The following is a 56,374-nucleotide window of genomic DNA, read 5'->3' as shown; positions in this document are numbered from 1 at the left end:
GTGGTGGAGAAGACCGAGGACCTGACCACCGGAGACCTGGTACACCACTTCTGCACCCAGGTGTACGGGGGTGAGCAGGGTGAGGCCGACGTCCCCCGGGAGTTGCTGGTGCCCGAGCTGCCCGCCGACGCCGACGCGCTGGCGGAGTGGCTCTCCGACCACCGGGGCAGCCGGGTGTCGCTGCGGGTGCCGCAGCGCGGCGACAAACGCTCACTCATGGAGACCGTGGAGCGCAACGCGAAGGACGCGCTGGCCCGGCACAAGCTGAAACGTTCCGGTGACCTGACCACCCGGGGCAAGGCCTTGGACGAGATCAGCGAGGCGCTGGACATGCGCACCTCCCCGCTGCGCATCGAATGCTTCGACATCTCCCAGATCCAGGGCACCGACGTGGTCGCCAGCATGGTGGTCTTCGAGGACGGGCTGCCCCGCAAGAGCGAGTACCGGCGGTTCATCGTCCGGGGTGCCACCGACGACCTGTCCGCCATGTCCGAGGTGCTCCGCCGCCGATTCGCCCGATACCTGGACGCGCGGGCCGAGACGGGCGAGGTGGGGGTGGAGTCGGCCGACGACCAGGCGGCCCCGGAAGACGCGGTGGAGCCCCAGGTCGGTGTCCTGATCGACCCGACCACCGGCCGGCCGCGGAAATTCGCGTACCCACCGCAGTTGGTGGTCGTCGACGGCGGCGCCCCACAGGTCGCGGCCGCCGCGCAGGCCCTCGCCGACCTGGGGATCGACGACGTGGCGCTGTGTGGGTTGGCCAAGCGGTTGGAGGAGGTCTGGCTCCCGAACGACAACCTGCCGGTCATCCTGCCGCGCACCTCGGAGGGGCTCTATCTGCTGCAACGGGTCCGCGACGAGGCCCACCGGTTCGCCATCACCTTCCATCGGCAGCGCCGATCCAAGCGGATGACCGAGTCGGCGCTGGACCACGTGCCCGGCCTCGGGGAGGTACGGCGCAAGGCGCTGCTGCGCCATTTCGGGTCCCTCAAGCGGCTCTCCGCCGCAACAGTCGAGGAGATCATCGAGGTGCCCGGGGTGGGTCGACGTACCGCCGAGGCGATCCTGGCCGCCCTCGACAAGGACGCGACGACCGACAAGGACACGACGACCGACAAGGACGCGACGACCGACGAGAGTGCGGCAGCGACACCGGGCACCTGAGGCCGCCCGCGCCGTTCGGCGCGATCAGTCCCTCCCAGCAGGCCAGCACGATCTGAACCTGGGCCGGGCCGTCGACGTGCGCGACCCACAACCCGCCCCCCGTGCAGATCTACCTGATCCGGGCACCCGCGCCTGTGGTCGTGCGCGGTGTCCGTCTGTGGTCGTGCGCGGTGCGCGTCTGTGGTCGTGTGCGGTGTGCGTCTGTGGTCGTGTGCGGTCCGCGTCTGTGGTCGTGTGCGGTGTGCGTCTGTGGTCGTGCGCGGTCCGGGCCTGTGGTAGTGCGGTGCGCGCCTGTGGTCGTGCGGTGCGCGCCCGTGGTCGTGCGCGGTCCGCGCCCGTGGTCGTGTGCGCTGCGCGTCTGTGGTCGTGCGTGGTCGTGCGTGGTCCACGCCCATGATCGTGCTCGATCCTGGTTGTAGTGGCCTCGTCGGCGCACCGAGGGGCCTATTTCCTGAATCGAGCACGATCATGGAAGGGTGCCTGTGCACGTGGCGTTTCGGCCCCCGGCACCCGGGTCGGGCCGGCGCGGGTGCCGAAACGGTGCACGCTGGCATGATCTACTCGGGTTCCATGATGTCGGGGTATCCCTGGCCCCCGGACAGCGCGTCTTCACGGAACCCGAGTGGATCACGCCCCCGCGGCCGCCGTGTCCGGTCGGCTGGGCTGGGTCGATTGTCGGGTTTGGGCCGTATTGTCGGGTGATCGGGGCCACCCCGGTGGCGAAATCGGCGGCCGGCCCGGGTCGTTATACCTGGCAGAGCACCGCAACAGTCCGGGTCATGGTGTGCCGGCCCCGGCGGGAACCACCGCCAGGTCCGCCCGCCAGAGTCAGCCGCCGGGAACACCCGGCCGGCCGCCCCGGTTACATCCCCCGCACGGCCGAGCACCACAACGGCCGAGCACCACAACGGGCCGGCACGGCAGCCGCCCGGTCCTCCCACCGGAGCCGGCCGCCGGGAACTCGCCGCCGGAGACAGCCGCCGGGAACACCCGCCGGCCCGCCCCGGTTACACCCCCCGCACGGCCGAGAACCACCGGCCGACCCCTCGGGCAGGCGGAATGCGCCGACCCCAGGAAGGCGGAATGACCCGCCACCACGAACCGTTGCACCCTGTCCCGACGCCGACCCCCTCCCGGGTCACCGGGCAGAACCCCCTCGAACTACCCCCGCGCCACCACCCACCCCCGGAGGCGGCGCGGGCACCCCCGATGCAGAGGAGCACGCCATCATGCGTACCGATCTGATCCGTAAGACCGCTCTGACCGCCGCCGGCCTCGCGTTCACCGGTGGTGCCATCGCCGGACCCGTCACCGCCGCCTACGCCGCGTCGGAGGCCAAGCCGACCACGCAGACCCAGACCGACCGCAAGACCCACGGTGAGCGGGAACTGGGTGTGCGCTACGAGGCGCAGCCGAACTTCTACTACTGCGGGCCCGCCGCGACCCGTAACGCCCTGAGCGTGCAGGGCAAGAACATCAACGTCGACGACATGGCCAAGGAAATGGGCACCACCGAGGCCGGCACCAACTCCATCAACGACATCACCCCGGTGCTGAACAAGGAGACCGGTAAGAACGACGCCTACCGGTCCGTGGAGATCAGCAGCCCCGACGCCGACGCCGGACAGACCGACCGGCTGCGCGCCGATGTCGTGAAGACCGTCGACGACGGCCGGGCCGTGGTCGCCAACATCGCCGGCACCAGCACCGACACCGACGGGGTCGCCCACTCCTACGAGGGCGGGCACTACATCAGCGTCGTCGGCTACCGCGACAACGGCAACACCGTCACCATCGCCGACTCCGCCGACCCCAACCAGGCCGCGTACCAGATCAGCGTCGAGCACCTCGCCGACTGGATCGCCACCCGCGGCTACGCCACCAGCTGACCCACACCACGGCAAGGCCGCACCACCGCAAGGCCGCACCACCGGTAAGGCCGCGCCGCTGCAAGGGTCGGACCCCACCACGGGGTCCGGCCCTTCGGCATTGGTCGACGTCAGTCGGCGGCGAGGACGCCGAGGAGTTGCTCGCCGTACTTGGCGAGTTTGTTCTCGCCGACGCCGCTGATCCGGGACAGGTCGGCCAGCGTGCCCGGCGCGTCGCTCGCGATCTGTCGCAGCGTCGCGTCGTGGAAGATCACGTACGCCGGGACGCCCTGCTCCTTGGCGGTGGCCGCCCGCCAGCTCCGCAGCCGCTCGAAGAGCGACGCGGCGGCGGGTGTCAACTCGGCCACCACGGTGGCCGCGCCGCGCGGTTTCGACGAGCGGCTGGAGGCTGGCTTCTCCGGCTCGCGGCGCATCGTGACAGTGCGACGGCGACCCAGGACGTCGGCGCTCGCCTCGGTCAGGGCCAGCGTGCCGTAGTCGCCCTCCACGGCGAGCAGCCCTTCGGCGAGCAGTTGTCGGACGACGCCCCGCCACTCCGCCTCGCTCAGTTCGGCACCGATGCCGAAGACGGTGAGTGAGTCGTGACCGTACTGGCTGATCTTGTCGGTCTGTTTGCCGAGCAGGATGTCGATGCAGTGCCCGGCGCCGAACCGTTGGTTGCGTTCGCGGTCGAGACGGTAGACGGCGGAGAGCAGCTTCTGGGCGGCGACGGTGCCGTCCCAGGTCTCTGGCGGGTTGAGGCAGGTGTCGCAGTTGCCGCAGGCGGACGGCGTCCGCTCGCCGAAGTATTCGAGCAGTTGGACCCGTCGGCAGCGCACCGTCTCGCAGAGGGCGAGCATCGCGTCCAGGTGCGCGGCGAGGTTGCGGCGGTGGGCGAGGTCGCCGTCGGAGGTCTCGATCATCTTGCGTTGCTGGACCACGTCCTGCAGCCCGTACGCCAGCCAGGCCGTGGAGGGCAGGCCGTCACGCCCGGCGCGGCCGGTCTCCTGGTAGTAGCCCTCGACGGACTTGGGCAGGTCGAGGTGGGCGACGAACCGGACGTCGGGCTTGTCGATGCCCATGCCGAAGGCGATGGTGGCCACCATGACGAGGCCGTCCTCGCGCAGGAAGCGCTGTTGGTTGCGAGCGCGGGTGCCCGCGTCCAGGCCGGCGTGGTACGGCAGGGCGGCGATGCCGTTGGCGACGAGGAACTCGGCGGTCTTGTCGACCGAGGCGCGGGACAGGCAGTAGACGATCCCGGCGTCGCCGGGGTGCTCGTCGCGCAGCAGGGCGAGCAGTTGCTTGCGTGGCTCCCGCTTGGGCACGATCCGGTATTGGATGTTGGGCCGGTCGAAGCTGGCCACGAAGTGCCGCGCGTCGTCGAGCTTGAGCCGGCTGGCGATCTCGGTGCGGGTGGCGCTCGTCGCCGTGGCGGTCAGCGCGATCCGGGGGACCTGGGGCCAGCGTTCGTGCAGCATCGACAGCGCCAGGTAGTCGGGGCGGAAGTCGTGCCCCCACTGGGACACGCAGTGCGCCTCGTCGATCGCGAACAGGGAGATGCGACCTCGGTCCAGCAGGGCGAGGGTGGACCGGACGCCAAGGGCCTCCGGGGCGAGGTAGAGCAGGTCCAGCTCGCCGGCCACGAAGGCGGCCTCGACCCGGCGTCGGGCGTCCAGGGTCTGGGTGGAGTTGAGGAAGCCGGCGCGGACGCCGACCGCGGTGAGGGCGTCCACCTGGTCCTGCATGAGCGCGATGAGCGGCGACACGACGACCGCGACGCCGTCGCGGACCAGGGCCGGGATCTGGTAGCACAGCGACTTGCCGCCACCGGTGGGCATCAACACCAGGGCGTCGCCACCGCCGACCACGTGGTCGATCACCTGCTGCTGGAAACCGCGGAAGGCGTCGTAGCCGAACACCCGGCGCAGCACCGGCAGAGCGTCCTCGGTGCGCAGGTCGGTGGGAGAAGCCATTCGCGGAGTCTACGAGCCAACCCCGACAGCGCCCGCCCGGCGCACCCGAGTCCGCCCGGCGCACCCGAGTCTGCCCGGCGCACCCGAGTGGCGGGCGCGCCGGGGGGACGGGGTCAATCGGGCTGCTTGGAGCGGTTCGCCAGACCGCGCGGCGGGGCCTTCATCCCGACCACGATGTCCACGATCTCGATGTAGCGGGCCTTGCCACCCATCCGGAAGGCGGTGGCCGCCGCGTTGATCTCCTCGAGGGTGTCCCCCTCGACGATCGTGACCTGGTCGTACTTGCCGTTCACGCCGGTCGTCACGACGTGGGTGAGCTGCTTGGCGAAGCGGCCCAGGTCCCGCGCGTGTTCGGCGGAGACCTCGTGGATGCCCTCCCGGCCGAGCGCGAAGTACTCCGGGCTGATCCGCATGAACAGGAAGCCGATGTATTTGTTCTTGTCCGCAAGGTCGTGCATCGCACCCTCCCAGATGTCGGTCTGACCTGCGACGATCACGAAGAGTCTATTGATGATTACTGATCGTCATCAAGGGCGAAGTCTGTCGGGAGCGCGACCCGCGGCCGTCGTCCGCCGGGCGACCCGCGACGGGCGTCGGCCCTCGGGGGAGATGGCGGGATAGAGTCGCTGATTGACCAATCGCGGCCGAGGGGGCCGCGGCGCCACAGCTTGGGGGTACGGGTGAGCGAGGCGCGCGCAGCCGGTGACCGGATCGACGATCCGGCCGCCGTGGACGGGCAGCAGGCGGCCGAGTCGGAGACCACACTCGTGGTGGTGACCGGCGTCTCCGGGGGTGGCCGCAGCACCGTCGCCCGGGCGTTGGAGAACGTCGGCTACTACGTGGTCGACAACCTGCCGCAGGCACTGATGCTGGACATGGCCGAGTTGGCGTTCAAGGCCGGCGGCGCGGCCCGGCGTACCGCGATGGTGTTGGACGTGCGGTCGCGGGCCTTCTCCACCGACCTGGCCGGGGCGATCCGGGAGCTGAAGGAGCGCGGCTTCTCGCCCCGGGTGGTCTTCGTCGACGCCGACGACGAGGTGTTGATCCGGCGCTTCGAGAGCGTTCGCCGCTCGCACCCGTTGCAGGGCGACGGGCGGCTGGCCGACGGCATCGCCGTGGAGCGTGGCCTGCTGGAGGAGGCGCGCGACCAGGCCGACGTGATCATCGACACCAGCCACCTCAACGTCAACCAGCTCCGTCGGCGCATCGAGGAGCTGTTCGGCGGCGAGGACGCCCGCCGGCTGCGGGTCACCGTGCTGTCGTTCGGCTTCAAGTACGGCCTGCCGCCGGACGCCGATTTCGTGCTCGACGCCCGCTTTCTGCCGAACCCGTACTGGGTGCCGGAGCTGCGCGAGCACACCGGTCGGGAGGAGGCGGTCAGCGCGTACGTGCTGGGCCAGGAGGGCGCGGACGCCTTCGTCGCCTCGTACGCCGACCTGGTCAACGCCACCACCGCCGGCTTCGAGCGGGAGGGCAAGCGGTACCTGACGGTCGCCGTGGGCTGCACCGGCGGCAAGCACCGCAGCGTGGCCATCGCCGAGGAGTTGTCCAGCCGCCTGCGCCACTCCGGGCTGGCGGCGAACGCCCAGCACCGCGATCTGGGGCGCGAGTGACGGCCCGCCGGGTGGTGGCGTTCGGCGGTGGACACGGGCTCTCCGCCTCGCTGCGGGCACTGCGCCACTGCGCGCCCGAACTCGACCTCGACATCACCGCCGTGGTCACCGTCGGAGACGACGGTGGCTCCAGTGGCCGTCTGCGCGCCGAGCGGGGTGGTCTGCCTCCCGGCGATCTGCGGCAGGCGCTCGTGGCGCTTGCCGGCGACCACCCGGCCACCCGACGCAGCGCCGGGCTGTTCCAGCACCGCTTCGCCGCCGTACCGGTGGGCGTACCCCGATCGGGGGCGACCGACCCTGCTCCGGCGGCGGGCGACGACCCGGACCGGGTCGGTGCGGCCCCGAGCGGCACCGACGGGGCGTCGGCCGGCGCCGACGGGCTGGCCGGGCACGCGGTGGGCAACCTGGTGCTCTGCGGTCTCATGGAGTTGCTCGGTGACCCGGTGGCCGCGTTGGAGCACGCCGGCGCGATGCTCGGGACCGTCGGCCGGGTGTTGCCGATGTCCCGGCAGCCGGTCGGTATCGAGGCGCAGGTACGCGGTGTCGACCCGGCCGCCCCCGACGAGCTGCGGACCGTGCGTGGCCAGCACCAGGTGGCGGTCACCACCGGGCGGGTCGAGTCGCTGCGTCTCACGCCCGCCGCGCCGGCGGCCTGCGCCGAGGCCATCGAGGCGATCATGGCGGCGGACTGGTTGATCTTCGGGCCGGGCAGTTGGTACACGAGCGTGCTCCCGCACCTGCTGGTGCCGCAGTTGGCCGACGCGATCGTGTCCACCTCGGCCCGGCGGCTGGTCACGCTCAACCTCGCCGCGGAGAAGGAAACCCTCGGGCTCTCGGCCGCCGACCACCTCGCGGCCCTGCACTGGTACCTGGCCGAACTCAAGGTGGATCTCGTGCTCGCCGATGCCTTGGCGGTGGGTGACCCCGAACCGGTCGAACGTGCGGCAGAATCGCTTGGTGCCCGCCTGGTCCTCGCCCCCGTCGCCGTCACCGACGGCACTCCCCGCCATGATCCGGCTGCCCTGGGCGCCGCGCTGGTGCCTGTCCTGGGTGCCGATCGTTAGACACGTACGTAATCTCCGGCGACACGCCGGAACCGGTCCGTGAGGGGACGCACAATGGCGATGACGGCCGCGGTCAAGGACGAGCTGAGTCGGGTCGACGTGCCCAAGCCCTGCTGTCGGCGGGCGGAGATGGCCGCACTGCTGCGTTTCGCCGGCGGGCTGCACATCGTCTCCGGCCGCGTGGTGGTGGAGGCAGAGCTGGACACGGGTGCGGTCGCCCGGCGGTTACGCCGGGAGATCGCCGAGGTCTACGGATATCCGAGCGAGATCCACGTGCTGGCCTCCGGTGGCCTGCGCAAGGGCAGCCACTTCATCGTGCGGGTGGTCAAGGACGGTGAGGCCCTCGCCCGGCAGACCGGCCTGCTCGACGTGCGGGGTCGCCCGGTGCGTGGGCTGCCCCCGCACGTGGTGGCGGCGAACGTCTGCTGCGCGGTCTCCGCGTGGCGGGGCGCGTTCATGGCCCACGGCTCGCTCACCGAGCCCGGCCGCTCCAGCGCACTGGAGATCACCTGCCCGGGCCCGGAGTCGGCGTTGGCGCTCGTCGGCGCGGCGCGGCGCATCGGCATCACCGCCAAGAACCGCGAGGTGCGCGGGGTGGACCGGGTGGTGGTCAAGGACGGCGACGCGATCGCCGCGCTGCTCACCCGCATCGGCGCGCACTCGAGCGTGCTGGCCTGGGAGGAGCGCCGGGTACGCCGGGAGGTGCGGGCCACCGCCAACCGGCTGGCCAACTTCGACGACGCCAACCTGCGCCGCTCGGCGCGTGCCGCGGTCGCCGCCGCCGCCCGGGTCACCCGGGCGCTGGAGATCCTCGCCGAGGAGGCGCCCAACCACCTGACCGACGCCGGGCGGCTGCGCCTGGAGCACCGGCAGGCGTCGCTGGAGGAGTTGGGCGCGCTCGCCGACCCGCCGCTGACCAAGGACGCGATCGCCGGGCGGATCCGCCGGCTGCTCGCGCTTGCCGACAAGCGGGCCCGGGACCTCGGCATCCCGGATACGGAAGCGGCAGTCACGCCCGACATGCTCGTGGTCTGATAGGACGGTGGGGCCGCACGGTGTGCCCGGGAGCACGACCCGGCGCAGCGTGGTCTCGCACGCTCGGATAGGGTCGCTGCGTACGGCAAGGGGGCCGACACCGGCACTCCTCGCCGTGCCCACCGCCTCGGGCGGTCAGGTCCGCAGACCGCGCGGCGGGGTGGCCGAGATGAACCGTCACCGGCCGGCTCCAACGGTCGGCGCACACCATTCCCGCCGGCCCGTTGTCTGAAGCCGGCGGACCAGAACGCGAGGAGATGGGACCTGTGACCATCCGGGTTGGCATCAACGGCTTTGGCCGAATCGGCCGTAACTTCTTCCGGGCAGTGTTGGCGTCCGACGCCGACATCGAGGTCGTGGCGGTGAACGACCTGACCGACAACGGCACCCTCGCCCACCTGCTCAAGTACGACAGCATCCTGGGCCGCCTGCCGTACGAGGTCAAGGCCACCGCCGACGAGATCACCGTCGGTGGCAAGACCATCAAGGCGTACGCCGAGAAGGACCCGTCGAAGCTGCCGTGGAGTGAGGTGGGCGCCGACGTCGTCATCGAGTCGACCGGCTTCTTCACCGACGCCACCAAGGCGAAGGCGCACGTCGACGGCGGGGCCAAGAAGGTCATCATCTCCGCCCCGGCGAAGAACGAGGACGTCACCGTCGTCATGGGTGTCAACCACGACACCTACGACCCGGCGAAGCACACGATCATCTCCAACGCCTCGTGCACCACCAACTGCCTCGCCCCGATGGCGAAGGTTCTGCACGACACGTTCGGCATCCAGCACGGTCTGATGACGACGATCCACGCGTACACCCAGGACCAGAACCTCCAGGACGCGCCGCACTCGGATCTGCGTCGGGCCCGGGCCGCCGCGCTGAACATCGTCCCGACCTCGACCGGCGCCGCCAAGGCCATCGGTCTGGTCCTGCCGGACCTCAAGGGCAAGCTCGACGGTTACGCGCTGCGGGTGCCGATCCCGACCGGCTCGGTCACCGACCTCACCGTCAACGTGGGTCGGGAGACCACCGTGGACGAGGTCAACGCCGCGCTGAAGGCCGCCGCGGACGGCCCGCTCAAGGGCATCCTCGTCTACAACGAGGACCCGATCGTCTCCAGCGACATCGTGACCGACCCGGCGTCGTGCATCTTCGACGCGCCGCTGACCAAGGTCGTCGGCAACCAGGTCAAGGTCGTCGGCTGGTACGACAACGAGTGGGGCTACTCCAACCGCCTGGTCGACCTGGTCAAGCTGGTCGGTTCGTCGCTGTGAGCATCCGGACCCTCGACGACCTGCTCGCCGAGGGGGTGTCGGGTCGGCGCGTGCTCGTGCGCGCCGACCTGAACGTCCCGCTCGACAAGCAGTCCGGAGCCATCAGCGACGACGGCCGCATCCGCGCGGTGCTGCCGACCCTCGGCGCGCTGGTCGAGGCCGGCGCGAAGGTTGTCGTCTGCTCGCACCTGGGCCGCCCGAAGGGCGCACCGGACCCGCAGTTCAGCCTCCGCCCGGTCGCCGGGCGGCTCGGTGAGCTGCTCGGCGGGCCCGTGCACTTCGCCACCGACACCGTCGGCGAGTCCGCCCGCTCCACGGTCGCGGACCTGGCCGACGGTCAGGTCGCCCTCCTGGAGAACCTGCGGTTCAACGCGGGCGAGACCAGCAAGGACGAGGCCGAGCGGGGCGCTTTCGCCGACCAGCTCGCCGCGTTCGGCGACGCGTACGTGGACGACGCCTTCGGTGCCGTGCACCGCAAGCACGCGAGCGTCTTCGACGTGCCGGCCCGGTTGCCGCACGTCGCGGGCCGACTGGTGCTGCGGGAGGTCGAGGTGCTCTCCACGCTCACCGCCGACCCGGAGCGTCCGTACGTGGTGGTGCTCGGTGGGTCGAAGGTGTCCGACAAGCTCGCCGTGATCGAGGCGCTGCTGCCCACTGTCGACCGTCTGCTCATCGGTGGCGGGATGTGCTTCACCTTCCTCAAGGCCCAGGGCCTGGAGGTGGGCACGTCGCTGCTGGAGAAGGACATGGTCGAGACCTGCCGCAACCTGCTGGAGCGGTCCAACGGCAAGATCATGCTTCCGGTCGACGTGGTGGTGGCGGACGCGTTCGCCCCGGATGCCGCGCACGACACGGTCCGGGTCGACGGCATCCCGAGCCACCGGCTCGGTCTGGACGTCGGTCCGGAGACGGTCGCCGGCTTCAGCGCCGCGCTGTCCTCGGCGAAGACGATCTTCTGGAACGGCCCGATGGGCGTGTTCGAGATGCCGGCCTTCGCGGCGGGCACCCGGGGCATCGCCGAGGCGATCACCAAGGCCGACGCGTTCAGCGTCGTCGGTGGCGGTGACTCGGCGGCGGCGGTCCGTGCCCTGGGGCTGGACGAGTCGTCCTTCGGGCACATCTCCACGGGCGGCGGCGCCTCCCTGGAATACCTCGAGGGCAAGACCCTCCCCGGCATCGCGGCCCTGGAGAACTGAATGTCGAGCACGACCCGTCGGCCGTTGATGGCCGGCAACTGGAAGATGAACCTCAACCACCTCGAGGCCAACCTGCTGGTGCAGAAGCTGGCGGCGAGCCTCACCGAGAAGCAGCTCACCGACGTCGAGACGGTCGTCCTGCCGCCCTTCACCGACCTGCGGACCGTGCAGACCGCTGTCGACGGCGACAAACTGCTCATCGGCTACGGCGGGCAGGACCTCTCCGCGCACACGTCCGGCGCGTACACCGGGGAGATCTCCGGTGCGATGCTGGCCAAGCTCGGCTGCACCTACGTGGTGGTCGGGCACTCGGAGCGGCGGGCCTACCACAACGAGGACGACGCGCTCGTCAACGCCAAGGTCAAGGCGGCGCTGACGCAAGGCCTCACGCCGATCCTCTGCGTCGGTGAGGGGCTGGACGTCCGCGAGCAGGGCACCCACGTGGCGCACTGCGCCGACCAGCTCGACGGGGGCCTGGCCGGGCTCACCGCCGAGCAGGTGCGGCAGGTCGTGATCGCGTACGAGCCGGTCTGGGCGATCGGCACGGGCAAGACCGCGACGCCGGAGGACGCCCAGGAGGTCTGCGGGGCGGTCCGTCAGCGACTCGCGGAACGCTTCGACCAGGACACCGCCGACCAGGTACGGGTCCTCTACGGCGGCTCGGTCAAGGCGTCGAACGCCGCCTCGATCATGGCCCAGCCGGACGTGGACGGGGGCCTGGTGGGGGGCGCCAGCCTGGACGCGGAGGAATTCGCGCAGATCTGCCGGTTCCCGGAGCACATCGCCCGCTGATCGCTCGGTATCCTTGACACCGCCCGTCCGCCGGTCGGTGCCACCGTGCCCGATCTGACCGGGCGAGGATCGCTACGAGAGGACTGACCCCTGCCATGCTGCCGATCTGGTTCGCATACACGTTGATCGTGTTGCTGATCGTCACGAGCATTCTGCTCACCATGCTCATCCTGCTGCATCGCGGCAAGGGCGGTGGCCTGTCGAGCATGTTCGGCGGTGGCGTCAGCTCCAGCCTCGCCGGCTCGTCCGTGGCGGAGAAGAACCTGGACCGCTACACCGTGCTGGTGAGCATCGTTTGGTTCGCCGCCATCGTCGGGCTCGGGCTCTGGCTGCGCCTCCAGATGAACAGCGGCACCTGAGCACGCTCATCAAGTCGTACAATCTGCGCGCGGTCCGTCACTCGACGGGCCGCGCGCAGGCTTTTCTCCGCTGCACCGCGTCGCCCGCCGTCCACCCCTGAAAGACGGCGGGTCCCCTCCGACGACAGGAGCGAGCAGCCGTGCCCAGTGGCAACGTCATCCGCGGCGCCCGAGTCGGTTCCGCGCCCATGCGCCCCGACGAGCGACACCAACCCGCCCCCCGACAGGACGTCACCTACTGGTGCCGCAACGACCACCGGACCAACATCCGGATCGCTGCGGACGCCGAGGCGCCGGCCCGGTGGGACTGCCCCCGCTGCGGCCTGCCCGCCGGCCGGGACGCCCAGAACCCGCCCGGCCGGACCCGCGCCGAACCGTACAAGAGCCACCTGGCGTACGTGAAGGAGCGGCGCACCGCCGAGGAGGGGGAGGCCCTGCTGAACGAGGCGCTGGCGGCGCTCCGCCGTCGCCGGGGCGAGTGAAGCGGTCCGCCTAGCGCAGGCTGCGCAGTCGTGCCGGCACGTCGGCTGCCGCCGCCCGGTCCAGCAGCCAGCGGGTACGGCCCACCCCGTGCACCCCGGCGGCCGGCAACTGCACCGGCCCGGCGCCGGCCAACGCCATACCCACCGCGCGGGCCTTGTCGGCGCCGCCGGCCACGAGCCAGACCTCCTCGGCGGTGTTGATCGTCGGCAGGGTGAGCGTGGTCCGCATCGGCGGCGGCTTGGGGCTGCCCCGCACCGCGCTGACCGGCCGGGTCTCGTAGTGCACCGGGTGCTCGGGGAAGACCGAGGCGACGTGCCCGTCCTCGCCGACGCCCAGCATCAGCACGTCGAAGTGCGGCAGCGTGGCGTGCCCGGGCCGGGCCGCACGCGCCAACTCCTCCGCGTACGCGGCGGCCGCCGCCTCGGGGTCGTTGCCGGCCGGGCCGTCCGAGGCCGGCATCGGGTGCACCCGGGCCGGGTCCAGCGGCACCACGTCCAGCAGAGCGGCTCGGGCCTGGGTCTCGTTGCGGTCCGGATCACCGGAGGGCAGGAACCGCTCGTCGCCCCACCACACGTCGACCCGGGACCAGTCCACCGCGTCGCGGGCGGGCAGCGTCGCCACCGCCCGGTACACGGCCGCGGCGATCCGGCCACCGGTGAGCACCACCGAGGCCTCGCCCCGGTCGGCCTGGGCGTCGAGCAGCTTCACCAACAACCGGGCCGCCACCGCCTGCGCCAGCAGGTCGGCGTCGGCGTGGACGGCGACACTCGCCTCACTCATGGGATGCGCCTTCGTTTCCCGACCGCCCGGCGGTCGCTGTCGCGTCGTGCCCGGACCGGTGTGCCCGAGATGGTGTGTCCCGGGGCAGGGGCCGGTCCACACCGGCCCCTGCCCCGGCAGGCCTTCAGCTCTCGCCGCTGGTGCCGGTGTGCGCCGTGACCCCGGCCTCGGCGCGCCGCGCGGTGGCCGGATCCTTCCACACGTGCACCCGCTGCGGGAGACGCTGCTCCAGCCCCCGCAGCCCGACCGTCGCGCCCAGCGCCTCCGCGTACACCTGGTCGGCGTCCAGACGCCGCAGCTCCTCCGCCAACTCGTCACCGAGCGGGCGGCGGACCAGCGGTAGAGCCCGGTCGTCCTGGCCGGTACGCCGGAACACCGCCATGCTGTCCTCGCGGGTCAACGACAGCTGATCGCCGTTGGCGCAGCTCAACCGCACCTCCCGCATCCGGGGAAACTCGTCGGAGTCCACCCGGTGCGGGGTGATGCCGAGGCGGCTGGACAGCCAACCGACCATCAGCGCCGCCGTCGGATCGGTGGGCGGCGCGACCACTGTCGCCTCGACGACCCGCTCGCTGGCGGTGTCGAACGCGCCGGCGACAAGGGTCCGCCACGGGGTGATCCGGGTCCACGCCAGGTCCGTGTCGCCCGGGGCGTAGTCCCGGGCTCGCTGCCGCAGCGCCTCCACCGGGTCGGCGGCCTGCGCCGAGTCGGTGATCCTGCGGTCGGCGACCACCCCGAGGAAGTCGGTGGCGATCTCCGCCGGCGGCTCGCCGTGCCACCAGGTGACCACCGGCACGTCCGGAACCAGCAGCGGCATGACCACCGACTCGGCGTGCAGGGCCAGCCGGCCGTACATCCGGGTGACCACCGCCTCGCACGGGCCGAGCCGGCCACCGACCACGATCTCCGCGTCCAACCGGTTGCGGTCCCGCTCGATCTCGGAGCGGACCACCACCAGCAGCCGGCACGGGTGGGCGGCGGCGGCGATCGTCGCCGCCGCCTCCGCCTCGCGGACCCGCTTCTCGTCCACCACCACGATGAGCGTGAGCGCCATGCCACTGGCCACGCCGCCGGCGCTGCGTCGCTCGGCGGCGAGCGCCTTGACCACCTCGTTGCCGGTGGTGTCCCACAGCCCGATCATGCTCTTCTCCAAGCGCGGCCCTCGCGGGCCAGCATCTCGTCGGAGGCGCGCGGCCCCCACTCGCCGGCCCGGTACGGCTCCGGCTTGGTGCCCGCCCAGGCGTGCTCCAGGGGGTCGATCACCTGCCAGCTCTGCTCGACCTCGGCCGCGTCCGGGAACAGGGTGCGGTCACCGATCAGCACGTCCAGCACCAGCCGCTCGTACGCCTCGGGGCTGGACTCGGTGAACGCCTCGCCGTACTGGAAGTCCATCGCGATGTCGCGGACCTCCATCGTGGTGCCCGGCACCTTCGAGCCGAACTTGAGCACCACACCCTCGTCCGGCTGCACCCGGATGACCAACTGGTTGTTGCCGAGCGACTCCATGTCGGCGTCGTTGAACGGCAGGTGCGGCGCCTTCTTGAACATGATGGCGACCTCGGTGACCCGCCGGGGCAGCCGCTTGCCGGCCCGGATGTAGAACGGCACCTCCGCCCACCGGCGGTTCTGGATGCCCAGCCGCACCGCCACGTACGTCTCCGTGGTGGAGTCGGTCGGAACGTCCCGCTCCTCCAGGTAGCCGACCGCGCGCTCGCCGCCCACCCAACCGGGCAGGTACTGCCCGCGCACCGTGTCCCGGGCCACGTCCTTGGGCAGGGTGATCGCCTTGAGCACCTTCAGCTTCTCGGCCCGGATCTCGTCGGCGTCGAAGCTGGTCGGCTCCTCCATCGCCACCAGGGCGAGGAGTTGCAGGAGGTGGTTCTGGAGCACGTCGCGGGCGGTGCCGACGGTGTCGTAGAAGCCGGCGCGGGTGCCGATGCCGACGTCCTCGGCCATGGTGATCTGCACCGAGTCGACGTACTTGGAGTTCCACAGCGGCTCGAACAGGTTGTTGGCGAACCGCAGGGCGAGGATGTTCTGAACTGTCTCCTTGCCCAGGTAGTGGTCGATCCGGAAGACGTCCTCCCGGGTGAACACGTCGTCGACGAGGTCGTTGAGCGACTTCGCCGAGGGCAGGTCGTTGCCGAACGGCTTCTCCACCACGACCCGACGCCAACCGCCGGACTTCTCGTTGTCGGCCATCCCGGTGCGGGCCAGTTGCTTGAGCACGACCGGGAACGCGGCCGGGGGGATGGAGAAGTAGAACGCCGCGTTGCCGGTGATGCCGTGGGTCTGACGCAGGTCGTCGAGCGTCGAGGCAAGCTGGTCGAAGGCGGCGTCGTCGTCGAACGACCCACCGACGAACTTGATGTTGCCGGCCAGCCGTGCCCACACCTCGTCCCGCCAGGGGGTACGAGCGTGCTTGCGGGCCGCCTCGCAGGCGAGCGTCTCGAAGTCGCCGTCACCCCAGTCGCGGCGCGCGAAGCCGAGCACCACGAAACCCGGTGGCAGCAGCCCCCGGTTGGCCAGGTCGTAGACGGCGGGGAGCAGCTTCTTGCGGGCCAGGTCGCCGGTCACCCCGAAGATCACCAGAGCGCACGGCTCCGGGATCCGGGGCAACCGGCGGTCCTGCGGGTCGCGCAGCGGGTTCGTCGAGCCACCTTCGGTTCGCGCTTGCGGGGCTTGCGACCCCGGCTCACTCCTCGCGCTCACGGTGCCCCCTCGCTTCCGCTTCAGTCACGTCGTCCATCCTCACGCCGGCAGGTCACCGGCGGCGTCGAGCAGTTGGGCGACACCGGCGGCACGGTCGGTCAGATGCAGCCGCAGCACCGGGCGGTCCCGTCCGGCGAGCGCCTGCCGGTCCCCGGCGGCCTGCGCCGCCTGCAACTCACCGAACGTGTACGGCTTGCCCGGCACCGCCAGGTCCTCGGCGACCGCGCCGGTCACCTGGAGGTAGCTGCCCACCTGTGGGCCACCCTTGTGGTATTGGCCCGTGGAGTGCAGGAACCGCGGCCCCCAACCGAACGTGACCGGCCGCCCGCCCGCCTGCGCCAGCAGCGGCCGCAGCCGGGCCGCGTCCGCGTCGGCGAACCGGTCGAGGTACGCCATCACCGCGAGGTAACCGTCGTCGCCCAGCCCGTCGAGCAGCCAGCGCAGCACGCCGGCCAGGTCCCCGGGAGCGCCCTGCGGGGCGTACACCTCGATCGCGCCCTCGGTGAACGACGGCGACTCCGCCGGCGGACCCGAGGCCAGGATCTTGTTGGTGTTCTCCTTGGACTCGGTGACGTTCGGCTGGTTGAACGGGTCGATGCCGAGCACCACGCCGGCCACCGCCGTCGCGTACTCCCAGGCCAGGAACTGCGCGCCCAGCGGGCCGTTGACGGCCACGTCCGGGGTGGCGCCGCCACCTGGCACGTCACCGGGGGCGAGCGAGCCGCCGTAGCTGACCGTCAGCACGTCCGCGCCGGTGGCGCCGGGGCTCTGCGGGGACTCCACGACCACCGGGAGGATGCCCACCCCGGCCTTGCCCGTCGACTCGGCGATCAACTGCTCGGCCCAGTCGCCGAGGCCGTCGATGCCGGTGCCGTCGGAGACCAGGGCGACCTTGTCCCGGGCCAACGTGGCCGCGGCGCCCAGGGCGGCGCCCAGCGCCAGCGCCGGATTGTCCCGGTCGGCGCCGAGCGACGCGGCAAGCGCGTCGGCCTGGTCGAGCAGTTCCGCGACCTCGACCCCGGCCAGCGCCGAGGGCACCAGGCCGAACGCGGTGAGCGCCGAGTATCGGCCGCCGACGTTCGGGTCGGCGAGCACGGTGAACGCGCCCATCTCGGCCGCGGTGGCCTCCAGCGGCGAACCCGGGTCGGTGACGACGACGAAGTGCCGGCCGGCCTCCGCCTCGGTCATCCCGGCGTCCAGGAACGCCTGCCAGTAGACGCGCCGGTGGCTGTCCGTCTCCACCGTCGACCCGGACTTGCTGGCCACCACCACCACCGTGCGTTCCAGCCGGTCACCGAGCGCCGCCCGGACCTGGCCCGGGTCGGTGGTGTCCAGCACGGTCAGCGGGCGACCCAGGGTACGGGTGATCACCTCGGGGGCCAGCGACGAACCACCCATCCCGGCGAGCACCACGTGGTCCAGGTCGGCCAACTCGGCTTTCAGCTCGGCGAGCTGCACCAGCAACTCCCGGCTGCGCCGGTGGGTGTCGACCCAGCCGAGCCGGACCTTCGCCTCGGCCTCGGCGTCCGGACCCCACAGGCTCGCGTCCTTGCCGGCCAGCTTGCCCGGGACACCGGCCTTGACCAGCGCGTCCCGGGTCGAGGCCGGCGCGGACTTGTCGACGGCGTCCGCGCCGTACACGGCGAGCCCGGCAGCGGCCTCCACCGGCCCTGCGAGAAGGTCGCTCATGCCGTCACTCCGCTTCGCCGCGTGCTGAGCTTGGTGATTCGCTCGCTCATGCGCCACCGGCCTTCTCGGCGCCCTTGGCGTTGCCCTTGGCGGCCTTGTTCGGCGCGCCGGTGCCCTGGGCCGCGGCCTGCAGCGACTTGCGGACGCCGTCGAGCAGCTCCTGCCAGCTGGCCTCGAACTTCTCCACGCCCTCCCGCTCCAGGGTGGCGATCACGTCGTCCATGTCCACCCCGACCGACTCCAGGTCCGCGAAGACCTTCCGGGCCGCGTCGTACGCGCCGGTGATGGTGTCGCCGCGGGTCTCGCCATGGTCGGCGTACGCGTGGATGACCGATTCCGGCATGGTGTTGACCGTACCGGGGGCGATCAGCTCCTCGACGTAGATGACGTCGCGGTAGTCCGGGTTCTTCGTCGAGGTGGACGCCCACAGCGGCCGCTGCGGGTGCGCGCCGGCGCCGGCGAGCGCCTTCCACCGGTCGGAGGAGAACACCTCGGTGTAGCGCTCGTACGCCAGCTGCGCGTTGGCGACCGCGGCCTTGCCCTTCAGGGCCTTCGCCTGGTCGGAGCCGACCTTCTCCAGCCTCTTGTCGACCTCGGAGTCGACGCGGGAGACGAAGAACGACGCGACCGAACCGATCTTCGACAGGTCGTGGCCGTTGGCCTTGGCCTGCTCCAGACCGGCGAGGAACGCCTCCATGACCGCCGAGTAGCGGTCCAGGCCGAAGATCAGCGTCACGTTGACGCTGATGCCCTCGGCGAGGGTGTCGGTGATCGCCGACAGGCCCTCCTCGGTGGCCGGGATCTTGATGTAGAGGTTGGGGCGGTCGACCAACCACCACAGGGCCTTGGCCTCGGCGACCGTCTTGTCCGCGTCGTGCGCGCTGCGCGGGTCCACCTCGATCGAGACCCGGCCGTCGACGCCCTCGCTGCCGTCGTACGACGGGCGCATCACGTCGCAGGCCCACCGCACGTCGTACGTGGTGAGCATGCGTACGGCCTCTTCCACGTCCACGTCACGGGTGGCGAGGTCGCGTAGCTGCCAGTTGTACTCGTCGGCGTCGCTCAACGCCTTCGCGAAGATCGTCGGGTTGGTGGTGACACCGGCCACGTGCTTCTCGCGGCGGAGCTTGTCCAGCCCGCCGGAACTCAAACGCACCCGGGAAAGATCGTCGAGCCAGACCGCCACACCCGCGGCGGTGAGCTCATTCAGCTTGTCGGCCATGCTGTTCACGCTCCCTCAGTTTCCGGTCGTGAAACCGGTGATGTCGCCCACCCGAGCCAGCGAGGCGTGTGCCGCCGCCACGATCCGGTCGCCGGTGAACCCGAACTGCTCGAAGAGCACGGTGTGCGGGGCGCTCGCTCCGTAGTGCTCCAGGCTCACGCTCTCGCCCAGGTCACCGACGATTCCGCGCCAGGACATCGCGATGCCCGCCTCCACGCTCACCCGTGCCTTTACCCCGCGCGGGAGCACCGACTCCCGGTACGCCTCATCCTGCTCGTAGAACCATTCCTGGCAGGGCATCGAGACGACCCGGGTCGGGGTGCCGTCGGCCTCCAGCCGCTCCCGGGCGGTCAGGCAGAGCTGCACCTCGGAACCGGTGCCGATGATGATCACCTGAGGCTTGCCGTTGGACGCCTCGGCCAGCACGTAACCGCCCTTGGCCACGCCCTCCGCGCTGCCCAGGACGTCGCGGTCCAAGGTCGGCAGCGGCTGCCGGCTCAGCGCCAACGCGGTGGGCCGGTCGGTGTGCTCCAGCGCCTGCCGCCAGGCCCACGCCGTCTCGTTGGCGTCCGCCGGACGGACCACGTCCAGGCCCGGGATGGCGCGCAGCGCGGTCAGGTGCTCCACCGGCTGGTGGGTCGGGCCGTCCTCGCCGAGGCCGATCGAGTCGTGCGTCCACACGTAGGTGACCGGCAGCCCCATCAACGCGGCCAGCCGCACCGACGGGCGCATGTAGTCGCTGAACACCAGGAACGTGCCGCCGTACGGGCGGGTGCCGCCGTGCAGGGCGATGCCGTTGAGGATCGCGCCCATGGCGTGCTCACGGATGCCGAAGTGCAGCGTGCGGCCGTACTCGTGACCGGGGAAGTCCTTGGTGGCGTGGGTGGCCGGGATGAACGACGGCTCGCCCTTCATCGTGGTGTTGTTGCTCTCGGCCAGGTCGGCCGACCCACCCCACAGCTCCGGCAGCACCGGCGCGAGCGCCTCCAGCACCTTGCCGGACGCGGCACGGGTGGCCACGCCCTTGGCGTCGGCGGGGAAGACCGGCAGCGCGTCGGTCCAGCCGTCGGGGAGTACGCGACCAGCCAGCCGCTCGTAGAGCGCGGTGCGCTCCGGGTTGGCCTTCTTCCAGGCGTCGAACGAGGTGGTCCACTCCTGCTGGGCGTCGGAGCCGCGGCCCATCACCGAGCGGGCGTGGGCGAGCACGTCCTCGTCGACCTGGAAGGTCTGCTCCGGGTCGAAGCCGAGGATCTGCTTGGTGGCCTTCACCTCGTCGGCGCCGAGAGCCGAGCCGTGGATCTTGCCGGTGTTCTGCTTGTTGGGGGCGGGCCAGCCGATGATGGTGCGCAGCGCGATGAAGGAGGGCCGGGCGGTCTCCGCCCTGGCGGCCACCAGCGCGGCGTACAGCGCCTCGGCGTCCTCGTGGTAGTCGCCCTGGTCGGCGTCACCGCTGCGCCAGTCGACGGTCTGCACGTGCCAGCCGTACGCCTCGTAGCGGGCGGCGACGTCCTCGCTCTTGGCGATCCGGGTGTCGTCCTCGATGGAGATCTCGTTGTCGTCGTAGATCACCGTGAGGTTGCCCAGCTGCTGGTGCCCGGCGAGGGCGCTGGCCTCGTGGCTGATGCCCTCCTCGATGTCGCCGTCGGAGACGATGCACCAGATGTCGTGGTCGAAGACCGACGCGCCCGGCTCCGTCTCGGGGTCGAACAGGCCGCGCTCGCGGCGGGCCGCCATGGCCATGCCGACCGCGTTGCCCAGGCCCTGCCCCAGCGGGCCGGTGGTGGTCTCCACGCCCGGGGTGTGCCCGTGCTCGGGGTGACCCGGCGTCTGCGAGCCCCACTGCCGCAGCGACTTGAGGTCGTCCAGGCTCAACGGGTAACCGGACAGGAAGAGCTGGATGTAGAGCGTCAGGCTGGAGTGCCCGGCGGAGAGGACGAACCGGTCCCGGCCGGGCCAGTTCGGGTCGGCGGGGTTGTGTCGCATGACGCGGTTGAAGAGGAGGTACGCCGCGGGCGCGAGGCTCATCGCGGTGCCCGGGTGACCGTTGCCGGATTTCTCAACGGCGTCCATGGCCAGCACGCGGACGGTATCGACGGCCCGGCGATCGAGGTCGGACCAGTTCAGTGCGGAGTGCTCGGGTCGTTTGGCAGCCACGATGGTTGTGCTCCTCGGCAGATGGGCGGAACCCTCACCGATGACCTTATCGAGCGTCCCTAAACGCTCGCCCGGGGATCTCCGCATGGTGTGCGCGAGGTGACGTTCCGGATGCTTGGTTCAACCCGGTGGTGTGACGGCAGGCACCGTTGTCGGGTCGGCCGGGCAGCCAAAACGACAACGCGTAGTGTGTGGGTCGGTGTGCGGGCCCGAGCGGTCCCGACCGATCCGATCTCCCCGTGCCCGATGCCGGAAGGTGGCAATCCGTGAGCATGATCACCGAGCGCCCCGCGAGCAACCCGGCCGGGCAGCACCCGGCGCGGGCGGCCGAGGGCCCGGTGGCCCGGCGGGACGTACGCGCGGTCCTGTCGGCGTACGTGGCGCTCACCAAGCCGCGCATCGTCGAACTTCTGCTGGTCACCACCGTCCCGGCGATGATGCTCGCCGACGGCGGGCTCCCGTCGCTGTGGCTGATGGCCGTCGTGCTGATCGGTGGCTCGCTCGCCGCGGGCGCGGCAAGCGTGCTCAACTGCTACATCGACCGGGACATCGACCAGTTGATGCGGCGTACCAAGCGCCGGCCGCTGCCGGCGCACACCGTGTCACCCCGTAACGCGCTGGTCTTCGGTCTGGTGCTGGCGGCGGTGTCGATCGCCCTGATGGCGGCGTTCACCAATCTGCTCGCCGCCGGCCTGACGCTTGCCGCGATCGTCTACTACGACGTCATCTACACGCTGTGGCTCAAGCGCTCCACTCCGACGAACACCTTCTGGGGTGGCGCCTGCGGGGCGGCTCCGGTGCTGATCGGGTGGGCGGCGGTGACCGGCTCGCTGGCGCCGGCCGCCTGGGGGCTCTTCGCGGTGGTCTTCTTCTGGCAGATGCCGCACTTCTACCCGCTCGCCATGAAGTACAAGGACGACTACGCCCGCGCCGGGATCCCGATGCTGCCGGTGGTGGCCTCGGTCCGCCGGGTGAACGCCGAGATCCTGATCTTCGCGTGGCTCACCGTGCTCACCTCCCTGGCCGTCTGGCCGCTGGGGCTCAGCGCGATCTACGGGGTGCCGACCCTGGTGGTGGGCGCCATCTTCGTGGTCGAGGCGCACCGACTCTGCCGGCGCGCGACGCGTGGCGAGGCGGTCAAGCCGATGCGACTGTTCCACTGGTCCACGACGTACCTGACGATCGTGTTCGTCGCTGTCGCGCTCGACGCGTTGATCTGAGCCGTCCCGCCCCGCGGTAGCGGCACACGTCGCCGACTTCCCGACTAATCACGGACATCGATGAATTGTCCGCTTTTACGTCACATCAGGGTAACTTTCGGCATGAGTCGGATCGGCTCAACTGCGCGGCCTGCGGATCGATTTGCCCGCTCGCTTTGAGGGTAAAAGTCCGGATATAACCGGACAGGCTCGCCGTGGTCTTCGTTAAACCTGTAGGTAATTGGCATCACAAAAGGTTCATGGTTCTCGCCCGGGCGGGTGCAAGTCTGCTTAGGCTTCGCGTCATGGCAGATGGTTCCGATACGACGCTGACGGCCGAGCAGACCGCCGACGAGCAGGCCCCCCGCGGCCTGGTCGCGGGCCTTCAGGCGTTCGCCGCCGGCCACGGCGGCGCGAAGGCGGTCATCGAGTACGTCGGCAAGCGTGGCGCGCGAATCGTCCTGGTGGGTTCCGACGGCGAGTGGGGCGACCAGTTCGCCGACGACACCGTCACCGCCCGGGAGGCGTGCGCCAAGGCGGGAGTCACCGTCGAGAACGCCTGGGAGCGTGAACTGATGGACCAGATGCGCCCGAGCAACGACCTCTGGCGGTCGATGGCCCGCCGCACCATGGCCCGCTGACCAGCCAGCTCAATTGACCACCCACCACCAGTCGACCCGGGGGAAACCCCGGGTCGCTCTCGTCACCTGTGCCGACCTCGTCGATCTCGACCCGGACGACCGGCTGGTCCTCGCCCCGCTCCAGGCCCGTGGCATCTCCGTCGCGACAGCGGTCTGGGACGACCCCGACGTCGACTGGTCCTCCTTCGACCTGGTCGTCCTCCGCTCACCCTGGGACTACGCGCTGCGCCGCGACGAGTTCGTGGCCTGGACGGCAACCGTCCCGACGCTTGTCAACCCCGCCAGCGTGGTGCGCTGGAACACCGACAAGCGCTACCTCGCCGAGCTGAGCGCCGCCGGGGTGCCGACCGTGCCGACGTCGTGGGTCGAGCCGGGGGAGAGCTGGCAACCACCCGCCGAGACCGGCGAGTACGTGCTCAAGTCCGCGGTCAGCGCCGGCGGCCAGGACACCGGCCGGTACGACCTGGTCGACCCGGACCACCGGGACCTCGCCGCCGCCCACGTCCGCCGGCTCTCCGACGCCGGTCGGGTGACAATGGTCCAGCCGTACCTGCGTGCGGTCGACACCGAGGGTGAGACGGCACTGCTCTTCCTGGCCGGCCCGGACGGGCTCGCCTTCAGCCACGCCATTCGCAAGGGGCCGATGCTGACCGGTCCCGACCTCGGCCCGGACGGGCTCTACAAGGCCGAGGAGATCACCGCCCGTACCGCCCGACCCGCGCAGCTGGCGGTGGCCGAGCGGACCCTCGCCGTGGTGCCCGGCGGCACGCGGCAACTGCTCTACGCCCGGGTCGACCTGATCCCCGGCCCGGACGGCGAGCCGGTCCTGGTCGAGTTGGAGCTGACCGAGCCGTCGCTGTTCATCGGGTACGCCGACGGGGCCCCCGACCGCCTCGCCACCGCGATAGCCACCCACCTGGCCCGCCGCGCCTGACCGGCGCGGCCGGGCGGCGATCGCACGCGCGCCGGGCGCCGTGGTCGACTCGGCCTTGCTGTGATCGACTCGGCTTTCTGAAAGTCGGCCCGTCAGATCGACCCGGACACCGCGACTTCCTGAAAACCGAGTCGATCACGCGACGCAGGGCGCTCGGGGGTCAGGCGGTGATCGGGACGGGGTCGGCGGCGTCGGTCGCCGCGACCTCGGCGGCCGGGGTGGCCGGGCGGCGCTCGCGGGTGGACCACTGCACCGACAGGGCGGCCAGCAGCACCAGGCAGGAGCCGAGCATGTGCGCGCCGACCAGGATCGCCGGCACGTGGGTGAAGTACTGCACGAAGCCGATCAGGCCCTGCCCCAACTCCACGGCGACCAGGACGATCGCGGCACGGGTGGCCCGCCGCGCGCCGACGGCGCGGAACGCGAAGATCAGCGCCATCGACAGCCCGATCAGCAGGAAGACGCCGTCCGCGTGCACCTGCGAGATCGTCTCCGGGGCGAGCCCGTTGCGGGCGGCGCCGTGGTCGCCGGCGTGCGGGCCGCTGCCGGTGACCCAGGTGCCGATGACAAGCACCGCGACCGCTACGCCGGTGGTGATCCGGGCCAGCGCGCGCAGCGGCGTGGGCACCACGGCCACGGTCGGGCCGTCCGGGTCGCCGATGCGCCGCCAGAGGGCGTACGCGGCGGCGATCACCGCCATCGAGGCGAGGAAGTGCAGGCCGACCACCCACGGGTTGAGGTTGGTGAGCACGGTGATGCCACCGACCACCGCCTGGGCGGGGATGCCCAGGAACACGACGACCGAGAGGGCCAGCAGCCCGGGTCGCCGCCCCTTGAGCGTCAGCACGGCCAGCAGGGTGGCCAGCGCGATCAGGCCCACCGCGAAGGCCAGCATCCGGTTGCTGAACTCGATCACCCCGTAGACACCCATCTCGGGGGTGGTGACGTACGAATCGTCGGTGCACCGGGGCCAGGTCGGGCAGCCGAGGCCCGAGGCGGTCAACCGGACGGCCCCGCCGGTCAGGACGATGCCCACGTTCGCGATGATCGAGGCGAGCGCGAGGCGGCGCAGCAGGATGCCGGGGACCGGACGGGCGATTCGGTTCACGGCGCAAATCCTACGCACCGTAGTGATCGCGGTTCGGCCGACTCCGTCGGCGCGGTGGTTCGGATCACCGGGGCCCGGGTTTGCGACCCTCCGGGTAATTACGTAACGTTGGCGTTGTGAAAAACGCGGCGGCGCTTCCTGAGCACCAGCCGACGGCTGTCCCGGCCGTCGGCGCGTCCGCGTCCGCGTCGGTCGCGACCACGTCGGCGACGCCAGGTGGCGTCGCGGCGACGGAGACCTCCACCCGCGACCGGGTCACCCAACTGCTGCTGGAGCAGGGTGCCACCACCGCCGCGCAGCTCGGTGTCGCCCTCGGGCTCAGCCCGGCGGCGATCCGCCGGCACCTCGACGCGATGCTCGCCGACGGTGATGTGTACTCCCGCGAGCAGGTCGTGCGGGGCAGCCGTGGTCGGGGGCGTCCGGCCAAGGTGTTCATGCTGACCGAGGTCGGTCGGGTCCGCTGTGGCACCCATCACTACGACAACATGGCCACCGCCGCGCTGCGGTGGATCGCCCGCAGCGGCGGGTCGGACGCGGTCGAGGCGTTCGCCGCCGAGCAGGTGTCCGCCCTCGAGTCGCGCTGCCGGACGGCCATGGAGGACGCCGGCGACGACCCGCTCGCGCGAGCCGAGGCACTCGCCGCGGCGCTCACCGCCGAGGGTTACGCTGCAAACGCGACCACGATCGCCTCCGGCGGTCAGCTCTGCCAGCACCATTGCCCGGTGGCGCACGTGGCCGCCGAATTCCCTCAGCTGTGCGAGGCCGAGACCGCGGTGATCTCCCGTCTGGTCGGCAGCCACGTGCAGCGCCTTGCCACCATCGCGCACGGCGACGGGGTGTGCACCACGCACATCCCGACCCAGCCGGGCCGCGCTCAATCCGGTAATCCCGTAACCACTGTGAGGACAGCTAGATGACCGAGCAGATTGTCCAGCCCCTGACCCAGGAAGAGCAGCTCGCCGCACTGGGTCGGTACGAGTACGGCTGGTCCGACCCGGACGCCGCCGGGGCGGTCGCCCAGCGCGGCATCAACGAGGCGGTGGTGCGGGACATCTCGGCCAAGAAGAACGAGCCGGCGTGGATGCTCGACCTGCGGCTGAAGGGTCTGCGGCTGTTCGGCCGCAAGCCGATGCCGGCCTGGGGCGCGGACCTCACCGGCATCGACTTCGACAACATCAAGTACTTCGTTCGGTCCACCGAGAAGCAGGCCACCAGCTGGGAGGACCTGCCCGAGGACATCAAGAACACCTACGACCGGCTGGGCATCCCGGAGGCGGAGAAGCAGCGGCTGGTCGCCGGTGTCGCGGCGCAGTACGAGTCCGAGGTCGTCTACCACAAGATCCGTGAGGACCTTGAGGAGCAGGGCGTCCTCTTCCTGGACACCGACACCGCGCTGCGCGAGCACGAGGACGTCTTCAAGGAGTACTTCGGCACGGTGATCCCGGTCGGCGACAACAAGTTCGCCGCGCTGAACACCTCCGTGTGGTCCGGCGGCTCGTTCATCTACGTGCCGAAGGGCGTGCAGGTGGAGATCCCGCTGCAGGCCTACTTCCGGATCAACACCGAGAACATGGGCCAGTTCGAGCGGACGCTGATCATCGTCGACGAGGGTGCGTACGTGCACTACGTCGAGGGTTGCACCGCGCCGCTCTACTCCTCCGACTCGCTGCACAGCGCGGTCGTGGAGATCATCGTGAAGAAGAACGCGCGCTGCCGCTACACGACCATCCAGAACTGGTCGAACAACGTCTACAACCTGGTCACCAAGCGCGCCGTCTGCCACGAGGGCGCGACCATGGAGTGGGTCGACGGCAACATCGGCTCCAAGGTGACGATGAAGTACCCGGCGGTCTACATGACCGGCGAGCACGCCAAGGGCGAGGTGCTCTCGGTGGCGATGGCCGGCGAGGGTCAGCACCAGGACGCCGGCGCCAAGATGGTGCACGCCGCCCCGCACACCTCCTCGACCATCATCTCCAAGTCGATCGCCCGTGGCGGCGGCCGCACCTCGTACCGGGGCCTGGTGCAGGTCCTGGAGGGTTCGCACCACAGCCGGAGCACGGTCAAGTGCGACGCCCTGCTCGTCGACACCATCTCCCGGTCGGACACCTACCCGTACGTCGACATCCGTGAGGACGACGTGTCGATGGGGCACGAGGCGACCGTCTCCAAGATCAGCGACGACCAGCTCTTCTACCTGATGAGCCGGGGCCTGAGCGAGGACGAGGCGATGGCCATGATCGTGCGTGGCTTCATCGAGCCGATCGCCAAGGAGCTTCCGATGGAGTACGCCCTGGAACTCAACCGCCTGATCGAGCTTCAGATGGAGGGCGCGGTCGGCTGACGCCGCCGCTCCCGAGTGGCGGGCCGGGCACCGGCCCGCCACACCTGGACCCAACCTCGTCGTCCCGGCACAGACAGACCAAGGAAGAAATGACTACCCAGGCTTCCGCGCCACCCAGCACCAAGTCGCAGGCGCTGCGCTCGTACGACGTCGCTGACTTCCCGGCCCTCACCGGCCTGGAGGAGGAGTGGCGTTTCACCCCGCTCAAGCGCCTGCGCGGTCTGGCCACGGCCGACACCTCGGCCGCCACCGGCCGCGGCGTCACGGTCGAGCACTCGGACCTGCCGGCCGGCGTGTCGGTGCGCCTCGTCGAGCCGACCGACGCCAGCGTCGCGCCCGCCTCGGTGCCGACCGACCGGGTCAGCGCGCTCGCCCACGGCGGGGCGGCCCGCGTGGCGCTTGTCGAGGTAGCCGCCGAGGCAGTGGTGTCCGACGCGGTGATCGTCCGGCTGCTGGGCGCGTACCCGGAGGAGTTGGCCTTCGCCCGGACCCAGGTCCAGGTGGGTCGGTTCGCGGAGGCCACCGTCGTCTTCTCCCAGGAGGGCTCGGCGACGCTCGCCGACAACGTCGAGGTGTTCGTCGCCGACGGCGCGAAGCTGACCCTGGTCACGGTCGCCGACTGGGCCGAGGACGCGGTGCAGGCGCAGCACGTCACCATCAAGCTGGGTCGGGACGCCCGGGTGGTGCACGTCCAGGTCACCCTCGGTGGCGACCTGGTCCGTCAGTTCACGAGCGTGGACTACACCGGCCGGGGTGGCGAGGCCGAGCTGTACGGCGTCTACTTCGCCGACTCCGGCCAGCACCTGGAGCACCGGCAGCTTGTCGACCACACCGTGCCGGACTGCCGCAGCTACGTCGGCTACCGGGGCGCTCTGCAGGGCGAGGACGCGCACACCGTCTGGGTCGGCGACGTGCTGATCCGGGCCGAGGCGACCGGCACCGACACGTACGAGATCAACCGGAACCTGCTGCTCACCGACGGCGCGCGGGCGGACTCCGTACCCAATCTGGAGATCGAGACCGGCGAGATCGCCGGCGCCGGCCACGCCAGCGCGACCGGCCGCTTCGACGACGAGCAGCTCTTCTACCTGATGGCCCGGGGTATCCCGGAGAGCGAGGCCCGCCGCCTGGTGGTCCGCGGCTTCTTCGCCGAGCTGATCAACAAGATCCCGGTGGAGTCGCTGCGCGAGCGCCTCGGCGACGCGATCGAGGCCCGGCTCACCAAGGCGGGCGCCTGATGATCCGCATCTGCTCCACCGAGGACGTGCCGAAGGGCACCGCGATCAGCGCGGACGTCGACGGCACCCCGATCGCGCTTGTGCACGGCGAGGACGGCGAGTTCTACGCCGCCTACGACGAGTGCTCGCACGCCTCGGTCGCCCTCTCCGAGGGCGAGGTCGACGGCTGCACCCTCGAGTGCTGGCTGCACGGCTCGCGCTTCGACCTGCGCACCGGCCAGCCCTCCGGTCTGCCGGCCACCGAACCCGTCCCCGTCTACCCCGTCGAAGTCCGCGACGGCGACATCTACCTCAGCCTGACGCCGAGTAATGGAGTGACCCGATAATGAGCACCCTGGAGATCCGCGACCTGAAGGTGTCGGTCAAGCTGCCCGAGGGTGAGCTCAAGCCGATCCTGGCCGGCGTCGACCTGACCGTGAAGTCCGGGGAGACCCACGCGATCATGGGTCCGAACGGTTCCGGCAAGTCCACCCTGGCGTACTCGATCGCCGGTCACCCCAAGTACGAGATCACCGGCGGCACGGTGACGCTCGACGGCGAGGACGTGCTCGCCATGACCGTCGACGAGCGGGCCCGCGCCGGCCTGTTCCTGGCCATGCAGTACCCGGTCGAGGTGCCCGGCGTCTCGGTGGCCAACTTCCTGCGCACCGCGAAGACCGCCATCGACGGTGAGGCGCCGAAGCTGCGCACCTGGGGTGGCGAGCTGCGCGGCGCGATGGAGCGCCTGCAGATGGACCCGGCGTTCGCCCAGCGCAACGTCAACGAGGGCTTCTCCGGCGGTGAGAAGAAGCGGCACGAGATCGTCCAGCTGGAGCTGCTCAAGCCGAAGATCGCCATCCTCGACGAGACCGACTCGGGCCTCGACGTGGACGCGCTGCGCGTGGTCAGCGAGGGCGTCAACCGGGTCCGCGACACCGGCGACACCGGCGTGCTGCTGATCACCCACTACACGCGGATCCTGCGCTACATCAAGCCGGACTTCGTGCACGTCTTCGTGGCCGGCCGGATCGTCGAGCAGGGCGGCCCGGAGCTGGCCGACAAGCTCGAGGCCGAGGGCTACGAGCGGTACGCCGCCGGGGCCGGCACGGCCAAGGCCTGAGCGGGAGAGGCGCTGCCGAGATGACCAGCATCGCGATCCCCGCGGGGATGCCGCAGTACGACGACGTGCCACGTTTCGACGTGGCCCGGGTGCGCGCCGACTTCCCGATCCTGGGTCGGGAGATCAACGGGCACCCGCTGGTCTACCTCGACAGCGCCAACACCTCGCACAAGCCCCGCCAGGTGCTCGACGTGCTCGATGAGCACTACGCGCGGCACAACGCCAACGTGTCGCGCTCGGTGCACACGTTGGGCACCGAGGCCACCGAGGCGTACGAGGGGGCGCGGGCGAAGATCGCCGCGTTCATCTCGGCGCCGAGCGTCGACGAGGTGGTGTTCACCAAGAACTCCACCGAGGCGATCAACATCGTGGCGTACGCCTTCTCGAACGCCTCGCTGCGCGCGGACGGCGACCCGCGCTTCCGCCTGGGCCCCGGCGACGAGGTGGTGATCTCCGAGATGGAGCACCACTCGAACATCGTCCCGTGGCAGCTGCTCTGCGAGCGCACCGGCGCGACCCTGCGCTGGTTCCCCGTCACCGAGCAGGGCCGACTGGACGAGTCGGGCCTGGACGACCTGGTCACCGAACGGACGAAGATCGTCTCGCTGGTGCACATGTCCAACATCCTCGGCACTGTCAACGCCACCTCGCGCATCACCGCGCGGGTGCGTGAGGTGGGTGCGCTGCTGCTGCTGGACTGCTCGCAGTCGGTGCCGCACCTGCCCATCGACGTGGTCGACCTGGACGCCGACTACATCGTCTTCACCGGCCACAAGATGCTCGGCCCGACAGGCATCGGCGTGCTCTGGGGCCGGGCCGAGCTGCTGGCGGCCATGCCGCCGGTGTTCGGCGGTGGTTCGATGATCGAGACGGTCACCATGGCCCGTTCGACGTTCGCCGCGCCGCCGGCCCGGTTCGAGGCGGGCACCCCGCCGATCGCCGAGGCCGTGGCGCTCGGCGCGGCGGTGGACTACCTCACCGGCATCGGCATGCCGGCCATCCAGTGGCACGAGAAGGAGTTGACGGCGTACGCGTTGGACGCCCTCGGCGCGGTGCCCGACCTGCGGATCTTCGGCCCGACCGTGCCGGTCGGCCGGGGCGGCACCATCTCGTTCGCCCTGGGTGACGTGCACCCGCACGACGTGGGTCAGGTGCTCGACTCGCTCGGCGTGCAGGTGCGGGTGGGCCACCACTGCGCCAAGCCGGTGTGCAGTCGGTTCGGTGTCCCGGCCATGACCCGGGCCTCGTTCTACCTCTACACCACCACCGAGGAGATCGACGCTCTGGTGGCCGGTCTGGAGCAGGTGCGGAAGGTGTTCGACTGATGCAGCTCGACCAGCTCTACCAGGAGATCATCCTGGACCACTACAAGCGCCCGCACGGGCGTGGCCTACGCGACGCAGACGACCCGGCCGACCAGGTCGCGGAGGCGCACCACGTCAACCCGACCTGCGGCGACGAGGTCACCGTCCGGGTGGCCACCGACGGCAACGTGCTGCACGACATCTCGTACGACGGGATGGGCTGCTCGATCAGCCAGGCGTCGGCGAGCGTGCTGCACGAGTTGCTGCGCGGCCGCGGCGCCGGGGAAGCTTTCGAGGTGCACGAGGCGTTCGTGGAGTTGATGTCCGGACGTGGCCAGGTCACGCCGGACGAGGACGTGCTCGGTGACGGGGTTGCTTTCGCGGGTGTGGCCCGCTATCCCGCCCGGGTCAAGTGCGCGCTGCTGCCGTGGATGGCGTTCAAGGACGCGGCGGCACGCGCCGGTGTGGGCGTGAGCCCGGAGGTGAAGGCATGAGCGAGCGTCAGCGAGCGAATCATTTGTGCAGCGCAGTGGTGCCTCGCGGCGTCACGGAGCGAAGCGGAGGGACGGCATGAGCAGCGAGAACACCGCTACCGCGGCGACGCCGGAGGCCGGTGACGCCGTCGCGGCGCCGCAGACCGACGCCGTGACGACCGATGGTGCCGTGCCGGCGTCCGCCAACGACGCTGTCGCCCCGGTGGAAGCGGTCGCCTCGGCGGACGGCGACGCGGTCGTCTCGGCGGGCGGCGACGCGGTCGTGGGCGGCGTCAGCAAGGCCATGATCGCCGACATCGAGGAGGCGATGAAGGACGTCGTCGACCCGGAGTTGGGCATCAACGTGGTCGACCTGGGCCTCGTGTACGGCGTACACGTCGACGACGAGAACGTCGCCACCCTGGACATGACGCTCACCTCGGCGGCCTGCCCGCTGACCGACGTGATCGAGGACCAGACCCGGCAGGCGCTGACCACCGGCCCCGGCGGCGGCCTGGTCAACGACATCCGGATCAACTGGGTGTGGCTCCCGCCGTGGGGCCCGGACAAGATCACCGACGAGGGCCGGGACCAGCTCCGATCCCTCGGCTTCAACGTCTGAGCTGACCCCGGTCGGCTCTACCCGTCGAGCGCGACGCCCCGCCCGGGGCGTCGCGCTCGCTGCGTGTGACGCCCCAGGCGAGGCCCTGTGCAGTGCCGCCCCGCGCTGTGCCGCCCCGCGCTGTGCCGCCCCGCGCTGTGCCGCCCCGCGCTGTGCCGCCCCGCGCTGTGCCGCCCCGCAACTGCTCCGTGCGTGCCGTACCGCCCGCAAGATCGCGCAGTGTCCTGGTTGTCAACGCCCCTGTGTTAGGGCGAGGGGTTGTTCGTCAATGGGCACTGTCTCGCCTTTCATGCTGTTGTGCCGGGGTGGTCTTGTGCGTCGACCCAGGATGATCGGCCAGGGGTGCGTGGGGTGCTCGTTGGCGGGGCCGGCTTTGCGTGTCCGGGGGTGGTCGGGGGCCCTTTGCTCTGCACCCGTGGGTGCGACGGCTACGGTCTGTGACCGGTGCCTATTGGGGTGCAGAGCAAAGGGGGGCGGCTCGTGCACTGTGCCTGACGGGGCGGTTGGTGATCGAGGTCGTGCCGGGCCGGCCGCAGCGCCAACGCAACCACGTCGAGATCCAGGACACACCGTTGCCGTAGGCGGGACCATTGCGCGTCAACCACGCCGCGTCGCCGGTCACGACGTTGTGGCATGCAGCAGGGCGCCCATAAAGGCCTCAAGCTCGGCACCAGGATGAGGTGTTTGCCGGGTCCGGACTGCCTCCGCTCCGCGATCTTGCACTTTCTGTCCCGACGCAAGGGGCATATCACCTATATGGACAACCGAAACTGCAAGATCGGCGCGAACTTCTCGCGAGACACACCCTGACCGCGTGGAAATGCGGTGGCGGGGACGCCGCCTCGGCGCGGAGGATGCGCGTGTGATTGAGGCGTACCCGATGCAGGTCCTTGTCCGTGCGGCGACTGCCGTGCGTCGACAGCGGCCGGTCCACGGGCGGGCCTCGATCCGGCACCGACGATCGTGAGCGGGGCGTTCCTGGCCGGTCTGGTGGCCGGCTACGGCGTCGCGATCCCCGTCGGTGCGATCGCGATCCTGATCCTGGGCCTGAGTGCGCGTACCTCGTTTCGGGTCGGTGCGGCCGCGGCGCTCGCGGTGGCGACGGCCGACGGGCTCTACGCGGCGGTCGCCGCGCTCGGCGGCGCGGGCCTGGCCGGGATCATCGGGCCGGTCGCCGGGCCGCTGCGGGTGGTCGCCGCCGTCGTCCTGCTGGGGCTTGCCGGGCACGGCCTGTGGCGGACCTGGGCCGCCCACCGCTCGCGGCGGACGCCGACGGCGGCCGTCGGGCGGGGGTTGAGCACGCCCGCGCGGGCCTACGCGGCGCTGCTCGGGTTGACCCTGCTGAACCCGACGACGGTGCTGTACTTCACCGCGCTGGTGCTCGGCCGTCGTGGCACCGCCGACGCGGACCCGGGCACCGCGGCGCTCTTCGTGGCGGGGGTGTTCCTGGCGTCGGCGAGTTGGCAACTGCTCATCGCCGGCGGTGGCACGGTGGTCGGTCGGGCGCTGAGCAGCCCGCGCGGGCGGCTGGCCACCGGCCTGGTTTCCAGCGCGCTGATCGCCGCGCTGGCGGTGGTCGCGCTGCTGCCGCGCTGAGCGGGTCCGCGGCCCGCCCCGATGTGTCGTGCGGCACCGCCCGGCGGCCCGAGCGGGCTCATCGTGCCGTACGGTCGGGCGGTGACCAGTCGACCAGCAGCCGGGGGCGGGCGGTGGGTCGAGGTCGACCCGGCCCGCGTCGGTCGCTGGGTCGACGGCTTCGCCGACCGGCACGGCCCGCCCACCACCACCGCGCGGGAGTACGGTCTGCTGCTCGCCGCCCCGGACGGGTCCACCGCCGAGTTGTACGCCCCACCGGGGTCACCGGCCAGCGTCGACGTCCCCGGGTTCGTGGCCCACGCCGTCGCGCCCCGGCGGATCGGTCTGCTGCTGGCCCGCAAGGGCGCGGTGGCCGTCGGCGTGGCCGAGGGCGCCGCTCTCGTCGTCTCCAAGGTGGACACCCGGTACGTGCAGGGGCGTACCGCGGCGGGCGGATGGTCACAGCACCGGTTCGCCCGGCGGCGCGACAACCAGGCCAAGGCGGCGCTCGGCGACGCGGCGGACCTGGCGGTACGGCTGCTGTTGCCGGAGGTGGCGGCGCTGGACGCGCTGGTCTGCGGCGGTGACCGGAAGGCTGTGGACACGGTGCTGGCCGACCGGCGGTTGGCCCCGCTCGTGCCGCTGCGGGCCGAGCGGTTGCTCGACGTGCCGGAGCCGCGCCACGCCGTGCTGGTGGCGGCGGTGGGTGCCGCCCGGGCGGTGTGGATCCGGCTCCGCGACCCCGCTCCCGAGTGAGCCGGATGACCTCGGGCGCTGCCGGCGCCGGCGCGCGATAGCGGATTCCCGTGCCACGCCCGCGCTGGCGACCGGAGGATGAGCAGGTGGCTCGCCCACCCGCGACAGCAGGGAGATCATCATGCCCGAGGCCCAGATCCTGCGTACCGTCCTCGACCGGTGGCGCGCCGCGGTCGACGCCCACGAGCCGGATCGCGTCGCATCCTGCTTCACCGATGACGCGATCTTCCAAGGGTTGCGTCCGTACACGGTCGGCCGCGACGGTGTTGCCGCGTACTACGCCGCACAGCCGCTCGGCCTGACCGCCAGCTACGACATCCGGGAGACCCGCCGACTGGCCGACGACGTGGTCCTCGGCTACCTGGAGGTCGAGTTCGGCTTCACCGACCGGCCACCCCTGCCGGTCCACCTCGGCGTGGTCCTGCGCCGCACCGACAAAGACTGGCAGATAAGCCACTACCAGGTCTCCCAGCTCCCCTAACCAGCGCGCGCCAGCCCGCGCGCGCCGACCCGCGCGCCCCACCCAGCTCGCGTCGATCATGGAGTTGTGGTGGTGGACGAAGGCCGGGTAGCCCCGTACACCGGGCACCACAACCCCATGATCGACGCGGATGGACGGGGCGGGTCAGAGCTGGTCGGTGCCGAAGGTGTCGCAGGTTTTCGGGTCGCCCCGGTCGAAGCCCTGGGTGAACCAGCGCTTGCGCTGCTCGGCCGTGCCGTGGGTGAACTGGTCCGGGTTGACCCGTCCGCCGGAGCGTTCCTGGATGCTGTCGTCGCCGATCGCCTCGGCCGTGTTGACGGCCTCGCTGATGTCGGTCTCGGTAATGGACGTGAACAGCGGCTCCTGGCCGGTCCGGTCCTTGCTCTCCGTCGCGTGCTTGGCCCAGGTGCCGGCGTAGCAGTCGGCCTGCAGCTCCAGCCGTACGGAGGCGGAACGGGGGCCGCTCTGGTCGCCCTGGCCGGCCTTCGCGTTGGTGCCGAGCAGGTTCTGGATGTGGTGGCCGTACTCGTGGGCGAGCACGTACGGCTGGGCGAACTCACCCTTGGCGCCGAACCGCGACGCCAGCTCGTCGTAGAAGCTCAGGTCGATGTACACCTTGCGGTCGGCCGGACAGTAGAACGGGCCGACGCCCGAGTCGGCCTGACCGCAGCCGGTGTTCACGGCGGCCTGGAAGAAGTTCGTGATTGTCGGCTCGTACTTCCCGTTGCCCAGCTCCGGGTACGCCGTCTGCCAGTAGCCCTGGATGCTGTTGACGTAGAGCGCGTTGCGGCAGCGCAGGTCCTTGAGGTGCTCAGGGTTGCTGGTGGCGCACACCTCCTTGAGGTCGGTGCCGCCGGCCTGGCCCGTGTCGTCGCCGTTGGTCATGGCGTTGAGGCCGAAGCCACCGCCGAGCAGCGCGACGAGCACGGCCACCACGATGCCGATGATGCCGCCGCGGCCGCCACCTCCGGGGATCGGGATGCCGAAGCCGCCGCCGGATCCGCCACCGCGGCCCACGTCGTTGACCTGCGAGGTGTCGATTTCGGCCCGCTCGTTGAGTTCCATGCTGACCCCGATCGCCGTATACCGGTGAATGTCGTCTGTGTGTCGGTTCGTCCCTTGAAGTGCCGGACGGGGTCCGGACAGGCGTTCGTTACCCGATGATCTTGATCGGTAATCCGGGCGGGCCGTCCAGCGGCGCCCGGTACACTTGTCCCCGTGCTGCGCTGCGAAGGCTGAACCGCCCCGCGCCGTCGGGCCCCTTGAGCCCGCCGGCCGTTTCGCGTGCCCCGAGTCAGCCTTCCAGACCCCGAGAGCGAGCCCGAAAACATGATCACAGCCACCGGCCTGGAACTGCGTGCCGGTTCCCGGATCCTGCTGTCCGACACCACCCTGCGCGTGCAGCCGGGTGACCGGATCGGCCTGGTCGGCCGCAACGGCGCCGGCAAGACCACCACGCTGAAGGTGCTCGCCGGCGAGGGGCAGCCGTACGCCGGCCAGATCGACACGCGCAGCGCCATCGGCTACCTCCCGCAGGACCCGCGTACCGGCGACCTGGAGGTGACCGGCCGCGACCGGGTGCTCTCCGCGCGCGGCCTGGACGTGCTGATGTCCCAGATGCAGGAGATCGAGGCCCAGCTCGCCGAGGACGCCACCGACAAGCTGGTCCGCCGCTACGGCGCGCTGGAGGACCAGTTCGCCGCGCTCGGCGGGTACGCCGCCGAGGCCGAGGCCGCCCGGATCTGCGCCAACCTCGGCCTGCCCGACCGGGCGCTCGCGCAGACCATCGGCACCCTCTCCGGCGGTCAGCGCCGGCGCATCGAGCTGGCCCGGATCCTGTTCCGCGACGCGGGCGAGAACGGCGGCGGCATCCTGCTGCTCGACGAGCCGACGAACCACCTCGACGCCGACTCGATCACCTGGTTGCGGGGCTTCCTCGCCAACCACAAGGGCGGCCTGATCGTGATCTCCCACGACGGGGCGCTGCTGGAGTCGGTGGTCAACAAGGTCTGGTTCCTCGACGCCACCCGCTCCGTGGTCGACGTCTACAACCTGGGCTGGAAGGCGTACCTGGAGGCACGCGAGACCGACGAGCGGCGTCGCCGTCGGGAGCGGGCCAACGCGGAGAAGAAGGCCGGCGCGTTGATGGCGCAGGCCGACAAGATGCGGGCCAAGGCCACCAAGACCGTGGCGGCGCAGAACATGGCCCGCCGCGCCGAGAAGCTGATCTCCGGCCTGGAGGACGTGCGGGTCGCCGACCGGGTGGCGAAGGTGCGTTTCCCCAACCCCGCACCGTGCGGCAAGACCCCGCTCACGGCGACCGGCCTGTCCAAGTCGTACGGCTCGCTGGAGATCTTCACCGACGTGAACGTCGCGGTGGACCGGGGCTCCCGGGTGGCCATCCTCGGGCTCAACGGCGCCGGCAAGACCACCCTGCTGCGGATGCTCGGCGGGCTGCTCGGCCCGGACACCGGCGAGGTGCACGCGGGCCACGGCCTGCGGCTGGGCTACTACGCCCAGGAGCACGAGACGCTGGATGTGGAGCGGACCGTGTTGGAGAACATGCGCGCCGCCGCCGTCGAGCAGTCCGACACCGACCTGCGCAAGATCCTCGGCGCGTTCCTCTTCTCCGGTGACGACGTGAACAAGCCGGCCGGGGTGCTCTCCGGTGGTGAGAAGACCCGATTGGCCCTGTCCACCCTGGTCTGTTCCGGTGCCAACGTGCTGCTGCTCGACGAGCCGACGAACAACCTCGACCCGGTCAGCCGGGAGCAGGTGCTCGACGCCATCGCCAACTATCCGGGCGCGATCGTCCTGGTCACCCACGACCCGGGCGCGGTGCTCGCGCTCAAGCCGGACCGCGCGATCCTGCTGCCCGACGGCGACGAGGACGCCTGGAGCGACGACCTGCTCGAACTGGTCGAACTGGCCTGACCGGCGTCGTCAGCCGGCCGGCCCGCGGCCGAGCGGGGCGCGGCGCTCACCAGGCCGCGGTCCGCGGCCGAGTGGGGCGCGGCCGATCGGGGCCGGTGCTCAGCCGAGCAGGTCGACGAGCCGACCCAGCACACCGGAGCTGACCAGGATCACCACCCCGACGCCGACGAAGATCGCCGGCACCAGCCAGTGGCCCGCGCGCTCGACCAGCCGGACCACGCGGGGGTGCCCGCCCAGCCAGGCGGCAGCGGCGCACCACAGGGCGATCAGCAGCACGAACACCAGCAGGTAGATCGCGCTGCCGGCCACGCCGAGGGCCCGGAAGACGGGTACGTAGACGGCCACGTTGTCGGCGCCGTTGGCGATCGTCACCCCGGCCACCCCGAGCAGGCCGGTGACGACCGTGGGGGTCTCGTCGTCGTCGGAACTCCGTAGCGCGCGTACGCCGAGCGCGATCGGCAGCAACCCGAGCAGCCCCGTCCACGGGTCCGGCACCACCAGCAGGCCGGCCGCGACCACCGCGCTGGCCAGCGCGAGCGCGCCGATGCCGAGGTATTGGCCGGCGACGATCTGCCAGGGTCGGGGCCGGCCGGTGGTGCGGGCCGCGACGAAGAACAGCGTCAGGATGACGATGTCGTCGATGTCGGTGGCGGCGAAGACCGCTGCCGCCGCGGCCCCGGTGCCCAGGAGGTCGATCACGACCGAAGGCTACGGGTCGCCGCCGGCGACAAGCACGCGACCGGTGTACGCCTGGAGAGCACGGTGGGTCGATTGTCAGGATCACTCTATCGGGAAGCTGACATTGCATAGCGTGTCGGTTGGCGAAGAGTTGATATCTGGCGCATGATCGTTCAAGGCGGTCTAATAGGTGGGACCGTATCCGAACCGCACAGTCTGGGACGTGAGGACACAGCATGGCAGCCACTGGCACAGCCACCAGCACTGAGAAGGGTCGCCGGATCGTCGGAGCCGAGCGTCAGACGCTCGCCAAGGACCTGGTAAAGCGGTACACGTCGGGGGAGAGCATCCGCGCGTTGGCGGCCTCGACCGGCCGTTCCTACGGGTTCATCCACCGAGTGCTCACCGAGTCAGGGGTGCAGCTGCGTCAGCGCGGCGGTGCCCGGCGCCGCAAGAAGGCGTGACCCGCCTCCTCGCGTCGTCGACAAGCGCCACGCCCCGGGCCGCCAGGTGACCACCGAAGCGACCGGGGTTCGGTTGACCTGCGACGGGCCGGTCGCCACGGTGACGTTGTGCCGGCCCGACGTGCTCAATGCCCAGACGCCTGCGATGTGGCGGGCGCTGAGCGACTTCTCCCGCGAGCTGCCCGGCGACGTGCGGGTGGTGGTGGTGCGGGGCGAGGGGCGTGCGTTCTCCGCCGGCCTCGACCTCGCGGTGGCTGGCGCTTCCGGCCCCGGCTCCTTCGCGGAGCTGGCCACGCTGCCCGAGCAGCAGTGCGCCGAGCGCATCGCGGAATTCCAGGCGGGCTTCACCTGGCTGCACCGGCCGGACATCATCTCCGTCGCGGCCGTGCAGGGCCACGCGATAGGTGCCGGCTTTCAGCTCGCTCTGGCCTGTGACCTGCGGGTGCTGGCCGCGGATGCGAAGCTGTCGATGGCTGAGGTGACCCTCGGCCTGGTGCCCGACCTGGCCGGCACGAAGCGTCTCGTGGAGCTGGTCGGCTACGCGCGGGCACTGGAGATCTGCGTGACCGGCCGTCGGCTGGACGCCGCCGAGGCGGACCGGATCGGGCTGGCAACCCTTGTGGTGCCACCGGCCGAGCTGGATGGCGCGGTCCAGGACCTGACCGCCGGGCTGCTCGCCGGGGCCCGCGACGCGGTGGTGGAGATCAAGGCGCTGCTGGCGGGCGCGGCCGGGCGCTCGCACGCCGACCAGCAGCGCGCCGAGCGGGAGGCGCAGACCCGCCGACTGCGCGATCTGGCTGGCCAGGGAGAATAGGTAAGGACCGGACGGGAAGATCCGGGTTACGACCGAGGTTGTCACACTCGTCGGGAGAATTGGCCTGACGGTGCAGTCCGCCCGACGACCCGGAGGTGAGCGATGTCCAACCCGATGTCCGGCGGTGGCATGGCCGGGTGGAGCATGCTCCGGTCGATGCGCAACAGCGACGAGGTCTCCACCCACCGGCTCAAGCGCGGGGTCGCCCGACGCATCGTGGCCTTCGCCCAGCCCTACCGGCGCGACATCATCGTCTTCCTGGTCACCGTGGTCCTGGCCGCCGTCATCGGCGTGGCCACACCGGTGCTCGCCGGCGACGTCATCAACGCCATCAACCGGGGCGGCACCGAGGCCGGCCGACTCGTGGTGAAGCTGGCCCTGTTCATCGCCGGGCTGGCGGTCGCCGACGCTCTGCTCTCGCTGGCCCAACGGTGGTACTCGGCCCGGATCGGCGAGGGCATCATCTTCAACCTGCGCACCCGGGTCTACGACCACGTGCAGCGGATGCCGTTGCAGTTCTTCACGCGTACCCAGACCGGCGCCCTGGTCAGCAGGCTCAACAACGACGTGCTGGGCGCCCAGCGGGCGTTCACCTCGACGTTGTCCGGGGTGGTCAGCAACGTCATCCAACTCGTGCTCACCGCCGCGGTGATGTTCACCCTCTCCTGGCAGATCACCGCGCTCTCGCTGGTGCTGTTGCCGATCTTCATCATCCCGGCCCGCCGGGTCGGTCGGCGGCTGGCCGACATCACGCGCGAGTCGTACAACCTCGACGCCAAGATGAACGCCACCATGACCGAGCGGTTCGGGGTGGCCGGCGCGCTGCTGGTGAAGCTCTTCGGTCAACCGGAGATCGAGGCCCGCCGGTTCGCCGACCGGGCCGAGCGGGTCCGCGACATCGGCATCCAGTCGGCGATGTACTCCCGCACGTTCTTCGTGGCGATGCTGCTCGTCGCGTCGCTGGCCCAGGCGCTCACCTACGGCCTCGGCGGGTGGCTCGCCGTCACCGGCGGCGTCAGCGCGGGCACCGTGGTGACCCTCGCGCTGCTGCTCACTCGCCTGTACGGGCCGCTCACCGCGCTCTCCAACGTCCGGGTGGACGTGATGAGCGCGCTTGTCTCGTTCGACCGGGTCTTCGAGGTGCTCGACCTCCAGCCGGGCATCGTGGAGAAGCCGGACGCGGTGGCGGTGCCCCGGGGCGCCGGCCGGGTCGACTTCCGGGATGTGCGGTTCCGCTACCCGAGCGCCGCCGAGATCTCCCTCGCCTCGCTGGAGGAGGTCGCCACCCTGGACCGGACCGTCAACGAGCCGGTGCTCAAGGGTGTCTCGTTCAGCGTCGAGCCGGGGCAGATGGTCGCGCTCGTCGGCCCGTCCGGCGCCGGCAAGTCGACGCTGTCCATGCTCATCTCCCGGATCTACGACGTCACCGACGGGCAGGTGCTTGTCGGTGGGGTGGACGTGCGGGACGCGACGCTCACCTCCCTGCGCGACGAGATCGGTGTGGTCACGCAGGATTCGCACCTGTTCCACGAGACGATCGCCGAGAACCTTCGGTACGCCAAGCCGGACGCCACCGACGACGAGATCTGGGCCGCCCTGGCCGGGGCGCAGGTGGCCGACCTGGTCCGAGCGCTGCCCGCCGGGCTGGACACCACGGTGGGGGAGCGCGGCTACCGGTTCTCCGGCGGCGAGAAGCAGCGCATCGCGATCGCGCGGCTGCTGCTCAAGGCCCCGTCGATCGTGATCCTCGACGAGGCGACCGCACACCTGGATTCGGAGAGCGAGGCGGCGGTGCAGCGGGCGCTGTCGGTGGCGCTGGCCGGGCGGACCGCGCTTGTCATCGCACACCGGCTCTCCACCGTCCGCGACGCCGACCAGATCCTGGTCCTCGACGGTGGGCGGATCGTCGAGCGAGGGCGCCACGACGAGTTGGTCGCGGTCGGCGGGCTCTACGCCGAGCTGTACCGGACCCAGTTCGCGGTCGCCGACTCGCCCCGCCCGTTCGTCGACGCGACCGGCCCCGAGCCGGTGGTCATGCCACTGGGCACGTACCGCGCCGACGAGGTGCTGCCACCCGCCGCCGCCAACTGATCTCACACGCCCTGGCCGTCGACACCGGGTGTGCTCGGCTCAGTCCGCCACGAAGGCAGCGATGGTGCTGGCCAACGGCGTGCAGGCGAACAGGCCGTACGCGGCGACGAGAGCGGTGGAGGCGACGCACCACCGGTACCGGGTCGCCGGGCAGCGGCGGCGCGTCGCCACCAGCGCACCGACCCCGACCACCGCGAGCAGCAGGCCGGGCACCGGCCCGAGCAGGGTGAGGTAGAAACCCGGCACGCCGAGCAGCCAGCCGGGCACGATGAAGGTCCAGGTCGGCGGGTACGGCCGGGGGGCCCACAGATAGGGCACGACGGCCGCGGCGAGGTAGGCCGCCACGGCGTACAACTGGATGCCGACTAGCGTGCGGATCGGCCCGGTGGACACCTCGGTGGGGGTCGCGACTGTCGAACCCGGGGCCGTGCCGGCGGACACATCCGTCATTGTCACTCCACTGTGGCGCGGTCGCGGTCTGCGCCGAGGGTAGGTGTGCCGGTGCCGTGGGACAAGCCCGTCGCTGACCGCTCGTCAGAACGCCGTCCTGCGCAGCTCGGCGAAGGCCAGAGGTTCGGGTTGATGCCGAGCCGACGAGGTGCCGCCACCCGCCGCCAACGACATCCGCTCAGCCCGATCCATGTCGATGTCTGGACGTAGGCTCACCGGGCATGACCCGGAAAGCATTGATCCTTACCCTCGCCGTCGTCGCAACATGCCTGGTCGTCGGGCTGGTTGTCGGTGTCCGGTCCAGGGGTCCGGACGGCGCAGCCTCGCCCGAGGCGGTGGTCGCCGACTACGTGACGGCCCTTCGCGACAAGGACCGCGGCAGGCTGGCTGATATCGCGAATCCGGAGAACGATTCGGCGGCGGAGATCAACCGGCGGATCAGCGCACTTGGCGGTGATCGCCTCGTCCTGTCGGATTGGCGGTTCGACAGGACGGCGTCCGCCGCCGAGGTGCGGGTGACCCTGTCCGGGCAGTTGGACGCGTCACCGTACTCCGATGTCATCTGGCTTCGTCGCGTCGATGGCGCGTGGTTCGTCGCACTGGGAGCACCTCAGAACTCGAACCCGAAAGGCACGTCCTGAGGCAGGCCTTTGCTCAGTGCGAACACCAAGCTCAGTGCGAACACCAAGCTCAGTGCGAACACCAACGCTGGCGAGGAGGAGCGAGGGACCCGTCGCCGGCGGTCCTCGCACCCGCCCGCCGGCACCCGGCCGGCTCCTACGGGGGCGGGCGCAGCGCGGCCAGGTCCCGTTCGATCACCGAGGCGAGCAGGTCGGGGCGGGTGACGTTGAGGTGGTGGCCGCCGTGCTCGACGAGGACCAGGCGCCGCTGGGGCAGGAACAGATCCCAGTTGCCGACCGCCGCCGGTGATCGTCGCGGCGCGCCCGGCGTCGTGCAACAGCCGGCCGATGTCGGCCGCCTCCTGCTTGCTGAGCAGTCGCATCCGCTGGTATTTCAGCAGCCGCGCCTTCTCCACGGCGATGTGCCACGGCAGCAGGTGCTGGCGGGCGAGGCGGGCCGCCGGTCGGTGGCCGAGCGGTGTCGTCGGGGTCATCGGCCCCTCCTCCCGTGTGTCAGCGGCCCGGATGACAGCGAACCGGGCATCCGGTGGTTCGTGCGAAGATTTCCGGCATGGCAGACACCGCGCCGGCGCTGGCCGGCATCCGTACCGCGATCGACGACCTGGACGCCGAGATCGTCGGCCTTCTCGCCCGGCGCGCGGACCTGGTCCGGCAGGCCGCCCCGCTCAAGACCGACCGGCAGGCGGTGCGGGCGCCGGAGCGGGTGGCGCAGGTGGTGGCCCGGGTCCGGGCCCTGGCCGGTGCGGCCGGCGCGGACCCGGACCTGATCGAGCGGATCTACCGCGGCATGATCCAGGCGTTCATCGACATGGAGACCGTCGAGCATCATCGCGTCTCCGGCGACTGATCGCCGCGGCACGGCATCATGCCCGCATCGGTGCGGCCCGAACCGCGACGCGACGGCTCGTCACCGTCTGCGGCGCGGCCACGCCGAGGGCGGCCACCGGCTGCGGCGTGCCGCCGGTGTCGAAGCGGGCCTGCACGGCCCGCACGAAGCCCCACAGCGCGGGGTCGTCCGGCAGACGCAGGCCGTCGGGGGTCTCGACCAGGGTGCCGGTGGCGATCCCGGCCGCCACGGCCTTGTCGCGCACGGCGGCGACGCCGGTGACCGCTACGGCGCCCCGGTGCACCGAGATCTCCATGAGCGGCTGGAAGCCCACGGTCGCCGACCTGCGGTCGGAGGCGGGTCCGGACAGCGATTCGAGCAGGTAGACGCGGGCCGCTCCGAAGATGGGGCGCAGGGCCAGACAGGCGGCGAGCGGGTTCGGGCAGGACACGGCGGTCTGCCGGGTCCGCACCTCGATGCGGGACGCGTCCGGTGGATCGGAAAAAGGCATGGGGGTCTCTCCGGAGAAATGCGAGGAATGGGCGGGGAAATGCTGCCGCCCACGGCGACCAGGACCGCGTACCGGCCGGTGTGCGGGGCGGGCGGCAACTCCAGGACGTGCCCGGGGCCGGCTAGGGCGCGGGCCAGCACGATCCCGGACGGCAGCCGGTCCGCGGCGATCTCCACCTCGCCGACCACGGTCTCCACCTGTGGGTAGAGGAACCGCACGGCCGCCGCCGGATACCCGGCCGGGCCGGGCTCCGGGCGCTCCCCGAGGGCGAGGGACGCCGCCGCCAGCGCGGCGTCCGCGCCGGTCACCAGACGACCGAGGTACGAGATCAGGTCACCGCCGCTGCGGGCGGCCAGGATCCGGGTCTCGTCCCAGCAGACGATCGCGTCCGGGGCGAGCCGGCGGGCCTGCTCGGTCATCCGGTCCGCGTCGAGCGTGTCGATCACGGTGTGACCGGCCGCGTGGGCACTCTCCCAGGTGGGGTTCGGTGTCGACGAAGAGCCAGACCCGGTGGTGGGCGCCGACCGACTCCAGCATGTGCGAACGGGTCTCCCGGTCCATCGGGCAGACCACGATCAGCAGGGGTGAGGTGGACATGGCGGTTCCTTTCAGCCGTGGACGACCGCGCTGCCGGCCGGGAACAGCTCCCGTACGGCGGTGATCGCCGCGTCGAGCCGCTCCCGGTCCAGCCCCGGCACGCCGAAGGCGTAGAAGATCGGCTGGGTGGTGCCGTCGTCGATCCGGGTCCGGTGGTCGGGTCCCTGGAAGACGGAGGCGATGATCCCGGCCCCGTCGCGGATCACCGGCTCACCGGCCCGGCACACCACGTCACCGCGCATTCCCGCGAAGGTCTCCCCGTCCTGGGCGAGGTCGAGCAGGAGGTCGCCCCGCATCCCCGCGGCGTCCTGGACGCCGAGCAGCACGCCGGTGCTCATCTCGGCGTAGAGCAGCGCGCGGACGAGCGACGGCACCGGGGGCAGGCCCTTGCGCCGGGTGCCGGCGAGCTGGCCGGGCAGGGGACAGCGGTGACCCTCGGCCCGGAAGAACGTGTCGGCCGCCGCGACCGCCCGCTCGATCCGGTCCGCGTCCCGCTCGACCGTCGCGGCCACGTCCAGGGCAGCCGCCCTGGTCGGGAAATCGGCGTCGATCACCACGTCCGTGATCATGGCGAATTGCAGATCCGGGAATCGGTCACGCAACGTGGCGCTTCGCTCGGCCTTCATATTCCATTCCGTTCCATTGACTGGGACAACTGACATGCATTCCGCGACGACGTGCGGCGGAGGAATAAAATTCAGCGCGAACCTGTCTTGCAATCGCCGGAGGGTGCCTGGTGGTCCGAATCGCGCTTCGGTCCTCTTTCCATCGCCGAGGCTCGCGGTGGCCGTTGCGCAGCCAGATAGGGATACCCGGACGTGCCGCCGGATGCGGCCGCGCCCGCCGGCAGATACCCCGGATCCTGCCGCCCCGCGAGCTGCCTGGTATGGAAGGCACGCCACGCGCGTATCCGCTGGTCCAGGGTGACGATCTCATCGCGCAGGCCCCGCTCGGCCGGGCTGTCGCCGAGATCGGCCACCACCGGCCAACTCGAACTCCAGTCGTCCCTCCAGGATCCGGCGGAAGACCAGACAGACGTGCGCGCGCTCGGCCGGTGTGGCGGTGTTGCCCTGCGACCCGCAGCAGGTGGCGCACCAACCCGATCGACGCGTACTGCTCGTAGCGGGGTTTGTCGTGCGTGAGCAGGGAGATGTCCGACCAGGACTCTGCCGGTGTCCGGGGCGACGGAGCGAGTAGTCCGTACGAATCCGTACGCCCGGCGCCGCCCACGGGGAAAGGCACGCCGATGAACGACGACACCAGCCGCCCGCCGACGCCCGGCCCGGGCCAGCCGCGGTCCGTCGACGAGTTCGTCGGCGCCCTGAAGAGCCTCTGGAACTGGGCGAACATGCCGTCGTACCGGGTTCTCGCGAAGCGCATCTCGGCCGACCCGGAGGCCGTCGCGGTCTCGCACAGCACGGTCGCCGACATCTTCAAGACCGGCCGCCGTCGCCTCGACATCGACCTGGTCGTCCGGCTGGTCCGGGCGCTGGGGCTGGACCCCGCCCAGGTCGCCGCGTGGCGCGACGCGTGCATCACCGCGCATGCCGCCACCCAGCGTTCCGAGTCGGTCGAGGCGCTGCGTCAGCTACCCCACGAGCTGGCCGGGTTCGTCGGCCGCGAGCCGCAGATGGCCGGCCTGCGCTCGTGGATCGACGAGGCCGGGCACTCCCCACACCCGCTTGTGGTCGTGGTCGAGGGCATGGCCGGCATCGGCAAGACCCAGTTCGCCATCCGGGTCGCTCACGAACTGATCCGCGACGGCCGGTACGCGGACGTGCAACTGTTCACCAATCTGCGCGGCTTCGACAGGCAGCGCGCCCCGATCGACCCGGGCGAGGTGCTCGACTCGTTCCTGCGGCGCCTCGGGGTGCCCGGCTCCCGCATCCCGGCCGACCTCGACGGGCGGGCCGCCATGTATCGCGACCGGCTCGCCGGGCGCGAGGCGATCGTCGTGCTGGACAACGTGGCGAACGAGGAGCAGGTGCGTGATCTGCTGCCGACCAGCCCGTACAGCCTGACGATCATGACGAGCCGGCGCAGCCTGGCCGGGCTCTCGCACGTACGCCAGATCGCGCTGCCCGCGTTCAGCCCGGACGAGGCGCTGCGGATGCTGCGCACCACGGCCAGCGCCGACAAGGTCGCCGACATGCGCGCCACCACCGAGGTCGCCGAGCTCTGCGGCCACCTGCCGATCGCGGTCGCGCTGGCTTCGCAACGCCTGCGGGCACGCAGCTCGTGGACCGTGCAGAACCTGGTGGAGTACCTGCGGACGCACGGGCTGGACGGGCTGTCCGCCGGCGGCAGCACGGTCCGCGCCGTCTTCGAGCTGTCCTATCGCGAGTTGGACGACGAGCAGAAGCGGCACTACCGGCTGCTGGCCCTGCACCCCGGCGACGCGCTGACCCCGGGCTCGGTGGCGGCGCTGACCGGGCTGACCCCACCGGCCGCGCAGGCGTTCCTGGAGTCGATGCTCGACCAGAACCTGCTGCAGCAGCGCGGGCCGAACGCGTACGACTTCCACGACCTGCTCCGGGCGTACGCGCGGGACCTGGCCGTGCGGGAGGACGAGCCAGCCCGGGACGCGGCGCTGGCCCGGGTGTTCGACCACTACGTGGCCACCGCGGCGGCGGCGATCCGGGAGCTGTACCCGTACCGGTGGCTGCCGGACCGGGGCACCGGGCCGGCCGACTACTTCCCGCACCCGGACGCGCTGACCTGGCTCGGTGAGGAGAGCACGAACCTGCTGGCGGTGGCGAGCGCGGCCGGGCCGGAGCGGGTCGTCGACATGGCCGCGATCCTCGGACACCACCTGCAGGCCGGCGGGCACTTCGGGGCGAACGAGCAGCTGCAGGTCGCCGCCGCCGAGGCCGCCCGGAAGCTGGGTGACCTCGCCGGGCGCAGCACGGCCCTGCTCAACCTGGGGGCCAACTATGCCTGGACGAGCTTCCACACCGAGGCGCTGAGCTGCCTCGATGAGGCGCTGCGCGGATTCCGGGAGCTCGGCGACCGGCAGGGCGAGGCCGACGTGCTCAGCACGCTCGGGCTCTGCCACGACATGTCGAGCCAGTTGCTGGACGGCGTGCAGCACTACCTCGCGGCACTTGCCGTCTTCGCCGAGCTGAACGACCAGGCCGGTGAGGGTCGGGTGATGTGCAATCTGGGCTTCGCCTACGAGCGTCTCGGCCGCTACGAGGAGTCGCTGTTCTGGTCGCGGCAGGCGGTGGACCGGCTGCGGGCGATCAACGCACGGGTGGCCGAGGGCCGGGTCCTGACGAACGTGGGGCGCAGCCTGGCCTGGACCGGGCGGTTCGAGGAGGCGATCGAGATGTTGGAGCAGGCCCTGGAGATCGGCCGGTCGACAGGCGACCGTACCGGGGAGGGCGCGGCGCTCAAGGGGCTCGCGTTCGTCCACGAGCGTGCGGGGCGACCGTCCCGCGCTATCCCGCTGCTGCAACAGGCCCTGGAGACGTTCGACAGTACGGGCAACCGCGCCGACGAGTGCCGGTCGCTGAGCCGTACCGGCGCCTGCCTGCTCGACCTGGGCGAGGTCGTCGAGGCGATCGCGGTGCTGACGCGGGCCCTGGACGCGAGCCGGGTGATCGCCGACCGGGTGCTGCAGGCCGAGGTGCTCAACAGCCTGGGCGTGGCGCTGCTCCGTACCGGCCACCCGGATCAGGCCCTGGAGTGCCATCGGGAGGCCGCCGAGCACACCGCGCGTACCGGCGACCGGCACGAGGCGGCGCGGGCCCAGCGGTACCTGGGCGACGCCTACGCCGAGCTGGGCGACCCGGTTGCCGCCCGCGAACACCGGGAGCGGGCCGTGCACGAGTTCCGTGCCCTGAACCTGCCGGAGGCGGACCTGGTCCAGGGCGCCGTCGACCGGGCCGCGATCGGCGACGCCTCACCGGGGCGCGCCCGCCCGCGGCCGCTGACGGCAGTCGCCCACCCACGGAGGGACCTCCGTCACTGATCAGCCCGTGGGGCGCCCGGACGCCGGGGAGGCACCGGACGCCGCCACGCGCAGCTCGGCGAAGGCCAGGCCCAGGGTGACCGGGGTGAAGTGCGCGTTCAGGCCGCTCGGGTTGGGCAGCACCCACAGTCGGGCGCCGGCCAGCGGCTCCGGTTGCGGCCCGAAGGTGGCCTTCGGTCGTCGGAAACCGATCCGGTACGCGGTCACCCCGACCACCGCCACCCAGCGCGGTCGGTACCGGGCGACCTTGTCGGTCAGGATCGCCGCGCCGTCGAGGAGTTCCTCGGTGCTCAGCTCGTCCGCGCGGGCGCTGGCCCGGGCGGCCATGTTGGTGATGCCGAGCCCGAGCGCGGGCAGCTCGTCCTGTTGGCTCGGGTGCAGCAGACGGGGGGTGAACCCGCCTCGGTGCAGGGCGGGCCAGAACCGGTTGCCGGGCCGGGCGAAGTGCCAGCCCGTGGCGGCCGACCAGAGGCCCGGGTTGATGCCGACGAAGAGCACCGTCAGTCCCGGCGCGAGGACGTCGGGAATGGTCCGGTCGGCGGCCGCCGCCAGGTCCGCGCGACTCGGCCGGACCGAACCGGGCGTCACCGGCCGGGCAACTCGGGCCCGCTCGGCTGTCACAGCCCGCGCAGCGCGCCGCCGTCGACCGGCAGGGTGATCCCGGTGAGGTAGCTCGCGGCGGGGGAGAGCACGAACGCGGCCACCCGGCCGAACTCGGCGGGGTCGCCGAGGCGGCGCAGCGGGATGCTGGCCTCCGCGGTGGCCTGGGCCTGCTCCGGGTCGCCGGTCGCGGCGAAGAGTTCCCGGTTGCGGTCGGTCAGGATCCGGCCGGGCAACAGCCCGACCACCCGGACCCCGCGCGGGCCGTAGTCGTCGGAGATGTCCTTGGCCGCGCCGACCAGGCCGGGCCGTAGACCGTTGGAGATGCCCAGGCCGGGCACCGGCCCGCGCGCCGAGGTGGAGAGCACCAGCCCGATCGCGCCGCCCTCGGGCAGCGCGGCGGCGATGGTGCGGACCGCACGGATGGTGCCCAGGAAGACCGTTTCGAAGGAGAGCCGCCACTGCTCGTCGGTGATCGCCGCGGCGTTGCCCGCCGGTGGGCCGCCGACCGAGATCAGCGCGCCGTCGAGCCGGCCGAAGTGCTCCCGGGCGGTGGCGACGAGCTGCCCCGGGGTCTCCGGGTCGGTCAGGTCCGCGGTCACCCCGACGGCGTGCTCCGGGCCACCCAACCGCTGCGCGGCGGCGGCCACCGCCTCCGGATCCCGGGCCGAGAGCACCACCCGCGCACCGTCGGCGACCAGGCTCTGCGCGGTCGCGTAACCCAGACCGCGGGAGGCGCCGGTGAGCACGTACACGCGGTCGGTCAGTCCGAGGTCCATGACTCCGATCTTGCCGCATCCGCTACGGCGTCGCCAGCGAGGTCGGATACCCGTGGGGCGGGGCGCAGCAGGCGTACCCGGCCGGCGATCTGCACCGCGACGGCGCCGCCGGCGCGGCCCACCGCCGGCGCCCGGCGCGGGCGCGGCGCCCGGAGCCCGTCGTAGCGCAGGCGCGCCTCCCGGACGGCCAACTCGTCGGCGGCCACCGGGGGGAGCGCCTGCTTGTCGTGCAGCTCGCGGGCCAAATCCCAACCGTCGCGCAGTGATCCGGCGGTGGGTCGCCGGGCGGCCCAGTCGGCGAATGTGGTCGACCATCCGGGGCCGAGGCCGGCGGCGAGCAGTGGCCAGTGCCGGGCCACCTCGCCGGCCCGCTTGCGCAGCAGGGCCGCGCGGGTGGCGGCCAGCGGGCCCGGCGCGAACCCCGCTGGCGGCTTACCCCCGGCGACAAGCGCCGCGACCAGTTCGGCCTGCCGCTCGGCGAGCCCCGCGCGGGGCGTGGGCGCGGCGTCGCCGTCGGGTGGGCCCGTCATGTCACGGCCGGGAAGCCCGCCGCGGCGGCCAGGGCGTCCAGTTCGGCGCGCAGCTCGGTGGCCGGCGGGTAGTGCCCGTCGCGCTCCAGCAGCAGCGCCGGCGGTCGCCGTCGGGCGCAGAGCGCCTCGACCAGCTCCAGCACCACCGCCGGCACCGCGTCGGTGTGGGTGTCGTGGTAGAACCCGCCGTGCTCCGCGCCGCCGGCCACGTGGGCGTACGCGACCCGCTCCAGCGGCAGCCGGTCCAGCAACGCCAGCGGGTCGGTGCCCCGGTTGCGGGCGTTGGCGTGCACGTTCGCCACGTCCAGCAGCAACAGCGCCCCGGTGCGGTCGAGGATCTCGGTGAGGAAGTCCGCCTCGTCCAACTCGTCGTCGGGCCAGTCGACAAGCGCGGCGATCGGTTCGAGCGCGATCGGCACCGGCAGCTCGGCCTGTGCCCGTGCCACGTTTGCGCAGACCGCGGCGACCGCCTCCCGGCTACGCGGCAGCGGCAGCAGGTGCCCGGCCTCCAGGCCGCCCGCCCGGACGAACGCGATGTGCTCGCTGACCAGCGGCGCGTCCAGCCGGTGCGCCACCGCGGCCAGGTGCGCGACCCGGGCCGGGTCGACCGGCTCCGCGCCGCCGAGGGAGAGCCGCACCCCGTGCGGTACGACTGTCACCGCGCGTTCCCGCAGCTGCGTCAGGCCGGGCGGGAGCGGCCCGGTGGCGGACACCGCCTCGGCCACCACCTCGACGAAGCGCAGCCCCGGCAGCTCGGCCACGAAGCCGGCGATCTCCGACCGCCAGCCGATGCCCACCCCGGACGGCCCGGTCATCCGCCGCACCCGCCGCCACCGCCGCAGCCGCCACCTCCACCACCGCAGGAGCTGCCGCCATCGGAGCCACCGCCGGAGCTGTCGCCTCCGCCGCCCCAGCCGTCGGAGCCGCCCGTCGAACCGCCGCTGCTGGAGATGGCCTGGCGCTGGATCTCGGCCTGCTCGGCGAAGCCGGGGTCGAGCGCCCAGAGCGAGGCGGTGCCGTACAGGGCCACGCCCATCGCCGCGCCGGCCGCTCCGTAGGTGGCGTAGGCAGGCGCGGAGGCGGGTTCGAGGTGGGTGTGCTGGCGGCGGACGTCGCGCAGCGCGGCGCGTCCGGCCCTTGTCTGCAGGGGTGCCCGGCGCAGCACCAGCACGATGGCGAGGAGCGAGACCAGGGTCAGCAGCAGGTAACCGACCGGGTGACCGTTGACCAGTCCAGCGATCAACCGGAACACACCGAGGACCAGCAGGATGGCCAGGAACGCGATCCAGAAGCCGTAACCTTCCCGCTGCCTGTGGTTCGTCAGCAACCCGCGCTGCTCCAGGTCTTTGCGGATCTGGTCCAGCGCGGAGCGTACGTGGCGGTGCTGCCGCAGGTCCCGGACCCGCGAGTGGTGGTGGGCGGCCCAGTGGATGCCTTGCTCCAGCGGCGTCAGCCCGGACGGCGTGGCGCCGACGGTGGTCAGCCGGCGGTCCGGTCGCACGGCGATCGCACCGCCGCCGCGCAGCCCGCCCAGCGCGGCGTTCATGGCGAGTTGGGGGCCGCCGTTGAGGTACGCGACCTGCTGCGGCCCGAGCGGATCGTGGGCGGTCCGCCCCGGGGCGGTCAGCGGGCGGATCCGGTAGTAGGCCACGACCGCCACCGCCACGGCGGCCGCCAGGAGGTAGTACCGGAGGAAGGTCGGGCCGGGGATGCCCCAGGTGTCGCTCGACGCGGCGATGACGATCACTGACTGCTCCTGTCGCCGGAGGGATCGGCGGCCCCATTGTGGAGCAGCGTCGCCACGGTCGGCGGACCGGTGCCCACCCGGTCAGGGACGGCGAACGGCCTCCTCGACGAGATCGAGCACCGGCCCCAGGTCACCGGCCGGTCGGCCCATCGCCAGGTGCAGCACCAGGCCGTCGTAGGCCAGCTCCAGGAACTGGGCCAGCACGTCGATCGGGACGTCCTCGCGCAGCACCCCGGCGTCGCGCTGGCGCGCCAACCGGTCCCGGGTCGCCTCGGCGATCGCGGCGGACCGCTCGGCCCAGCGCTTGGCGAACGCCGGGTCGGTGCGCAGCCGGCGGGAGACCTCCAGTTGGCTGCCCAGCCAGCCGGTGGTGTCCGGCGACATGGCGCGGGCGAGCAGGTCGCGCATCACCTGCACCAGACCGTTGCGGGCCACCGTCTCGACCATGGCGGCGGCATCGTCCTCGGCGACGGCCAGGAAGAGTGAGTCCTTGTCGCGGAAGTGGTGGAAGATGGCGCCGCGGGACAGGCCGGTGGCCTCCTCGAGGCGGCGTACTGTCGCTCCCTCGTAGCCGAGCCGGGCGAAACACGCCCGCGCGGCGGTGAGGATCTCCTGCCGGCGCGCGTCGAGCTGGTCCTGGCTTACTCTGGGCACGCGTCGATCGTCGCAGGTCACCCCGGGGCATGCAAACCGTACGTACGGCTTGGAGCGTCGCCGTCTACCATCGCCCGGTGACCCCGCCCCGCACCGTGCCCACCGCCCCGCTGACCGTGGCCGCCGTCCAGGCCACGCCCACGCCGGGAGACGTCGCCGGAAACGCGGTCGCCGCCGCCGACCTGGTGCGCCGAGCCGCCGACCGGGGCGCCCGGGTGGCCGTCCTGCCGGAGCTGTTCCTCTGCGCGTACCACCCGCCGACCCTCGCCGCCGACCCGGCCGGCACGGACGTCACGGCCGATCCGGCCGGTGACGTCGCGGATCCCCGGCTCGACCCGCTGCGCGTCGCGGCGCGCGAGGCCGGCGTCAGCGTGCTCGTCGGCGCCGCCGCCCGGCACCCGGACCGGCGGCGGACCATCGCCGCGCTCGTGGTCGACCGGGCCGGCACCGTCCGGGTCGGGTACGACAAGCAGCACCTGTGGGGCGACGAGCGCGAATTGTTCAGCGCCGGCGATCGGGGCGCCACGCTGCTCGTCGACGACTGGCGGCTCGGCCTCGGCATCTGCTACGACGGCTGTTTCCCGGAGCACGGCCGGGCCGCCGCCCTCGACGGCGCGCACGCCTACCTGTGCCCCAGCGGATACCTGGCCGGCTCCGAGCACCGCCGGGACCTCTACTACGCCGCGCGAGCCCTGGACAACACGATGTTCGTGGTCTTCGCCAACGCGGTCGGCGGCGTCGACCCGTGGCGGTTCAACGGCGGCGCGGCGATCTACGACCCGCAGGGACGGGTGCTCGACCGGGGCGCCGACGACGGCACGGCGGTGCTGGTGGCGACGCTGGACCCGACCGTGCTCGCGGCCACCCGGTCGGCCCATTCGATGCTCGCCGATCGGCTCGCGGACCAGGGCGGCCCTCGGTCGTCGATGTCCGGCTGAGCACATCGTCAGGTCGGTACCCGCAGGATCTGTTGGCGGACACGTCGGTCCCGTAGGGTGCCCGAGTGCCACTGCTCCTGCTGGACCTGGACAACACCCTGCTGGACCGCGCCGGGCCGTTCCGCCGCTGGGGTGAGCGCTTCCTGGACGGCATCGGAGCGCCCCCCGCCGACATCGACTGGCTGATCTCGATCGACGCCGACGGGTTGACCGACCGCTGGGATCTCGCCGACGCCATCCGGGACCGCTACGAGCTGCGCATCCCCTCGATCGACCTGGTGGAGGACCTGCACGACGGGGTGGTGGCGCAGACCCGGCTCGACCCGCTGACCGCCTGCGCGCTGCGGATCGCCGACGACGCCGGCTGGGTGCCGGTGGTGGTCTGCAACGGCACGGTACGCGTCGACGACGCCAAGATTCGCCAGACCGGCCTGGACCGCTACGTCGCCGACTGGGTGATCTCCGAGGAGTGCGGGGTCAGCAAGCCCAACCCGCGGATCTTCGCGCTCGCCGCCCAGCGGGTCCGGATGCCGCTGCGCGGCGCCTGGGTGGTCGGCGACAGCCCGGAGGCGGACATCGGTGGCGCCGCCGCGGTCGGGCTGCCCAGCGTCTGGCTGCACCGGGGGCGCAGTTGGTCGGACGTCCGGTTCGCGCCCAGCCGCACCGCGGACGGGCTGATCGCCGCGGTCGCCACGATCCTGGCCCGCTGACGCCGCGCGGGCGCGGCCGGTAATGCTGACGCCGCGCGGACGCGGCCGGTAATGCTGACGCCGCGCGGACGCGGCCGGTAATTCGGTTGACCGGCCGACGCGCCGCGGTGAGCATTGTCGGCGCATGGTGCATCCCGGGCAGGTGTCCGGTCGAGAGAAGAGGAGGTCGGCCATGGCCGTCTTCGCAGGTCACCTCCAGCTGCCTTTCTCAGCCTCGACCAAGGGAACCTCACCACAGTGCGCGATCACGACCTTCCGGCGCTGGAGCGCCGGAGCCGCGGCAAGAGCCGCTTCGACGACGACGAACCACAGTTTCTGAAACGCGGGCGGCACGCCGAGCCGCCCGCGGACCCGGACAGCGACCCTGACCCGGACACCGGCGAACGCTGGTCGTCCTGGGACGACGCCGTCCACGGGCCCCAGCCGCACCCGGGCTGGCTGGTCACCGAGTTGGCCGCCAAGGACACCGAGTTGGGTGTGCTGAAGACCGGCAAGGAGGCGGACGTCCACCTGGTCCGCCGGGCCGTGCCCGACACCGACAGGTCCTGTCTGCTGGCGGTCAAGCGCTACCGCGACCCCGAGCACCGCCTGTTCCACCGCGATGCCGGCTATCTGGAGGGCCGCCGGGTGCGCCGCTCCCGGGAGAACCGGGCCATGGCCAGCCGGACGGCGTTCGGCCGGCAGATGATCGCCGGGCAGTGGGCCGCCGCCGAGTTCGCCGCCCTGGCCCGGCTCTGGGAGATCAGCGCCGGGCACGACCGGATCGCCGTGCCGTACCCGGTGCAACTGCGGGGCACCGAGCTGATGCTGGAGTTCGTCGGTGACGCCGAGTCGGGGGAGGCGGCACCCCGTCTGGCCCAGCTGCGACCCGGTCCGGCCGAGCTGCGCGACCTGTGGGCGCAGTTGGTGGAGGCGCTGCGGGTGCTGGCCCGGGCCGGCTACGCGCACGGCGACCTGTCGCCGTACAACCTGCTCGTGCACCAGGGGCGCCTGGTGGTGATCGACCTGCCGCAGGTGGTCGACGTGGTGGCGAACCCGCAGGGGCCCGAGTTCCTGGCCCGTGACGTGCGGGTGGTCGGCGCCTGGTTCGCGGCCCGCGGTCTGCCCGCCGAGCAGGTCGACCCCGGCACGTTGACAGGTGAGCTGCTGGGCGAGGCGGGTCTGCGCTGATCGGAGCGGGGGGGGGGGCCCCGCCCCCCCCCCCCCCCCCGCGGGCCTGGTCCCGGTCGCGTTCGGCCTGGGCGCGCAACGCCTCGGCGGCGCTGACGTCGTGGCGCGCCTGGTCGCG

Annotated in this window: 55 protein-coding genes (1 of these 55 cut by a window edge); 34 read left to right on the top strand and 21 right to left on the bottom strand. The window is 71.7% G+C overall.

Features of this window, described 5'->3' with window-relative positions:
- Together uvrC and ACPXBU_RS31790 are read left to right on the top strand one after the other, a co-directional pair.
- A protein-coding gene (gene uvrC, locus ACPXBU_RS31795) for an excinuclease ABC subunit UvrC (RefSeq protein ID WP_425761022.1) crosses the window boundary here: on the top strand, positions 1-1,164 show its 3' portion. The gene continues 861 nt to the left of window position 1, outside the view; 1,164 of the gene's 2,025 nt are visible here — the last part of the coding sequence; its start codon lies beyond the left edge, outside the window; it ends in the stop codon at positions 1,162-1,164.
- 1,229 nt (positions 1,165-2,393) lie between these two features.
- Entirely contained in the window at positions 2,394-3,053 is a 660-nt protein-coding gene (locus tag ACPXBU_RS31790) for a C39 family peptidase (RefSeq protein WP_425761021.1), read from the top strand.
- A gap of 110 nt (positions 3,054-3,163) precedes the next feature.
- Here ACPXBU_RS31790 and recQ read toward each other — a convergent pair whose 3' ends face one another.
- Positions 3,164-5,005, bottom strand: coding sequence for a DNA helicase RecQ (recQ, locus tag ACPXBU_RS31785; protein WP_393363009.1), 1,842 nt, complete (start codon positions 5,003-5,005; stop codon positions 3,164-3,166).
- Positions 5,006-5,118: 113 nt separating this feature from the next.
- Complete coding sequence (locus ACPXBU_RS31780; protein ID WP_425761020.1) at positions 5,119-5,502, bottom strand: hypothetical protein; 384 nt, start codon at positions 5,500-5,502, stop codon at positions 5,119-5,121.
- A 231-nt stretch (positions 5,503-5,733) separates the two neighbouring features.
- Here ACPXBU_RS31780 and rapZ point away from each other — a divergent pair, with 231 nt between their 5' ends.
- From rapZ to ACPXBU_RS31740, 8 genes are all read left to right on the top strand, one after another.
- Positions 5,734-6,618: an RNase adapter RapZ gene (gene rapZ / locus ACPXBU_RS31775; protein WP_393364489.1), complete on the top strand. Its 885-nt coding sequence runs from the start codon at positions 5,734-5,736 to the stop codon at positions 6,616-6,618.
- Complete coding sequence (locus ACPXBU_RS31770; RefSeq protein WP_425761019.1) at positions 6,615-7,682, top strand: gluconeogenesis factor YvcK family protein; 1,068 nt, start codon at positions 6,615-6,617, stop codon at positions 7,680-7,682. The genes rapZ and ACPXBU_RS31770 overlap by 4 nt, the downstream gene beginning before the upstream one ends.
- A 54-nt stretch (positions 7,683-7,736) precedes the next feature.
- Positions 7,737-8,717: a DNA-binding protein WhiA gene (gene whiA / locus ACPXBU_RS31765; RefSeq protein WP_030491583.1), complete on the top strand. Its 981-nt coding sequence runs from the start codon at positions 7,737-7,739 to the stop codon at positions 8,715-8,717.
- A 266-nt stretch (positions 8,718-8,983) separates the two neighbouring features.
- Positions 8,984-9,988 (top strand): type I glyceraldehyde-3-phosphate dehydrogenase, encoded by a 1,005-nt coding sequence (gene gap / locus ACPXBU_RS31760; protein ID WP_393363000.1) that lies wholly within the window; start codon positions 8,984-8,986, stop codon positions 9,986-9,988.
- Complete coding sequence (locus tag ACPXBU_RS31755; RefSeq protein WP_425761018.1) at positions 9,985-11,184, top strand: phosphoglycerate kinase; 1,200 nt, start codon at positions 9,985-9,987, stop codon at positions 11,182-11,184. Before gap ends, ACPXBU_RS31755 begins: the two co-directional genes overlap by 4 nt.
- Complete coding sequence (gene tpiA, locus ACPXBU_RS31750) at positions 11,185-11,976, top strand: triose-phosphate isomerase (RefSeq protein ID WP_425761017.1); 792 nt, start codon at positions 11,185-11,187, stop codon at positions 11,974-11,976. It abuts the gene before it with no gap.
- Between the two features lie 98 nt (positions 11,977-12,074).
- Positions 12,075-12,335, top strand: a complete 261-nt coding sequence (gene secG, locus ACPXBU_RS31745; RefSeq protein WP_393364486.1) for a preprotein translocase subunit SecG — start codon at positions 12,075-12,077, stop codon at positions 12,333-12,335.
- A gap of 140 nt (positions 12,336-12,475) precedes the next feature.
- The gene (locus ACPXBU_RS31740; RefSeq protein WP_393362991.1) at positions 12,476-12,817 is read left to right on the top strand and encodes an RNA polymerase-binding protein RbpA; all 342 of its coding nucleotides are present in this window, start codon (positions 12,476-12,478) and stop codon (positions 12,815-12,817) included.
- Between the two features lie 10 nt (positions 12,818-12,827).
- Here ACPXBU_RS31740 and pgl read toward each other — a convergent pair whose 3' ends face one another.
- The 6 genes from pgl to tkt form a co-directional block, all read right to left on the bottom strand.
- Positions 12,828-13,598, bottom strand: a complete 771-nt coding sequence (gene pgl, locus ACPXBU_RS31735; RefSeq protein WP_425761016.1) for a 6-phosphogluconolactonase — start codon at positions 13,596-13,598, stop codon at positions 12,828-12,830.
- 124 nt (positions 13,599-13,722) lie between these two features.
- Positions 13,723-14,739, bottom strand: coding sequence for a glucose-6-phosphate dehydrogenase assembly protein OpcA (locus tag ACPXBU_RS31730; RefSeq protein ID WP_425761015.1), 1,017 nt, complete (start codon positions 14,737-14,739; stop codon positions 13,723-13,725).
- Complete coding sequence (gene zwf, locus ACPXBU_RS31725; protein ID WP_393364483.1) at positions 14,736-16,241, bottom strand: glucose-6-phosphate dehydrogenase; 1,506 nt, start codon at positions 16,239-16,241, stop codon at positions 14,736-14,738. Before zwf ends, ACPXBU_RS31730 begins: the two co-directional genes overlap by 4 nt.
- Before the next feature lie 108 nt (positions 16,242-16,349).
- A complete protein-coding gene (locus tag ACPXBU_RS31720; protein WP_425761014.1) occupies positions 16,350-17,999 on the bottom strand; it encodes a glucose-6-phosphate isomerase in 1,650 nt (549 codons plus the stop codon).
- Between the two features lie 46 nt (positions 18,000-18,045).
- The gene (gene tal, locus ACPXBU_RS31715; protein ID WP_393362980.1) at positions 18,046-19,221 is read right to left on the bottom strand and encodes a transaldolase; all 1,176 of its coding nucleotides are present in this window, start codon (positions 19,219-19,221) and stop codon (positions 18,046-18,048) included.
- 15 nt (positions 19,222-19,236) lie between these two features.
- On the bottom strand, positions 19,237-21,375 hold the full coding sequence (gene tkt, locus ACPXBU_RS31710) for a transketolase (RefSeq protein WP_425761013.1): 2,139 nt from the start codon (positions 21,373-21,375) through the stop codon (positions 19,237-19,239).
- 266 nt (positions 21,376-21,641) lie between these two features.
- Between tkt and ACPXBU_RS31705 the strand changes: the two genes are divergently transcribed.
- The 3 genes from ACPXBU_RS31705 (at position 21,642) to ACPXBU_RS31695 (ending at position 24,149) form a co-directional block, all read left to right on the top strand.
- Entirely contained in the window at positions 21,642-22,595 is a 954-nt protein-coding gene (locus ACPXBU_RS31705; protein ID WP_393362974.1) for a heme o synthase, read from the top strand.
- Positions 22,596-22,879: 284 nt separating this feature from the next.
- The gene (locus ACPXBU_RS31700) at positions 22,880-23,215 is read left to right on the top strand and encodes a hypothetical protein (RefSeq protein WP_393362972.1); all 336 of its coding nucleotides are present in this window, start codon (positions 22,880-22,882) and stop codon (positions 23,213-23,215) included.
- A gap of 13 nt (positions 23,216-23,228) precedes the next feature.
- Positions 23,229-24,149: an ATP-grasp domain-containing protein gene (locus ACPXBU_RS31695; protein ID WP_425761012.1), complete on the top strand. Its 921-nt coding sequence runs from the start codon at positions 23,229-23,231 to the stop codon at positions 24,147-24,149.
- A 160-nt stretch (positions 24,150-24,309) separates the two neighbouring features.
- On the opposite strand, the gene ACPXBU_RS31690 is transcribed toward ACPXBU_RS31695, so the two are convergent.
- Complete coding sequence (locus tag ACPXBU_RS31690; RefSeq protein ID WP_425761011.1) at positions 24,310-25,275, bottom strand: COX15/CtaA family protein; 966 nt, start codon at positions 25,273-25,275, stop codon at positions 24,310-24,312.
- 98 nt (positions 25,276-25,373) lie between these two features.
- Between ACPXBU_RS31690 and ACPXBU_RS31685 the strand changes: the two genes are divergently transcribed.
- The 11 genes from ACPXBU_RS31685 (at position 25,374) to ACPXBU_RS31635 (ending at position 35,149) form a co-directional block, all read left to right on the top strand.
- Entirely contained in the window at positions 25,374-26,174 is an 801-nt protein-coding gene (locus tag ACPXBU_RS31685) for a helix-turn-helix transcriptional regulator (protein WP_393362963.1), read from the top strand.
- Complete coding sequence (gene sufB / locus ACPXBU_RS31680; protein WP_266244341.1) at positions 26,171-27,601, top strand: Fe-S cluster assembly protein SufB; 1,431 nt, start codon at positions 26,171-26,173, stop codon at positions 27,599-27,601. Before ACPXBU_RS31685 ends, sufB begins: the two co-directional genes overlap by 4 nt.
- Before the next feature lie 89 nt (positions 27,602-27,690).
- Positions 27,691-28,839 carry a Fe-S cluster assembly protein SufD gene (gene sufD, locus ACPXBU_RS31675; protein WP_393362960.1) on the top strand — a complete coding sequence of 383 codons (1,149 nt, stop codon included), beginning with the start codon at positions 27,691-27,693 and terminating at the stop codon, positions 28,837-28,839.
- Positions 28,839-29,165: a non-heme iron oxygenase ferredoxin subunit gene (locus ACPXBU_RS31670; RefSeq protein WP_109820754.1), complete on the top strand. Its 327-nt coding sequence runs from the start codon at positions 28,839-28,841 to the stop codon at positions 29,163-29,165. Before sufD ends, ACPXBU_RS31670 begins: the two co-directional genes overlap by 1 nt.
- Positions 29,165-29,938 carry a Fe-S cluster assembly ATPase SufC gene (gene sufC, locus ACPXBU_RS31665; protein ID WP_007462702.1) on the top strand — a complete coding sequence of 258 codons (774 nt, stop codon included), beginning with the start codon at positions 29,165-29,167 and terminating at the stop codon, positions 29,936-29,938. The genes ACPXBU_RS31670 and sufC overlap by 1 nt, the downstream gene beginning before the upstream one ends.
- A 20-nt stretch (positions 29,939-29,958) precedes the next feature.
- Positions 29,959-31,263: a cysteine desulfurase gene (locus ACPXBU_RS31660; protein WP_425761010.1), complete on the top strand. Its 1,305-nt coding sequence runs from the start codon at positions 29,959-29,961 to the stop codon at positions 31,261-31,263.
- Positions 31,263-31,736 carry a Fe-S cluster assembly sulfur transfer protein SufU gene (gene sufU / locus ACPXBU_RS31655; RefSeq protein ID WP_393362955.1) on the top strand — a complete coding sequence of 158 codons (474 nt, stop codon included), beginning with the start codon at positions 31,263-31,265 and terminating at the stop codon, positions 31,734-31,736. Before ACPXBU_RS31660 ends, sufU begins: the two co-directional genes overlap by 1 nt.
- Positions 31,737-31,812: 76 nt before the next feature.
- Positions 31,813-32,337 (top strand): iron-sulfur cluster assembly protein, encoded by a 525-nt coding sequence (locus ACPXBU_RS31650; RefSeq protein ID WP_425761009.1) that lies wholly within the window; start codon positions 31,813-31,815, stop codon positions 32,335-32,337.
- A 963-nt stretch (positions 32,338-33,300) separates the two neighbouring features.
- Positions 33,301-33,933 (top strand): LysE family transporter, encoded by a 633-nt coding sequence (locus ACPXBU_RS31645; RefSeq protein ID WP_425761008.1) that lies wholly within the window; start codon positions 33,301-33,303, stop codon positions 33,931-33,933.
- 81 nt (positions 33,934-34,014) lie between these two features.
- Positions 34,015-34,668 (top strand): acVLRF1 family peptidyl-tRNA hydrolase, encoded by a 654-nt coding sequence (locus ACPXBU_RS31640; RefSeq protein ID WP_425761007.1) that lies wholly within the window; start codon positions 34,015-34,017, stop codon positions 34,666-34,668.
- 121 nt (positions 34,669-34,789) lie between these two features.
- Entirely contained in the window at positions 34,790-35,149 is a 360-nt protein-coding gene (locus tag ACPXBU_RS31635; protein WP_393362943.1) for a YybH family protein, read from the top strand.
- A 144-nt stretch (positions 35,150-35,293) separates the two neighbouring features.
- Here ACPXBU_RS31635 and ypfJ read toward each other — a convergent pair whose 3' ends face one another.
- The gene (gene ypfJ / locus ACPXBU_RS31630; RefSeq protein WP_425761006.1) at positions 35,294-36,214 is read right to left on the bottom strand and encodes a KPN_02809 family neutral zinc metallopeptidase; all 921 of its coding nucleotides are present in this window, start codon (positions 36,212-36,214) and stop codon (positions 35,294-35,296) included.
- A 264-nt stretch (positions 36,215-36,478) separates the two neighbouring features.
- Here ypfJ and ACPXBU_RS31625 point away from each other — a divergent pair, with 264 nt between their 5' ends.
- Positions 36,479-38,083: an ABC-F family ATP-binding cassette domain-containing protein gene (locus ACPXBU_RS31625; protein ID WP_425761005.1), complete on the top strand. Its 1,605-nt coding sequence runs from the start codon at positions 36,479-36,481 to the stop codon at positions 38,081-38,083.
- Positions 38,084-38,182: 99 nt separating this feature from the next.
- Here ACPXBU_RS31625 and ACPXBU_RS31620 read toward each other — a convergent pair whose 3' ends face one another.
- Entirely contained in the window at positions 38,183-38,782 is a 600-nt protein-coding gene (locus ACPXBU_RS31620) for a cadmium resistance transporter (protein ID WP_425761004.1), read from the bottom strand.
- A 215-nt stretch (positions 38,783-38,997) separates the two neighbouring features.
- Between ACPXBU_RS31620 and ACPXBU_RS31615 the strand changes: the two genes are divergently transcribed.
- From ACPXBU_RS31615 to ACPXBU_RS31605, 3 genes are all read left to right on the top strand, one after another.
- Positions 38,998-39,225 carry a helix-turn-helix domain-containing protein gene (locus ACPXBU_RS31615; protein WP_007462679.1) on the top strand — a complete coding sequence of 76 codons (228 nt, stop codon included), beginning with the start codon at positions 38,998-39,000 and terminating at the stop codon, positions 39,223-39,225.
- A 46-nt stretch (positions 39,226-39,271) separates the two neighbouring features.
- A complete protein-coding gene (locus tag ACPXBU_RS31610; protein WP_393362931.1) occupies positions 39,272-40,039 on the top strand; it encodes an enoyl-CoA hydratase/isomerase family protein in 768 nt (255 codons plus the stop codon).
- 114 nt (positions 40,040-40,153) lie between these two features.
- The gene (locus ACPXBU_RS31605) at positions 40,154-42,130 is read left to right on the top strand and encodes an ABC transporter ATP-binding protein (RefSeq protein ID WP_393364481.1); all 1,977 of its coding nucleotides are present in this window, start codon (positions 40,154-40,156) and stop codon (positions 42,128-42,130) included.
- A 39-nt stretch (positions 42,131-42,169) separates the two neighbouring features.
- Here the strand turns inward: ACPXBU_RS31605 and ACPXBU_RS31600 are convergent, their stop codons facing one another.
- Positions 42,170-42,580 carry a hypothetical protein gene (locus ACPXBU_RS31600; RefSeq protein ID WP_425761003.1) on the bottom strand — a complete coding sequence of 137 codons (411 nt, stop codon included), beginning with the start codon at positions 42,578-42,580 and terminating at the stop codon, positions 42,170-42,172.
- Positions 42,581-42,801: 221 nt separating this feature from the next.
- On the opposite strand from ACPXBU_RS31600, the gene ACPXBU_RS31595 reads away from it, so the two are divergent.
- Together ACPXBU_RS31595 and ACPXBU_RS31590 are read left to right on the top strand one after the other, a co-directional pair.
- Entirely contained in the window at positions 42,802-43,221 is a 420-nt protein-coding gene (locus ACPXBU_RS31595) for a hypothetical protein (protein ID WP_425761002.1), read from the top strand.
- A gap of 550 nt (positions 43,222-43,771) precedes the next feature.
- Entirely contained in the window at positions 43,772-44,068 is a 297-nt protein-coding gene (locus ACPXBU_RS31590; protein WP_393362920.1) for a chorismate mutase, read from the top strand.
- Positions 44,069-44,084: 16 nt separating this feature from the next.
- Here the strand turns inward: ACPXBU_RS31590 and ACPXBU_RS31585 are convergent, their stop codons facing one another.
- The 3 genes from ACPXBU_RS31585 to ACPXBU_RS31575 all read right to left on the bottom strand — a co-directional run bounded on the left by ACPXBU_RS31585 (position 44,085) and on the right by ACPXBU_RS31575 (position 46,137).
- Positions 44,085-44,558 carry a hypothetical protein gene (locus tag ACPXBU_RS31585; RefSeq protein WP_425761001.1) on the bottom strand — a complete coding sequence of 158 codons (474 nt, stop codon included), beginning with the start codon at positions 44,556-44,558 and terminating at the stop codon, positions 44,085-44,087.
- 608 nt (positions 44,559-45,166) lie between these two features.
- Entirely contained in the window at positions 45,167-45,781 is a 615-nt protein-coding gene (locus tag ACPXBU_RS31580) for a hypothetical protein (protein WP_425761000.1), read from the bottom strand.
- 71 nt (positions 45,782-45,852) lie between these two features.
- Complete coding sequence (locus tag ACPXBU_RS31575; protein ID WP_425760999.1) at positions 45,853-46,137, bottom strand: hypothetical protein; 285 nt, start codon at positions 46,135-46,137, stop codon at positions 45,853-45,855.
- A 264-nt stretch (positions 46,138-46,401) separates the two neighbouring features.
- Between ACPXBU_RS31575 and ACPXBU_RS31570 the strand changes: the two genes are divergently transcribed.
- The gene (locus ACPXBU_RS31570) at positions 46,402-49,128 is read left to right on the top strand and encodes a tetratricopeptide repeat protein (RefSeq protein WP_425760998.1); all 2,727 of its coding nucleotides are present in this window, start codon (positions 46,402-46,404) and stop codon (positions 49,126-49,128) included.
- Here ACPXBU_RS31570 and mug read toward each other — a convergent pair whose 3' ends face one another.
- The 6 genes from mug to ACPXBU_RS31540 all read right to left on the bottom strand — a co-directional run bounded on the left by mug (position 49,129) and on the right by ACPXBU_RS31540 (position 53,438).
- Positions 49,129-49,749, bottom strand: a complete 621-nt coding sequence (gene mug, locus ACPXBU_RS31565) for a G/U mismatch-specific DNA glycosylase (RefSeq protein ID WP_425760997.1) — start codon at positions 49,747-49,749, stop codon at positions 49,129-49,131.
- Positions 49,746-50,507 carry an SDR family oxidoreductase gene (locus tag ACPXBU_RS31560; protein WP_425760996.1) on the bottom strand — a complete coding sequence of 254 codons (762 nt, stop codon included), beginning with the start codon at positions 50,505-50,507 and terminating at the stop codon, positions 49,746-49,748. Before ACPXBU_RS31560 ends, mug begins: the two co-directional genes overlap by 4 nt.
- The gene (locus tag ACPXBU_RS31555; protein WP_425760995.1) at positions 50,492-51,037 is read right to left on the bottom strand and encodes a hypothetical protein; all 546 of its coding nucleotides are present in this window, start codon (positions 51,035-51,037) and stop codon (positions 50,492-50,494) included. The genes ACPXBU_RS31560 and ACPXBU_RS31555 overlap by 16 nt, the downstream gene beginning before the upstream one ends.
- On the bottom strand, positions 51,034-51,852 hold the full coding sequence (locus ACPXBU_RS31550) for a DUF692 domain-containing protein (RefSeq protein WP_425760994.1): 819 nt from the start codon (positions 51,850-51,852) through the stop codon (positions 51,034-51,036). Before ACPXBU_RS31550 ends, ACPXBU_RS31555 begins: the two co-directional genes overlap by 4 nt.
- Positions 51,849-52,784, bottom strand: coding sequence for a TIGR04222 domain-containing membrane protein (locus tag ACPXBU_RS31545; RefSeq protein WP_425760993.1), 936 nt, complete (start codon positions 52,782-52,784; stop codon positions 51,849-51,851). Before ACPXBU_RS31545 ends, ACPXBU_RS31550 begins: the two co-directional genes overlap by 4 nt.
- Positions 52,785-52,865: 81 nt before the next feature.
- Positions 52,866-53,438, bottom strand: a complete 573-nt coding sequence (locus tag ACPXBU_RS31540; protein ID WP_357069874.1) for a TetR/AcrR family transcriptional regulator — start codon at positions 53,436-53,438, stop codon at positions 52,866-52,868.
- Between the two features lie 77 nt (positions 53,439-53,515).
- On the opposite strand from ACPXBU_RS31540, the gene ACPXBU_RS31535 reads away from it, so the two are divergent.
- The 3 genes from ACPXBU_RS31535 (at position 53,516) to ACPXBU_RS31525 (ending at position 56,256) form a co-directional block, all read left to right on the top strand.
- Positions 53,516-54,376, top strand: a complete 861-nt coding sequence (locus tag ACPXBU_RS31535; RefSeq protein ID WP_425760992.1) for a carbon-nitrogen hydrolase family protein — start codon at positions 53,516-53,518, stop codon at positions 54,374-54,376.
- 65 nt (positions 54,377-54,441) lie between these two features.
- Entirely contained in the window at positions 54,442-55,086 is a 645-nt protein-coding gene (locus tag ACPXBU_RS31530; protein WP_393362898.1) for an HAD family hydrolase, read from the top strand.
- Positions 55,087-55,323: 237 nt separating this feature from the next.
- Positions 55,324-56,256: an RIO1 family regulatory kinase/ATPase gene (locus ACPXBU_RS31525; RefSeq protein WP_393362895.1), complete on the top strand. Its 933-nt coding sequence runs from the start codon at positions 55,324-55,326 to the stop codon at positions 56,254-56,256.
- Positions 56,257-56,374: the final 118 nt, after the last annotated feature.

Source organism: Micromonospora sp. DT231 (assembly GCF_049847025.1).
In the GTDB taxonomy this organism is placed as follows: domain Bacteria; phylum Actinomycetota; class Actinomycetes; order Mycobacteriales; family Micromonosporaceae; genus Micromonospora.
Note: the sequence above shows the minus strand (reverse complement) of the source record. Positions and strands in the feature narration are given on the sequence as shown.

Excerpts from the sequence above, each read along its gene's own strand:
- ACPXBU_RS31790 (WP_425761021.1), top strand. The coding sequence starts at position 2,394 with ATGCGTACCGATCTGATCCGTAAGACCGCTCTGACCGCCGCCGGCCTC.
- recQ (WP_393363009.1), bottom strand. The coding sequence starts at position 5,005 with ATGGCTTCTCCCACCGACCTGCGCACCGAGGACGCTCTGCCGGTGCTG.
- whiA (WP_030491583.1), top strand. The coding sequence starts at position 7,737 with ATGGCGATGACGGCCGCGGTCAAGGACGAGCTGAGTCGGGTCGACGTG.
- tpiA (WP_425761017.1), top strand. The coding sequence starts at position 11,185 with ATGTCGAGCACGACCCGTCGGCCGTTGATGGCCGGCAACTGGAAGATG.
- pgl (WP_425761016.1), bottom strand. The coding sequence starts at position 13,598 with ATGAGTGAGGCGAGTGTCGCCGTCCACGCCGACGCCGACCTGCTGGCG.
- ACPXBU_RS31730 (WP_425761015.1), bottom strand. The coding sequence starts at position 14,739 with ATGATCGGGCTGTGGGACACCACCGGCAACGAGGTGGTCAAGGCGCTC.
- ACPXBU_RS31720 (WP_425761014.1), bottom strand. The coding sequence starts at position 17,999 with ATGAGCGACCTTCTCGCAGGGCCGGTGGAGGCCGCTGCCGGGCTCGCC.
- tal (WP_393362980.1), bottom strand. The coding sequence starts at position 19,221 with ATGGCCGACAAGCTGAATGAGCTCACCGCCGCGGGTGTGGCGGTCTGG.
- ACPXBU_RS31700 (WP_393362972.1), top strand. The coding sequence starts at position 22,880 with ATGGCAGATGGTTCCGATACGACGCTGACGGCCGAGCAGACCGCCGAC.
- sufB (WP_266244341.1), top strand. The coding sequence starts at position 26,171 with ATGACCGAGCAGATTGTCCAGCCCCTGACCCAGGAAGAGCAGCTCGCC.
- sufD (WP_393362960.1), top strand. The coding sequence starts at position 27,691 with ATGACTACCCAGGCTTCCGCGCCACCCAGCACCAAGTCGCAGGCGCTG.
- ACPXBU_RS31670 (WP_109820754.1), top strand. The coding sequence starts at position 28,839 with ATGATCCGCATCTGCTCCACCGAGGACGTGCCGAAGGGCACCGCGATC.
- sufC (WP_007462702.1), top strand. The coding sequence starts at position 29,165 with ATGAGCACCCTGGAGATCCGCGACCTGAAGGTGTCGGTCAAGCTGCCC.
- ACPXBU_RS31660 (WP_425761010.1), top strand. The coding sequence starts at position 29,959 with ATGACCAGCATCGCGATCCCCGCGGGGATGCCGCAGTACGACGACGTG.
- sufU (WP_393362955.1), top strand. The coding sequence starts at position 31,263 with ATGCAGCTCGACCAGCTCTACCAGGAGATCATCCTGGACCACTACAAG.
- ACPXBU_RS31650 (WP_425761009.1), top strand. The coding sequence starts at position 31,813 with ATGAGCAGCGAGAACACCGCTACCGCGGCGACGCCGGAGGCCGGTGAC.
- ACPXBU_RS31635 (WP_393362943.1), top strand. The coding sequence starts at position 34,790 with ATGCCCGAGGCCCAGATCCTGCGTACCGTCCTCGACCGGTGGCGCGCC.
- ypfJ (WP_425761006.1), bottom strand. The coding sequence starts at position 36,214 with ATGGAACTCAACGAGCGGGCCGAAATCGACACCTCGCAGGTCAACGAC.
- ACPXBU_RS31625 (WP_425761005.1), top strand. The coding sequence starts at position 36,479 with ATGATCACAGCCACCGGCCTGGAACTGCGTGCCGGTTCCCGGATCCTG.
- ACPXBU_RS31615 (WP_007462679.1), top strand. The coding sequence starts at position 38,998 with ATGGCAGCCACTGGCACAGCCACCAGCACTGAGAAGGGTCGCCGGATC.
- ACPXBU_RS31605 (WP_393364481.1), top strand. The coding sequence starts at position 40,154 with ATGTCCGGCGGTGGCATGGCCGGGTGGAGCATGCTCCGGTCGATGCGC.
- ACPXBU_RS31600 (WP_425761003.1), bottom strand. The coding sequence starts at position 42,580 with ATGACGGATGTGTCCGCCGGCACGGCCCCGGGTTCGACAGTCGCGACC.
- ACPXBU_RS31595 (WP_425761002.1), top strand. The coding sequence starts at position 42,802 with ATGACCCGGAAAGCATTGATCCTTACCCTCGCCGTCGTCGCAACATGC.
- ACPXBU_RS31590 (WP_393362920.1), top strand. The coding sequence starts at position 43,772 with ATGGCAGACACCGCGCCGGCGCTGGCCGGCATCCGTACCGCGATCGAC.
- ACPXBU_RS31585 (WP_425761001.1), bottom strand. The coding sequence starts at position 44,558 with ATGCCTTTTTCCGATCCACCGGACGCGTCCCGCATCGAGGTGCGGACC.
- ACPXBU_RS31580 (WP_425761000.1), bottom strand. The coding sequence starts at position 45,781 with ATGAAGGCCGAGCGAAGCGCCACGTTGCGTGACCGATTCCCGGATCTG.
- ACPXBU_RS31570 (WP_425760998.1), top strand. The coding sequence starts at position 46,402 with ATGAACGACGACACCAGCCGCCCGCCGACGCCCGGCCCGGGCCAGCCG.
- ACPXBU_RS31560 (WP_425760996.1), bottom strand. The coding sequence starts at position 50,507 with ATGGACCTCGGACTGACCGACCGCGTGTACGTGCTCACCGGCGCCTCC.
- ACPXBU_RS31555 (WP_425760995.1), bottom strand. The coding sequence starts at position 51,037 with ATGACGGGCCCACCCGACGGCGACGCCGCGCCCACGCCCCGCGCGGGG.
- ACPXBU_RS31550 (WP_425760994.1), bottom strand. The coding sequence starts at position 51,852 with ATGACCGGGCCGTCCGGGGTGGGCATCGGCTGGCGGTCGGAGATCGCC.